Origin of the sequence: Trichocoleus sp. ST-U2, assembly GCF_039961875.1 — a bacterium.
GTDB lineage: Bacteria > Cyanobacteriota > Cyanobacteriia > Cyanobacteriales > FACHB-T130 > FACHB-T130.
Map to the genome: position 1 here is coordinate 230,686 of NZ_JAMPJY010000001.1, position 57,671 is coordinate 288,356.

The 57,671-nt window shown below is 47.0% G+C and carries 40 protein-coding genes and 1 pseudogene (2 of these 41 only partly in view); 24 read left to right on the forward strand and 17 right to left on the reverse strand.

Annotation, left to right across the window (positions count from 1 at the left end; translation table 11 throughout):
* Window positions 1-2,764, reverse strand: partial view of a HEAT repeat domain-containing protein gene (locus NC996_RS00930; RefSeq protein WP_242037468.1) — the 5' portion only. It extends 734 nt beyond the left edge of the window; only the first 2,764 of its 3,498 coding nucleotides appear in the window; the start codon lies at window positions 2,762-2,764; its stop codon lies off the left edge, out of view.
* 175 nt (window positions 2,765-2,939) lie between these two features.
* Between NC996_RS00930 and NC996_RS00935 the strand changes: the two genes are divergently transcribed.
* The 3 genes from NC996_RS00935 (at window position 2,940) to NC996_RS00945 (ending at window position 5,657) form a co-directional block, all read left to right on the forward strand.
* Window positions 2,940-3,437, forward strand: a complete 498-nt coding sequence (locus NC996_RS00935; RefSeq protein WP_190683347.1) for a hypothetical protein — start codon at window positions 2,940-2,942, stop codon at window positions 3,435-3,437.
* 53 nt (window positions 3,438-3,490) lie between these two features.
* A complete protein-coding gene (locus NC996_RS00940) occupies window positions 3,491-4,096 on the forward strand; it encodes a glutathione S-transferase family protein (RefSeq protein ID WP_190683349.1) in 606 nt (201 codons plus the stop codon).
* A gap of 277 nt (window positions 4,097-4,373) precedes the next feature.
* Complete coding sequence (locus NC996_RS00945; protein ID WP_190683351.1) at window positions 4,374-5,657, forward strand: S41 family peptidase; 1,284 nt, start codon at window positions 4,374-4,376, stop codon at window positions 5,655-5,657.
* A gap of 197 nt (window positions 5,658-5,854) precedes the next feature.
* Here NC996_RS00945 and NC996_RS00950 read toward each other — a convergent pair whose 3' ends face one another.
* Together NC996_RS00950 and NC996_RS00955 are read right to left on the reverse strand one after the other, a co-directional pair.
* Window positions 5,855-6,718, reverse strand: a complete 864-nt coding sequence (locus NC996_RS00950) for a fructosamine kinase family protein (protein WP_190683353.1) — start codon at window positions 6,716-6,718, stop codon at window positions 5,855-5,857.
* Window positions 6,719-6,819: 101 nt separating this feature from the next.
* Window positions 6,820-8,118, reverse strand: a complete 1,299-nt coding sequence (locus NC996_RS00955) for a pitrilysin family protein (RefSeq protein ID WP_190683355.1) — start codon at window positions 8,116-8,118, stop codon at window positions 6,820-6,822.
* A gap of 615 nt (window positions 8,119-8,733) precedes the next feature.
* Between NC996_RS00955 and NC996_RS00960 the strand changes: the two genes are divergently transcribed.
* Together NC996_RS00960 and crtD are read left to right on the forward strand one after the other, a co-directional pair.
* Window positions 8,734-10,413 (forward strand): ATP-binding protein, encoded by a 1,680-nt coding sequence (locus NC996_RS00960; protein WP_190683358.1) that lies wholly within the window; start codon window positions 8,734-8,736, stop codon window positions 10,411-10,413.
* A 48-nt stretch (window positions 10,414-10,461) separates the two neighbouring features.
* On the forward strand, window positions 10,462-11,991 hold the full coding sequence (gene crtD, locus NC996_RS00965) for a C-3',4' desaturase CrtD (RefSeq protein ID WP_190683360.1): 1,530 nt from the start codon (window positions 10,462-10,464) through the stop codon (window positions 11,989-11,991).
* Between the two features lie 277 nt (window positions 11,992-12,268).
* On the opposite strand, the gene NC996_RS00970 is transcribed toward crtD, so the two are convergent.
* Window positions 12,269-12,742: a DUF4383 domain-containing protein gene (locus NC996_RS00970; protein WP_190414619.1), complete on the reverse strand. Its 474-nt coding sequence runs from the start codon at window positions 12,740-12,742 to the stop codon at window positions 12,269-12,271.
* A 395-nt stretch (window positions 12,743-13,137) separates the two neighbouring features.
* On the opposite strand from NC996_RS00970, the gene NC996_RS00975 reads away from it, so the two are divergent.
* The 3 genes from NC996_RS00975 (at window position 13,138) to NC996_RS00985 (ending at window position 21,181) form a co-directional block, all read left to right on the forward strand.
* The gene (locus NC996_RS00975) at window positions 13,138-16,086 is read left to right on the forward strand and encodes a PAS domain S-box protein (protein ID WP_348259964.1); all 2,949 of its coding nucleotides are present in this window, start codon (window positions 13,138-13,140) and stop codon (window positions 16,084-16,086) included.
* Window positions 16,064-17,185, forward strand: a complete 1,122-nt coding sequence (locus tag NC996_RS00980; protein WP_190683367.1) for a response regulator — start codon at window positions 16,064-16,066, stop codon at window positions 17,183-17,185. The genes NC996_RS00975 and NC996_RS00980 overlap by 23 nt, the downstream gene beginning before the upstream one ends.
* A 564-nt stretch (window positions 17,186-17,749) precedes the next feature.
* Window positions 17,750-21,181, forward strand: a complete 3,432-nt coding sequence (locus NC996_RS00985) for a hypothetical protein (protein WP_190683372.1) — start codon at window positions 17,750-17,752, stop codon at window positions 21,179-21,181.
* Between the two features lie 51 nt (window positions 21,182-21,232).
* Here the strand turns inward: NC996_RS00985 and NC996_RS00990 are convergent, their stop codons facing one another.
* Window positions 21,233-23,494 carry a chromosome segregation ATPase gene (locus NC996_RS00990; protein ID WP_190683377.1) on the reverse strand — a complete coding sequence of 754 codons (2,262 nt, stop codon included), beginning with the start codon at window positions 23,492-23,494 and terminating at the stop codon, window positions 21,233-21,235.
* Window positions 23,495-23,698: 204 nt separating this feature from the next.
* Window positions 23,699-24,598, reverse strand: a complete 900-nt coding sequence (gene hslO / locus NC996_RS00995; RefSeq protein WP_190434191.1) for an Hsp33 family molecular chaperone HslO — start codon at window positions 24,596-24,598, stop codon at window positions 23,699-23,701.
* Between the two features lie 427 nt (window positions 24,599-25,025).
* Here hslO and NC996_RS01000 point away from each other — a divergent pair, with 427 nt between their 5' ends.
* On the forward strand, window positions 25,026-25,409 hold the full coding sequence (locus tag NC996_RS01000) for a hypothetical protein (protein ID WP_190414613.1): 384 nt from the start codon (window positions 25,026-25,028) through the stop codon (window positions 25,407-25,409).
* Between the two features lie 273 nt (window positions 25,410-25,682).
* On the opposite strand, the gene NC996_RS01005 is transcribed toward NC996_RS01000, so the two are convergent.
* Window positions 25,683-26,627 carry a DUF928 domain-containing protein gene (locus NC996_RS01005; RefSeq protein ID WP_190683380.1) on the reverse strand — a complete coding sequence of 315 codons (945 nt, stop codon included), beginning with the start codon at window positions 26,625-26,627 and terminating at the stop codon, window positions 25,683-25,685.
* 300 nt (window positions 26,628-26,927) lie between these two features.
* On the opposite strand from NC996_RS01005, the gene NC996_RS01010 reads away from it, so the two are divergent.
* Window positions 26,928-27,101 (forward strand): hypothetical protein, encoded by a 174-nt coding sequence (locus tag NC996_RS01010; protein WP_190683383.1) that lies wholly within the window; start codon window positions 26,928-26,930, stop codon window positions 27,099-27,101.
* Here the strand turns inward: NC996_RS01010 and NC996_RS01015 are convergent.
* From NC996_RS01015 to hisD, 3 genes are all read right to left on the reverse strand, one after another.
* A complete protein-coding gene (locus NC996_RS01015; protein WP_190683386.1) occupies window positions 27,090-29,702 on the reverse strand; it encodes an NACHT domain-containing protein in 2,613 nt (870 codons plus the stop codon). The genes NC996_RS01010 and NC996_RS01015 overlap by 12 nt on opposite strands.
* A gap of 513 nt (window positions 29,703-30,215) precedes the next feature.
* Entirely contained in the window at window positions 30,216-30,641 is a 426-nt protein-coding gene (locus tag NC996_RS01020; protein WP_190683389.1) for a universal stress protein, read from the reverse strand.
* Between the two features lie 19 nt (window positions 30,642-30,660).
* Window positions 30,661-31,968: a histidinol dehydrogenase gene (hisD, locus tag NC996_RS01025; protein WP_190413946.1), complete on the reverse strand. Its 1,308-nt coding sequence runs from the start codon at window positions 31,966-31,968 to the stop codon at window positions 30,661-30,663.
* Window positions 31,969-32,172: 204 nt separating this feature from the next.
* On the opposite strand from hisD, the gene rpsT reads away from it, so the two are divergent.
* From rpsT to NC996_RS01050, 5 genes are all read left to right on the forward strand, one after another.
* Window positions 32,173-32,505, forward strand: coding sequence for a 30S ribosomal protein S20 (gene rpsT / locus NC996_RS01030; RefSeq protein WP_190425173.1), 333 nt, complete (start codon window positions 32,173-32,175; stop codon window positions 32,503-32,505).
* 114 nt (window positions 32,506-32,619) lie between these two features.
* A complete protein-coding gene (locus tag NC996_RS01035; RefSeq protein ID WP_190414142.1) occupies window positions 32,620-33,420 on the forward strand; it encodes a YchF/TatD family DNA exonuclease in 801 nt (266 codons plus the stop codon).
* A 736-nt stretch (window positions 33,421-34,156) separates the two neighbouring features.
* On the forward strand, window positions 34,157-37,474 hold the full coding sequence (rpoB, locus tag NC996_RS01040) for a DNA-directed RNA polymerase subunit beta (protein ID WP_190413949.1): 3,318 nt from the start codon (window positions 34,157-34,159) through the stop codon (window positions 37,472-37,474).
* A gap of 92 nt (window positions 37,475-37,566) precedes the next feature.
* Complete coding sequence (locus tag NC996_RS01045; protein WP_190425180.1) at window positions 37,567-39,444, forward strand: DNA-directed RNA polymerase subunit gamma; 1,878 nt, start codon at window positions 37,567-37,569, stop codon at window positions 39,442-39,444.
* Between the two features lie 225 nt (window positions 39,445-39,669).
* The gene (locus NC996_RS01050) at window positions 39,670-43,743 is read left to right on the forward strand and encodes a DNA-directed RNA polymerase subunit beta' (RefSeq protein WP_190425182.1); all 4,074 of its coding nucleotides are present in this window, start codon (window positions 39,670-39,672) and stop codon (window positions 43,741-43,743) included.
* Window positions 43,744-44,001: 258 nt separating this feature from the next.
* Here NC996_RS01050 and NC996_RS01055 read toward each other — a convergent pair whose 3' ends face one another.
* Entirely contained in the window at window positions 44,002-45,225 is a 1,224-nt protein-coding gene (locus NC996_RS01055) for an HhoA/HhoB/HtrA family serine endopeptidase (RefSeq protein ID WP_190413955.1), read from the reverse strand.
* A 270-nt stretch (window positions 45,226-45,495) separates the two neighbouring features.
* Between NC996_RS01055 and NC996_RS01060 the strand changes: the two genes are divergently transcribed.
* Window positions 45,496-45,861, forward strand: coding sequence for a metal-sensitive transcriptional regulator (locus NC996_RS01060; protein WP_190413957.1), 366 nt, complete (start codon window positions 45,496-45,498; stop codon window positions 45,859-45,861).
* Window positions 45,862-45,946: 85 nt separating this feature from the next.
* On the opposite strand, the gene NC996_RS01065 is transcribed toward NC996_RS01060, so the two are convergent.
* Window positions 45,947-46,189: a hypothetical protein gene (locus tag NC996_RS01065; RefSeq protein WP_190413959.1), complete on the reverse strand. Its 243-nt coding sequence runs from the start codon at window positions 46,187-46,189 to the stop codon at window positions 45,947-45,949.
* A 1,146-nt stretch (window positions 46,190-47,335) separates the two neighbouring features.
* Window positions 47,336-47,515, reverse strand: a complete 180-nt coding sequence (locus NC996_RS01070; protein ID WP_190683392.1) for a hypothetical protein — start codon at window positions 47,513-47,515, stop codon at window positions 47,336-47,338.
* A gap of 41 nt (window positions 47,516-47,556) precedes the next feature.
* On the opposite strand from NC996_RS01070, the gene menH reads away from it, so the two are divergent.
* The 3 genes from menH (at window position 47,557) to NC996_RS01085 (ending at window position 49,569) form a co-directional block, all read left to right on the forward strand.
* Window positions 47,557-48,369, forward strand: coding sequence for a 2-succinyl-6-hydroxy-2,4-cyclohexadiene-1-carboxylate synthase (gene menH / locus NC996_RS01075; RefSeq protein ID WP_190525586.1), 813 nt, complete (start codon window positions 47,557-47,559; stop codon window positions 48,367-48,369).
* Between the two features lie 314 nt (window positions 48,370-48,683).
* Entirely contained in the window at window positions 48,684-49,070 is a 387-nt protein-coding gene (locus NC996_RS01080) for a VOC family protein (protein WP_190413965.1), read from the forward strand.
* A gap of 292 nt (window positions 49,071-49,362) precedes the next feature.
* Window positions 49,363-49,569 (forward strand): hypothetical protein, encoded by a 207-nt coding sequence (locus tag NC996_RS01085; protein ID WP_190413967.1) that lies wholly within the window; start codon window positions 49,363-49,365, stop codon window positions 49,567-49,569.
* 118 nt (window positions 49,570-49,687) lie between these two features.
* On the opposite strand, the gene NC996_RS01090 is transcribed toward NC996_RS01085, so the two are convergent.
* Both NC996_RS01090 and NC996_RS01095 read right to left on the reverse strand, forming a co-directional pair.
* The gene (locus NC996_RS01090; RefSeq protein ID WP_242033190.1) at window positions 49,688-50,392 is read right to left on the reverse strand and encodes a glycoside hydrolase family protein; all 705 of its coding nucleotides are present in this window, start codon (window positions 50,390-50,392) and stop codon (window positions 49,688-49,690) included.
* Window positions 50,393-50,394: 2 nt separating this feature from the next.
* The gene (locus NC996_RS01095) at window positions 50,395-51,057 is read right to left on the reverse strand and encodes an NAD(P)H-binding protein (protein WP_190683394.1); all 663 of its coding nucleotides are present in this window, start codon (window positions 51,055-51,057) and stop codon (window positions 50,395-50,397) included.
* Window positions 51,058-51,362: 305 nt separating this feature from the next.
* On the opposite strand from NC996_RS01095, the gene NC996_RS01100 reads away from it, so the two are divergent.
* The gene (locus NC996_RS01100; protein ID WP_347277780.1) at window positions 51,363-51,986 is read left to right on the forward strand and encodes a DUF1997 domain-containing protein; all 624 of its coding nucleotides are present in this window, start codon (window positions 51,363-51,365) and stop codon (window positions 51,984-51,986) included.
* Window positions 51,987-52,039: 53 nt separating this feature from the next.
* Here the strand turns inward: NC996_RS01100 and NC996_RS01105 are convergent, their stop codons facing one another.
* Complete coding sequence (locus NC996_RS01105; protein WP_190683400.1) at window positions 52,040-52,510, reverse strand: DUF4079 domain-containing protein; 471 nt, start codon at window positions 52,508-52,510, stop codon at window positions 52,040-52,042.
* A 152-nt stretch (window positions 52,511-52,662) separates the two neighbouring features.
* Here NC996_RS01105 and NC996_RS01110 point away from each other — a divergent pair.
* Window positions 52,663-53,422 (forward strand): annotated as a pseudogene (locus NC996_RS01110) (ZIP family zinc transporter).
* 72 nt (window positions 53,423-53,494) lie between these two features.
* On the forward strand, window positions 53,495-54,973 hold the full coding sequence (locus NC996_RS01115) for an ankyrin repeat domain-containing protein (protein ID WP_190683403.1): 1,479 nt from the start codon (window positions 53,495-53,497) through the stop codon (window positions 54,971-54,973).
* Window positions 54,974-55,110: 137 nt separating this feature from the next.
* On the opposite strand, the gene NC996_RS01120 is transcribed toward NC996_RS01115, so the two are convergent.
* Window positions 55,111-55,278 carry a hypothetical protein gene (locus tag NC996_RS01120; protein ID WP_190683405.1) on the reverse strand — a complete coding sequence of 56 codons (168 nt, stop codon included), beginning with the start codon at window positions 55,276-55,278 and terminating at the stop codon, window positions 55,111-55,113.
* 707 nt (window positions 55,279-55,985) lie between these two features.
* Here NC996_RS01120 and NC996_RS01125 point away from each other — a divergent pair.
* Entirely contained in the window at window positions 55,986-57,026 is a 1,041-nt protein-coding gene (locus NC996_RS01125) for a PEP-CTERM sorting domain-containing protein (protein ID WP_190683408.1), read from the forward strand.
* 197 nt (window positions 57,027-57,223) lie between these two features.
* On the forward strand, window positions 57,224-57,671 hold the 5' end (the start) of the coding sequence (locus NC996_RS01130; RefSeq protein ID WP_190683410.1) for an HTTM domain-containing protein. The gene runs 1,373 nt beyond the window's last position; the window shows 448 of its 1,821 coding nt (coding positions 1-448); it begins with the start codon at window positions 57,224-57,226; its stop codon lies beyond the right edge, outside the window.

The following is a 57,671-nucleotide window of genomic DNA, read 5'->3' on the forward strand; positions in this document are numbered from 1 at the left end:
TGGCTAGTTTCCAGTTGAGGTCGTGGTTGCCGGGAACGAGGATAATTTGGTCTGGGTTTAGGGGGAAGTCTTGGCAGAAGTTGTCTAGGAATTGTTGAGCGGCTTTGTATTCTTCTTCTGTCGAGTAGTTGGCGATGTCGCCGGAGAGGATGAGGGCGTCTAGGTGAGAGATGTTGCGATCGTTTTGTAAATCTGCTGCGAGTTGGTTTGACCAAAGATTGGCTTGGTCGAGGGTGCCGAAGTGGAGGTCACTGAGGTGGAGGATGTGCATGAGTTTGATAGAGATGGATTGAACATCGCCCTTTTTAAGGGGGGTTGGGGGGATTTCCAAGCATTGGAGGCTGCTAGCTGAACTCAATTTGCTGAGGGTGTAATTGTAGAACTTGCAGCGCTCTTGAATGGCAGAAATTGTATCAAGTAATTTAGTTTCTTTATCTGTTTCCAGACGCCTGAACAAATCAGGCAGTAATTCAGGGCTAGCAATTTTACCCAGAGCTTTAGCCGCACTCCCACGAACAGAAGAGTCTTCATAGTTGAGGGCTTTAACTAACTCTGGAATAGCGGCATCTGAGCCAATTTTACCCAAAGCATCAGCCGCACTCTTACGAACATAATATTTTTCATCGTTGAGGGCTTTAACTAACTCTGGGATAACGGCATCTGAGCCAATTTTACCTAGAGCATCAGCCGCCCTCCAACGAACATCAGAGTCTTCATCGTTAAGGGCTTTAACTAACTCTGGGATAGCGGCATCTGAGCCAATATTACCCAGAGCATCAGCCGCACTCCAACGAACATCAGAGTATTCATGTTTGAAGGCGATAACTAACTCTTTGATAGCGGCATCTGAGTCAATTTTACCCAAAGCATAAGCTGCACTCCAACGAACATCAGAGTCTTCATCGTTGAGGGCTTTAAGTAACTCTTTGATAGCGGCATCTGAGCCAATATTACCCAGAGCATTAGCCGCACTCCAACGAACATCAGAGTTTTCATCGTTGAGGGCTTTAAGTAACTCTGGGATAGCGGCATCTGAGCCAATTTTACCTAGAGCATCAGCCGCACTCCAACGAACATCAGAGTCTTCATAGTTGAGGGCTTTAACTAACTCTGGAATGGCTTTCTTAGATTTTGTTATCTTCAATAGCTGAATTTTGAGTAACTGAGGAATTGCTAACCCAGCCACTAAACTCACTGTTTGTGCCTGAAACTCTGGTTTTACCACCCCTGCCAGCCTTGCCCCCAGCAGCAAATCCACTTTTAAGGCTAACTCGACCACTTGCACCGCCTGTGCCTCATCCTCCACCAACTCCAGCATCAGTGCTAGGGGTTCTGTCCATTTCAGATAATTCAGATAGTCTCGTTTCAAGTCATCATCGCTGAGACCTAACCCCCCTAGCCCCCCTTCCCTAGTAGGGAAGGGGGGAACAGGAACATTACTCCCCTCTCCACTGCTTCGCAGAAGCAAGCTACGTAGGAGAGGGGTTGGGGGAGAGGTTCTTCCTAGGGGGGTCAGCACCTTCAGCAAATACTCAGCCGTGTAATATTCCTGAATCAGTTGGTGTCTAAATTCAATCTGATTGCCTGCCCCCAGTTGAATCAAGTGATGCTTGAGTAAATCTTTCAGCCATTTCAAAGCACGGTTACGAGGTTGCTCTAATCCCTCATCCCGCAGAAATGCTGTCAGAATCTCCTCCGCCTCCTGCTTAGAAATCGCAACTTGCAACTCAGTCCTTTCTCGCCCCTGAGTCATCCTAAACGCAAGCTGTTCCAAGAGTAACTGACACCAGTCCCGCGACTCCTCTGTTACCGGAACATCCTGCTTGAGCTTGTCATAATAACTCCGGACAAACTGGCGAAACACCAATCCCAGATTCGGCGGCACTTTCCCCATTGCCCCAAATAGGGAACACAGCATCCACAGCAGCAGAGGTGTTTCTCCCAACTCTCGCAACCGACTGCCTAACTGCCTCAACATCTGCTCTCCCTGCTGGGGCAGATAAGCGCGGACAAACTGCTGCATCTGCGCTGCACTCAGGGGTTGCATTTCCAGCTTCTTGGCAATATCCAAGTCGCCCCCCACCCCCAAATCCCGCGTCGTGAAAATCATCGGCGTGGCAGCATTTGTCTGGCGAAAAGCCTTTAAATCCCGCCTAGCAGCTTCCGATGGCAATTCATTAATGCCATCCACCAGCAGCAAAAATCGCTTCTCGAACAGCAGCCTTTCAATCTCGGAAGTGTTGAGAAACAATCCATGCTGTTTCAAGAAGTCCCGAATTAAGTCTAGGACGGAGGTTTGGTAGTAGCGCAATTCTACCAACACAGGGATGCGCGAATCCGCCAGGGAATCAATTCCCTGGCTCATAGCTGAAGTCCGTTTCAACGGACTAATTGCAGCGGATTGAGTCGTTTTTAGACGACTTTCGCTATCAGCCGGGAAATTAATTTCCCGGCTGGCTTGCGCTTCCTCCAGCAACAACCGCGCCAGTGCCGTCGATTTCCCCGAACCGGGACGCCCCACCAACAACACATGATCTGCGGCATATTTCCGCAACCCTTCCAGCACCCCCAAACGCTCAATTTCCTGCTTTGTTTCGCCGGGTTGTTCCTTGGCAGGCTGCACCGTCTCCACCATAAAATCAAGCAGTGGCGGTGATTTCTCGTCAACTCGCTGGCGTCCGACCACATCCGTCAGCGTGTAGACTTTCCACCATTGGGCGTATTGATTGCAAAGGGCTTCTAGGTATGGCTTCCAGTCGATCATGCTGTGTGAAAATATAGCTAGGTTGAGGAGGTAGCGATCGCCCCGATTCGTCTTTAATCAATTCGCGGGTTTAAACTCTTGGCAAGGATAAGGCACAATCAAAAAGTCCTCGTGTCAGCTCCCCGTGGCGTAATGCCCTGATTTATCTTAATCTCAGTATCCTCAGACCTGCCCAATGTCTAACCCACCACCCGCCGACTCTCAACCCCAGCCACCAAATACATCAGAATTAGAACTACTCAAACAAGAATACTTTTTTCTGCAAAACACGATTGAAGACTACAACAAGCAAATCTGGGCTATTAAAGCTCTCGGTATCGCTGGTACTGGCGCGGTTGTCACTTTAATGCTCCAGCAGAAATCAGGGGCAGTTCCTTTAATTGGTTGCGCTATTCCCCTATTTTTCTGGATTTTAGAAAGCCAATGGAAACACTTTCAACGCGGCTTTTATCCTCGCATCACGGAGATTGAAACTATCCTGAGCAACGATTATCATCTCCGCAGCCCTGCAATTTTTGGCGGCTGGGCGAGTGCCTTTAAGCGCACACCCGTCCCAAAACGTCGCGGTTATCTGTGGGATGGTTTGCTCAATCGCAGCGTTTTTATCAGTTATGTGCTGGAGATTATATTTCTGTTGCTGCTAGCTGCGATCGCGCCTCGTCTCTGGAAATAACCCGCAAGCGATCGCGTCCCGAAATCTACTATTGAAGTAGTTTAGGTATAAATATGCTCAAATTGTATCAATTTTTCTCTTCTGGTAATTGCTATAAAATTCGTCTTTTATTGACTCAACTAGAAATTCCCTTTGAGAGCATAGAACTGAATATTCTCAAAGGTGAAACTCGGACTCCTGAATTTTTAAGCAAAAATCCCAATGGTCGGATTCCTGTCTTGGAAACAGAATCAGGTCAATTCCTGGCAGAATCCAACGCAATTCTTTTTTATCTGAGTGAAGGAACTGATTTTTTACCAAGCCACCGTTTTGAACGCGCAAAAGTGTTGCAATGGTTATTCTTTGAACAGTATAGCCATGAGCCTTATATTGCTACTTCCCGATTTTGGATTTCTATCCTTAGCAAGGCGGAGGAATATAAGGAAGCACTTAATCAAAAGCGCGAACCCGGTTATGCAGCGCTAACGGTTATGGAAAAACATTTAACAAATTGTAATTTTTTTGCAGGAGAACGCTATACGATTGCTGATATCGGCTTGTTTGCTTACACCCATGTCGCGGATGAAGGTGGATTTGATTTAACAAGATTTCCAGCGATTCAAGATTGGATAGAACGAGTTAAAGCTCAGCCTCGGCACATTAGTATCGCGCAATTATAATAGAGTTCGGTATGGGGATCTCGGATACGCGATCGCTTCATTCGCATCTCGTAATTTAGGTAACTGTACCTAAACAAACCTATCTGTAAAACCATTGATTAGCAGCGCCTACCCTACAACATCTAGTAATAAATTTGGAACCTGCGTAGGCGGGTTTTGTCTGTGTAGGCACGGTTTCTAAACGCTAGCATATTTTTGTAAAAATGGGATAGTTTCTACCCTGATTTAAGTAGCTGATAAGCTATACTGGCTGAAGATAAATTGAAATAATCAAACAATGATAAAGTTTAAAAAAATTAACCGATTTTTGGCTAATATAAGTCTTAGTGTTTTAGTTATTCTTGCCTTATCATTTTTCCTCCTACCCGTCAGTTCAAAACTTCAAGAATCACCGACTTTAGGCGTATTTGAAGAAGTTTGGCAAACTGTCAATGACAACTTTTTTGACCCAAAATTTAATGGGGTTGACTGGAAAGCCATGCGAGAGAAGTATAAACCTTCAGTCAAGCAGGCAAAATCTATTGATGAAGCATCCGTTGTCATCAATCAAATGCTAGCTGAGTTGCATACTTCTCATATAGGCTTTTATCCGAAGTCACAACCCGCTTACTACCAACTTTTGGGTATATTTAATCAAGGTCATTTCTTAGAAAAAATACAAAAGTTATTTCCCAAAGGCTTAGAGTACACCGGAATTGGAGCTTTCACTAAAGAGATCGATGGGAAGACCTTTATCACTGGTATTCTTGATAACAGTTCTGCTGCTCAAGCGGGACTCAAAGTAGGCGACCAAATATTAGCAGTTGATGGCAGTCAGTATCAGCCAATCGAATCTTTTGTTAACAAAGCAGGGAAACAAGTTAGTATATCGATTCAACGAACTCCCGATGCAAACAGCAAGAAGAATGTAACTGTAGTTCCAAAAAGAATAAAGCCTACTACAGTTTTCTTGGACGCGATGCGGTCGAGTATTGAAATAATCGAAAGCAATGGTAGAAAACTAGGCTATGTACATATCTGGTCGTATGCTGGCGCTCAATATCAGGAATTACTGGAAGAAGAAATTGCTTATGGACGCTTTAAAGATGCAGATGGGTTAATTTTAGACCTAAGAGACGGCTGGGGTGGTGCTACTCCGAATTATCTAAGTATTTTTTCCGAAAAAGTTCCAGTATTAACCCAAATTCCTAGAGATGGGATAAAAACCACCTTAGATTATCAATGGAGAAAACCCGTTGTCATGCTAGTGAATAAGGGAACCAGAAGCGGGAAAGAAATTTTAGCTTATGGTTTTGAGCAGTATGGAATTGGAAAAGTTGTTGGTAGTCAAACAGCAGGAGCAGTTGTGGCGGCTCGTCCTTTCTTGCTCAAAGATGGTAATCTTCTTTATCTGGCGGTCGTTGATATTTATGTGAATGGAGAACGCTTAGAAGGCAAGGGCGTGAAACCAGATATCGAAGTGCCGTTCCAGTTAGAATATTCTCAGGGAAGCGACCCTCAAAAAGCGAAAGCTTTAGAGGTTCTAGCTGAAGCTGTTAAGAATCAGAATCGAGGGGCATAATTGCATTGATAACCTCTTGTAGAGACGCGATTAATCGCGTTTCTACTATAGCAATCCTATTTGATTTGCGAACATATTTTTTTAAACGAACCGCAAAGACGCCCTAGCGGAGCCATGCGCGTTAGCGCTATAGAGCGCGAAGAAAAGATAGAAAGAGAGAGTTTACAACTTATTTAGGATTGCTATATCTCTTTCTACTATCTCAAAATCCGCTCAATCATCCCGTTGGCTTGCGAACTATAGCCGCCGCCAAACAAATTAAAGTGGTTGAGGATGTGATAGAGATTGTAGAGGGTTTTCCGGCGCTCGTAGCCTGGATCTAGAGGAAATACTTCGTTATAGCCGCGATAAAAGGCTGCGGGGAAGCCACCGAAAAGTTCTGTCATGGCGATATCAACCTCGCGATCGCCATAATACGCCGCCGGATCGAAAATGAGGGGTTCTCCCGATGCCGTAAAGCCTGCATTTCCCCCCCACAAATCGCCGTGAACTAGAGATGGTTGAGGATGATAATCCGCTAGCAGTTCGGGAATTGCTGCCAGCAATTGCTCCTGTTGGGGAAAATGACCGCCGCGACGCTTTGCTAGCTGAAACTGATAGCCGAGACGATGCTTGGCATAGAATTCCGCCCAATCTGCTGTCCAATTATTGATTTGTGGCGTCGAACCAATCGTGTTATTTCTATCCCAGCCAAAGGCGTCTTTTTCAGCGCATTTGTGCATCGCCGCTAACTTCCGTCCCATTTCTTCCCAAGAATGGGAGTCGCCGCGCCCCATTTCCAGCCACTCCAGTACGATATAGGCAGAATTCCCGCTGGTGCCCCAGCCAATCGGTTTTGGAACCCGAATCGTGTGAGTTTCCTGCATTTGCTGGAGTCCCAGCGCCTCCGCCTCAAACATATCAACCAAAGACGCTTGGTTGATTTTGATGAAGTAGGTGCGTTGCCCATCGCTGACAGCATAGCCTTGATTGATGCAACCACCACTCACCGACTGCCGCTGCTGACTTTGAAACTTTTCACCCGTTAGGCGAGTGATTTGAGCGTCTATTTCTGTCCACATGGGAGAAATTTTAACCCAGAGTCACGCGAAGGTACGCGAAACAAGATTGACTTCTTTGCGTACCTTTGCGTTAACCTTTGCGTACCTTTGCGTTAAAAAACCTAGCTAGCTGGCTTGATCGCAACCACACCATAAGCATCACAAGAGAGATACTGTTGAGCTGCTGACTGGAGATCCGCCGCTTCCAACGCTTGAATCCGAGCCGGATAATTCAAGGCTGGAGCCAAATCACCCATCATGGTTTGATAGTAGCCGTATAAGTTAGCGCGATCGCTCGGCGTTTCATTCCCAAAGACAAACCGATTCGCTACTTGCGTCCGGAAGCGGGAAATCTCTGCCTCACTCGCGGGTTCTGTCTGGAGGGTGCGAATATGAGCAAGAATCGCCGCTTCTACCTCTGCCAAATTCTCTACCGGCAACTGCGCGCCAATATAGAAGACGCCTTGATGCCGATGGCTCATATTGCTCACCCCAATATTCGTCACCAGGTGCCTGTCTTCCCGCAAATCTCGGAACAGCCGCGACATCCGACCTTGTCCCAGAATCACGCTCAACACATCCAGCGCGTAAGTATCGGATAAGTGCGTCATTCCAGGCACTCGCCACATCATCACTAACCGCGCTTGCTGCAAGCTTTCATCAACATACTCGCGGCGGACAATTTCCCTAAAAGCAGGTTCGGGAGTGAGGGTTGAAGCGATCGCTTCCTGACTTTTGACTTCTGGCGGCTGAGTGCTGACGCCTATCTCCGTCAAGCCCTGTGCCACAATTTCAATTAATTCCTCAACCGGCAAATTGCCCACAACTGCCGCTGTTATCGATTTGGGTTGATACTGACTGGCGTGGAAATCGCGCATCTGCTGCGCCGTCAGCTGCTCAATCACCGCTGCTGGGCCGAGTACCTGACGGCGGTAGGGCAGGGTGTCAAATGCCACCTCCATCGCCCGCTGGTAAGTCCGGCGGCGAGGATTGTCTTCCGAGCGGCGAATTTCTTCTAAAACGACCAATCGCTCTCTTTGAAAGGCATCCTCTGGAATGCTGGGATTTAGCACTACATCTAGTTGCAATGGTGCCAAATGGGCAAAATCTTTGGGAGCTGTTGTGATGTAGTAGTGGGTATAGTCCTGACTGGTGGCTGCGTTTGTTACGGCACCCCGCTCTTCAATCAGTCGCTCGAATTCTCCACTGTTGAGCCTTGGCGTCCCCTTAAACACCATGTGTTCTAGAAAGTGAGCCATGCCGTTGATGGGGTCTGGCTCATCGGATGAGCCGACATTAATCCACACGTTTAGGTTAACGGCTTCGACGGGCATCTGCTCCGCCACAATCGTTAAACCGTTAGGCAGGCGGTGGAGAGTAGGGGCGTTGAGTGGCGTAGATTTGAGCAGAGTTGAGGTCATGTGTTCTTCGTCGCTGGGCTATTTCTCCTTTTATCTTACTCAGTCTGCACCTATCTCCTCAGCCAGCTCCCCAGCATTGCGCGATCGCTCTCTAGATGTTTTTAAAAAGTTTCCCGCTCCTTTCGCCTTTAACACATATTTCCTTTCCGTGCCATTTTTTAAAGTTAATTAAGAAAGTCAATCATTCTTTAAAATTTTGCTTATTGATTAAACTTTGTTTATTTATGTATTGGGAAATACCTTTATTATGAAAGATTCATTCTAAATTTTTAAAAGTTTGAAATAAAGTCTGTAAGTTTAGATAAATTTAAGAAGTTAAAAAGCTTTATCAGTCTAAAGACAGATACTATGGTTTAGTCTGATAGACCAGACTAAAGCTTCATTTAACTGGAGTCAGTTGTACTCATGCTGAGTGGATTTTCAGGAAGTACAAATACCATCATTGCATCTGGTTATTATACAACTGCGTTTTTGATTTATCGCGGTTTTCTTCGAGGGCAGCATCTACTCAGCAATCCATTAGTACTCGTAACTGTAGCAATCTTCTTGAGCTGTGCTATAGAACATTCAGTGCAGCTTTTAACATTAGTCTTCGGTGGGCAAAACGGCTCTCCAATGATACTGACAATTCAGGGAGGAGTTGTTCTAATCATGGCTTTAGTCGTGGGAGCTTTCATGGCTCTGAGGCGTTACTACTCGCTCCTGGTTGAAAACTTCCGAATCCAAAAAAACACGAAAAATCAACTGGCTCAGGCTAAGGCTGAGTTGGAAAGAGCGAACGCCAATTTGGAAGTTTTGGCAGCTCGTGCTAAAAACTTATTGCAGACAAATCAACAATTAGAAAGGGAAATAATTGAACGCAAACAGGCACAAAAAGCAACGGCACATACTCATGATTTATTGAATTCCATCGTAGAAAATCTGCCAATTGGAATTTTTATTAAAGAAGTGAATGAATTGCGATTTGTATTCTGGAACAAAGCCAACGAGGAACTCACTGGTTATTCTCAGGAAGAAGTATTAGGCATGAACGACTATGGCATTTTCCCGCCAGAGCAAGCTGATTTCTTCACAAGTCGCGATCGCGAAGTGTTGGCATCTGGGAAACTTCTGGAGATTCTGGAAGAGCCAATCCAGACAAAACATCAAGGTTTGAGGATTCTGCACACTAAAAAAATCCCGATTTTCGACGAAGCGGGAACTCCCCAATATTTGTTGGGCATTTCCGAAGATATCACCGAGCGCAAGCAAGCACTGGAGACTTTAGGAGAATCGGAAGCTGCACAAAGCAGCGAGATCGCAGCTCTGCAACAACAAGCAGTCCAGATGAAAAAAGCGATGCAGACGTTGCAAAGCAGTCAATCCCAACTGGTTCAGAACGAGAAAATGTCCAGTCTGGGGCAGTTAGTTGCGGGTATTGCTCACGAAATTAATAATCCAGTTAGCTTTATTTACGGCAATCTCGCTTACGCAGATCAATACACCCAAAATTTGCTGCATCTTCTACAACTTTACCAGCGTTATTATCCCGATCCAGTCCCAGAAATCGAAGCGTATAAGGAAAATATCGATCTAACTTTTGTCATAGAAGACCTATCGAAGATACTCTCTTCCATGAAGCTAGGAGCAGACCGCATTCGCCAGATTGTTCTGAGTTTGCGGAATTTTTCTCGGCTCGATCAAGCAGAAATGAAGGCGGTCGATATTCATGAGGGGTTAGATAGTACGCTGCTGATTTTACAGCATCGAATGAAAGCCAAAGGGGGAAATCAGGGAATTGAGCTGATCAAAGAGTACGGCGATCTTCCGCTTGTGGAGTGTCATGCTGGACAGATGAACCAGGTGTTTATGAATATCCTCAACAATGCGATTGATGTTTTAGAGGCGTACAGCTATCAGCACTTAGCGATCGCAACCATCGAGAATTTGCATACGCACTCTCTTCAGTTAGGTCAAACTCCCCCCATTTCCAATACTCAAGTGCCAGTTGCTTCGATTAGAATTCGCACTGAGGTTGTCGAAATTAATGACTGTCCTCAGGTGGTGATTCGGATTCGAGATAATGGCTCTGGCATCCCCCCAGAGGCGATAACACGACTATTTGACCCTTTCTTCACCACTAAACCTGTTGGCAAGGGGACAGGCTTGGGTTTATCCATTAGCCATCAAATTGTGGTCGAGAAGCACGGCGGGGTTCTAACGTGTTCCTCAGAACCCGGACAAGGAACAGAGTTTTACATTGAAATCCCGATTGTTCATCGTCGAGTGCGAACCTGTCAGGAAGCCGAAACTTAATGTAACGTAATATTAAGTCTCGGAAGAGGGAATCCTCGTTCTCAATTCATGCCAAGCTGTCATGTTGTCGTTATCGGTGCTGGAATTGGTGGTCTCACGGCTGGGGCATTACTGGCTCGTCGAGGCTACTCAGTCTTAGTTTTGGATCAAGCTCTGGTGCCTGGTGGATGTGCTTCCACGTTCAAACGCAAAGGATTTACCTTTGATGTGGGAGCGACCCAGGTGGCTGGACTGGAACCGGGGGGGATTCATCACCGGATTTTTCAGGAACTCGGAATTGAGTTACCAGCAGCGACGCCTTGCGATCCAGCTTGTGCCGTGTATCTACCGGGAGAAACCGAACCGATTAACGTCTGGCGCGACCCCCAAAAGTGGAAGGCGGAGCGAATTCGGCAGTTTCCCGGAAGCGAACCATTTTGGGAGTTGTTGGCGACTTTATTCCGAGCCAGCTTTGCATTTCAATCGCGCGATCCGGTGCTACCGCCGCGAAATTTGTGGGACTTATGGCAACTGGTATCGGCGGTTCGTCCCGATACTTTGATTACTTTGCCCTACACTTTTTTGACGGTGGGGGACGCTTTGCGGGGATATGGATTGGGGGATAATCAGCGTCTGAGGACGTTTCTCGATTTGCAGCTCAAGCTTTATTCTCAGGTGGATGCTGAAGAAACGGCTCTGCTCTATGCAGCAACAGCTTTGAGTGTTTCCCAGGAGCCGCAGGGACTATTTCATCTCCAAGGCAGTATGCAGGTGTTGAGCGATCGCCTAGTCTCCTCTTTAGAGAGAGATGGTGGCAAGCTGTTGATGCGCCACACCGTTGAACGTATCCACACCACAAATGGCAAAGCCACTGGTGTCGTCATTCGCAATCAAAAAACTGGCGCTGTCTGGACGGAACCCGCCGACCACGTTGTTGCCAATGTCACCGCGCAAAATCTGGTACATTTGTTGGAAGCCGAGACACCAGAGGGAATTCCTAGTTCGCAACCCAAAACCCAAAATCGCTATCGTCGTCGAGTCGATAAACTTCCCCCATCGTCGGGAGCATTTGTAGTGTATCTCGGTGTCGATCGAAGCGCGATTCCCTCAGGATGTCCGCCTCATTTGCAGTTTCTCTACGATTATGACGGCCCGATTGGAGAAAATAACTCCCTATTTGTCTCAGTGAGCCACCCTAAAGATGGTCGCGCCCCAGAAGGTAAAGCAACTATCATTGCGTCTTCCTTCGTTGACACTCGGAATTGGTGGCAATCTGAAGATTATAAACAGCGAAAGCAACAATATACCGAGGAAGCGATCGCTCGTCTGAGCCAATTTTTTCACTTGACACCAGAAACCATCGTCCATCAAGAAGCCGCTACACCCCGCACCTTTGCCCGCTTCACAGCACGCGATCGCGGCATTGTCGGCGGGATTGGTCAGCGAGTTTCCACCTTTGGTCCCTTTGGCTTTGCCAATCGCACACCCGTGAATCATTTGTGGCTAGTAGGAGATTCCACCCATCCCGGCGAAGGAACCGCAGGCGTCAGCTACTCCGCCCTCACCGTGGTGCGCCAAATCGAAAATACCAAGAATTGATTCAGATGCAATTGTTACAAATATAGCAATCCTATTTGAGTTGTGAGCCAGCCTTTCAGATCCCCGACTTCTTTCTCGAAGTCGGGGATCTCGCGTTTACGAATCATTTAGGACTGGATCTAAGTGTTATTAATATGCGCGGTAATTCCGTTTAAAGCTTACAGAAAACCAGAATACCTCGGCTAAGGTAAAGGCATACTGATTTTCTGTAAGGCAATCAGCGACGTAAAACTCAATCGGATTCGACAATCGACCCGCTATTAAACGCTACCCTTTTTTAGCCCTCGTTACGAGTACCGCCCTGTTGTGGCGTGCTTAGTTCCAACAAATCCGGTGTAGCAAAAAAGCCAAAGTACACCGCGATCGCGGCGGTGACTGCATGAAGCCAGACATCGTTGCCAAAGATTGGGATCAAGCCCAAGGTTGACTGGGTAGCCGGAAAAAGCCCCATTAGCGTTAGCACCCCATAGAAAATTCCCAAAACTCCACTATAGAGACGAGAACTGTCTAAGGCGATGGATGCAAAAATTCCCAGAAGTCCTACGACAAGGTGAACAACATTATGTAAGACATTGATGGGGAATAACCCCAGTAAGTAACCGTATCCACTTGTGTATCCAAGACCCGCCATATCAGGCGTAACCGTAGGCGCTTTCACAAAGGCGGGAATAAATCCCATTACACCACAAAGGAAAAAGAAAATGCCGATAATTAACGCAAATTTTTGCGCTGGGTTCATGCCTTTCATCATTAAATTCCCGTACAAATTTGTATTTAATCTAAGCAGGATTATCAGCTCATTCGACTTTCCTAAGGAAGAGGTCTTGAATCTACCCAGAGAAAGGGTTTATGTTAAAGGCGAATGTAGCCGATCGTACAACTGTAGCCAACTTAGACTACCAACCTACACGGATCGCTTGGCTTGTCTTAATTTAAGTAAGTGTTTGTAAATTAGATTTGTAAATTCGATGAATACAAAGAGGCGCTGTTAGAAATTAATTAACGCAAATTAGATAGCAGTGTACCCTTCACTACAATTAGATAATTCTGGGTATTGAGGCGGTTAAGGTAGGTAAAAATATCACCACTGGCAACAATTAAACTTACTCCGAAGGTCAAAACAATATGCGTAGATTGGGAAGACGAGTGAGATCCGTGCAGGCTGCGCTAAAACCACAATTAATCCGGCAACTCAAAGCTGAAAAAGCTAAACTACTGCACAAATATCATAATTTGCTGGCTAACCCATTGAGCGCAGACATTGTTGTTAATTCCCGCGATACCACCAAACGCAAAGCTGCCGAAGCTGCACTGAATCAAGCGAACGAATCCTTAGAAATTCGAGTCAAGGAACGTACCACTGCATTAACACAAACCAACAAGCAATTGCGGCAAGAAATTATCGAAGGCAAAAAAGCTTTGGATGCGTTGCGAGAAAGTGAAGAATGGTTCCGTTGTTTGAGTAGCTACTCGCCAGTGGGGATTTTTTTGGCAAATATGGAGGGGTGCTGCATCTACACAAATCTCCGCTGTCAAGCCATCTGTGGCTTCACCTTGGAGGAGAGTTTGCAAGAAGGGTGGTTGCAGTTTGTTCATCCAAGCGATCGCGATCGCGTCTTTGCAGATTGGTTAACACATACTCGTGAACGGAGAGAATACTCTGACGAGTTTCGCTTTCAAACTAAGGAAGGAATTGTGCGTTGGGTTCGCGTTCAGTCTTCACCGATGTTCTCCGATCGAGGAGAATTTATCGGTCATGTTGGAATTTTAGAAGACATTAGTGAAAGCCTGCGACACGCTACGCTACGCCAGCAAGCAGAGGAACAGCTAACACAGCAACGCAGCCAGCAGAAAGCCATCCTCGATAACATTCCCCATTTAGCTTGGTTAAAAGACAAAGAAAGCAGATTCATTGCCGTCAATGAGGCATTTGGTAACGCCTGCGGACTCGAACCAGAAGACTTAATTGGGAAGACAGATTTAGATATTTGGCATCCAGATTTAGCCGAAAGATATCGAGAGGACGATCGAGAGGTGATGAAAATCGGCAAGCGCAAGCGTGTCGAAGAACCCGCAGTCTACCAAGAAGGAAAAATGCTATGGACAGAAACAATTAAAACCCCAATTTTTAATAACACCGGGGAGGTAATCGGAACAACCGGGATTGCAGTCGATATCACCGAGCGCAAGCAGTCAGAGGAAGCACTCCACCGCCGCGAACAAGAGTTTAAAGCACTGGCTGACAATTCCCCTGATATCATTTCCCGATTTGGCAAAGAATTGCAACATTTATATGTCAATTCCGCTATAGAACGAGCAATCGGAATATCCCCACAAATCTTTATCGGCAAAACTCATCCAGAGTTAGGAATCCAACCAGAAATTTATATTCCTTTTCAACAAATTCTTCAAGATGTGTTTACAACAGGTCAGCCACACGTTTTTGAAAGCAAGTCCTCAGTCAGCGGAAAATGCTATCAAGCTCGTATCGTCCCAGAATTTGCTTTAGATGGGTCAGTGGAGTCTGTGTTAAGTGTCGCTCGTGACATTACTGAGCAAAAGCAGACAGAGGAAGCGCTCCGGGATGCACTTCAGAGACTAAACTTCCATTTTGAAAACTCACCCCTAGCGGTCATAGAGTGGGATTGTAATTTTCGGGTGTCGCGTTGGTCATCGGAAGCAGAAAAAATCTTCGGGTGGAAAGCAGAGGAAGTCATTGGCAAACATCCCGCTGAGTGGCAGTTTGTCTTTTCTGAAGACGTGCCAACTGTCGATAGCGTTATTCAGCGGCTAATCGATAGCAGCGAACAGCGTAATGTTTCCCGCAACCGCAATTACACTAAGAATGGTTCGGTTGTTTATTGCGAATGGTACAACTCGGCATTATTAGATAAATCGGGCAATTTAGTATCAGTGCTGTCTCTAACTCTGGATGTAACTAAGCGCAAACAGATGGAGGAAGCGTTGCGGGAAAGCGAAACCCGCTTCCGGATTATGGCTGACAACGTGCCTGCCTTGATTTGGATGTCAGACCTTAATTACAAAGGAACATTTTTCAACAAAGCTTGGTTAGATTTTACAGGACGCAATCTTGAACAAGAACTGGGCAACGGTTGGTTAGAAAGTGTACATCCTGATGATTTACGATGTTGCTTGGACACCTATAAATCAGCCTTCAATACTCGCCAACCAGTGCGAGTGGAATACCGCCTCAAGCGTGCTGATGGGAATTATCGCTGGGTTTTAGATACGGGGATTCCGCGCTTCACACCTGATGGCAGCTTTGCGGGTTACATCGGCTCGTGCATAGATATTACGGAGCGCAAACAGGCAGAAGAAGAGATTTTGAATGCTTTGGCAAAAGAGAAAGAACTGAGCGAACTGAAATCTCGCTTTGTCTCTATGACTTCTCACGAGTTCCGCACGCCTTTAAGCATTATTCTGTCTTCTTCCGAATTACTAGAATATTATGGCGATCGCTGGACTCAAGAAGAAAGATTAGAACAACTTCATCTCATTCAATCCTCTGTTAACCACATGACCCATTTGTTAAATGATGTGCTGACATTAGGGAGAGCCGACGCAGCAAGATTAAACTTTAATCCGGTATCCCTTGACCTAATTGAATTTTGTCGGACAATTATTGCCGAAATACAACTTACCGCGAGCCGTGGGCATAAGATTATCTTTACCAGTCGATACCAATTTCTGAGTGTTGGTATGGATAGAATGTTGCTGCGACAAATTTTAAATAATTTGCTCTCGAACGCTATTAATTATTCACCAAATAACAGCAATATTTATTTTGAAGTTACTTCCCAAGACGGAGAGGCTATTTTGGAAATACAAGATGAAGGAATCGGGATTCCTCTAGCAGATCGATCCCGATTGTTTGAACCGTTTCACCGGGGCACAAATGTTAGTAACATCAATGGTACGGGATTAGGACTGGCAATTGTTAAAAGGTGTGTAGACTTACATCAGGGTAGGATAATAGTAGCTAGTAAAATTGGGCTTGGCACGACATTTAAAGTCGTTCTTCCTTTAAATAACAGATTGACGAGTCAGACCTGTGAAAAAGATTCTGGTGATTGAAGATGAGCCAGCAGTTAGAAGCAACCTTCTCAAACTCCTCAAGGCTGAGGAGTTTGATGCCATTGGTGCGGAAAACAGTTTGGTGGGAGTGCAGTTAGCGAGGGAACACGAACCCGATTTAATTATTTGTGATATCATGATGCCTGATTTTGATGGTTACAGCGTGCTAACTCAATTGCGCCAAGACCAGGTAACGGCAATGATTCCGTTCATTTTTCTTACCGCTAAAACGGAGAGAGAAGACTTGCGCCAAGGGATGCAACTGGGAGCCGATGATTATCTGACGAAGCCGTTTACCAGAGCAGAATTGCTAGGCGCGATCGCTACTCGGCTAAAAAAACAAGAAGCTGTGACACTCCTGCAAGGGAAAATCCAAGAACTCCAGCAGCTCAATATTCAAAAAGATGATTTGCTTGCTAGAGCTTCTCACGATTTGCGAACCCCTCTAGCCAACATGAAGCTGATTATCCAAATGTTGGAAATCATTTCTAATGAAGAACAACAGCAACACTATAGAGCGCTATTAGAAGCTGAATGTATTCGGGAAATAGAACTAGTTAATAATATCTTAGATTTGCATCGTTTAGGAGCGGAAAAAAAATTAATTTCTCCAGAAACTTTAATTCTAAAATACTGGCTTCCGACTTTAATTGAGCCATTTAAACCAGGAATAGCTCAGCGCCAGCAAATTTTTAATATTGATTGTTCTCCCGCTCTTCCTCCACTGATTTCAGACCGACTTTGTCTGGAGCAAATATTAATAGAGTTGATTGGAAATGCTTGTAAATATACCCCCTCTTTTGGTGAAATATCCATTAGTGTCTATGTGGATTATTCAATAAATATTAATTCAAACTCAAATTCAAGAGTAAACTTTAAAATTACCAATCAAGCAGAAATTTTAAATACAGAATTACCTCGAATTTTTGAAAAATTTTACCGCATTCCTAATGGTGATATCTGGAAAGAGGGAGGAAGTGGATTAGGGCTATATTTAGTGCAAAATTTGGTCGAAAAAATAGGAGGAACCATTCAGGCTCAAAGCACACAAGGATGGACTACATTTACCGTGCAACTACCCATTCAGACAAGTGCTTAAGTAGAAAAATGTAATTAAATACCAATTGACATAGGTACTAGGATATCGGTGATTTCTCCTTTCCTGGCGCACCCTGGAAGGTTTGTCATTACCTTAAGCATAAGGACATATTGCACCATTCGCAGGAAGCTGAGAGTCTGCTTTGCAATTCAGTCCAAAGCTCATAGCTTAAGTTCATTGAAATGGACTTAAATTTCTACTTAGTCTTCTAAGAGAAGACTTGCTTCTGTTAGCAAGGGGTTGAAACTAGAGACAGGTAATGCGAGTAGTACAAAATGTAAGTTGAAACAGACTAATTTTATAAAAATTCAGTTTTTTAAACCATTCTCTGAGCAATTAGAAGGGAAATTTTATTCTCTGGTGGGATTGAAACAAAGCTCAAGTTTCAACACAAGTGGATAATGACACGACCTGGAAGGATAGGCAAATTAGAACTATTTGAGGCAAAAACTGCGATTCTGTGTAAGATGTAACAAAAATTCTACACAGCAATTTCTCTACTGCATAACAATAAGTAATAGTGGCTTCAGCCTGTTTTTTTCAGAAACAGCTACAGACAAGTTTATGTACGTCTATCGCACCTCCCAATTTAACCGAAAGACTCTGTGCTATGGTGTTCAGGCTCAAGTAGATAAATTATGCAACGAACTTGAGCCTTTGAGTATTGATGAGTCACAGGCACGTTTTGAGAGGGTTTATCCCTACTTAAAGCGGAGAGGGGAAAACAATTTACGCCTCATTGCCAGAATTCGACCCGTACAGGATGATCTGGTGCTGTGCCTACTAGACATTTTTCTCCGTGGCTCTAAAGAATACAAAAAGTTCCTGCGAACCCCAGAAGAGTACGGCAAAAAGAATCTCGACTGCCAATTAGATGAGGAAGCACTAACTGGTTGGCTTCAACAACAGCAACCGTCAGCCAGCAACGTGTCTTCAAGACGCGAACCGCTTCCAGACGATTTGCTTCCCTGGCTAGAACCTCCAGGCTGGGAGATAGAAAAGGATAAAGACTCTTGGGCAATCCTCTACGAAAGTGATGAGTGGATTGCCAAGTTCAAGAGTCCAGAAATCGGAGAAGACTGGGAAATTTACTATCAAATTATCTCTGGAATAGAAGAAAAATCGAGGAACGCTGAGAAAATTGCTGCATGGCCTGGTGTGTATTTGTGCGGTGAAAATAATTGCTATGTGCTATTTAGCCAACTTGAGACCGCCGATAAACCGCCTCGAAAAGTATTATTTCTCCTAGCATCTTTTACTCATCGACCTTCTACAGAAGAAATAGCCCAAATAGGGGAGGCAACTAATTTATTTAATGGTTCTAAAAATGTTTTATCTAAGCCTTTAACGCTGGATGAACTCACTCCCTTTGCGCGACGGTCTTATCCGAGTTACTTAGTAACAGATCAACAAAGTTGGCTTGCAATTCAAAGAGGCGCAGAAGTAAATCTAGCTCTTTCAGCAGAAGAAGAGGCAATTCTTAACTCTGTGTCAACAACATCAGCACGGGAAAATAATTGTCTGCCGCTTTTCTTAAATGGGCGGGCGGGTAGCGGTAAATCCACCATGCTGCTGTATTTGTTTGCAGATTATTGCTATCGAAAATATTACTACGAACCGGGAAAAGAACTTCCAGGAAAGCCGCTTTTTCTTACTTATAATAAGCGGCTATTAGAGGTAGCTAAAGAGTTTGTGCGCTGTCTGCATACATTCCATCACCGCTTTGTAGCAGCTCGAACAGAAGGTTCGGAAATCCCCGATGTCAGTGCCTTCTTTCAGCCGTTTGGGACATTTCTCTTAAACTTACTCCCTTTAGAAGCAGACGATGCGTCACTGGCTAACCGGATGAGCCAGCAACCTTACTCTGCGGGAAACCCTACCGGCTACCGGCATACACTCCAGGAACGTTTCGATTCTCAGAAATACATTTCTTTCCATCGCTTTCGACAGCTTTACCGAGACTCAAAGCTGCCACAAGCACAGGTGTATTCCCCAGAACTTTCCTGGCACGTTATTAGAACTTTCATCAAGGGGTACAGTCTCCGGTACATGACTCCAGAAGACTACCAGGATGAAGTGCCGACTCAGGAACGCACTGTTCCAGCCGCTCAATTCCAAGAAATTTATAAAACCATCTGGGGACGTTGGTATAAGCGGCTAACAACCGAGCTAGGGTACTGGGACGATCAAGACTTGATTAGATTGGTGCTGGAACTCAAGTGTTACCGTGCTCAGTACACCGCTATTTTCTGCGACGAGGCGCAAGATTTCACCCGGCTGGAGCTTCAGTTAATTATGCGGCTGTCTGCATTCTCTCAGTGCGATCTGGGATACCAGCCTATGCGTAATTTGCCTTTTGCTTTTGCTGGAGATCCTTTCCAAACCTTGAACCCGACGGGATTTCGTTGGGAGAGCGTACAGGCAGCATTTTACAATGAAGCGATCGCAGCACTCGATCCCACACAGCGATTAAATCTGCGGATGAATTTCCCGGAGCTGAAGTCTAACTATCGCTCTTGTACTGCGGTGGTGCAAGTGATTAACCTAATCCAATTGTGTCGTCAGGTTCTGTTTAAAATTCCGGCACTTCAGCCGCAAACTGCCTGGAAACAAGGTCACTTTCCCACTCCGCAAAAATTTATTATTGGTCGGAATATTCAAATTGAGCAACTCAAACGCTACCTAAGAGACACGATTATTATCGTGCCTTGTGAGGAAGGAGGAGAGCTTGCCTATGCTCAAAACGATGCAGTTCTTTCTCAAATTTTGGCAGAGATTCCAGAGTCGGAACCGCTCAAAAATGTATTGAGTGCTAGTGCAGTTAAAGGATTGGAATTTAAACGAGTCGTTCTCTACAAATTTGGCGAGGAATGTAACAAAGCTGTCTGGAATCTAGTCAATCGACGGGAAGACTCAAAAGACATTTTGGCAGATCGTTTATACGAATTTGAATTTTTCTTTAATAAACTCTACGTAGCTGCTTCCAGAGCCAAAGAACGTCTATTTGTTGTTGATTCTCAAATCGGAGACCAGCGGCTTTGGGGGGTCACAGAAACTTATTTAGAAGTCCTGTTACAGCAGTCACAAAACCCTGCTTGGCGAGAAAACGTTCAACCCATCCGTTTAGGAAAACCTGAAAGCGCACGGGATCTGCAAGAAGATGACTGGCACTCGATCGCGCAGGAGTTCGAGAGTCGGGGAATGAACTCGGAAGATCCAGATTTCATGAGACGTGCCAGACAGTGTTACAGCGATCGCGCCTACGCTAAAAAAGCAGAAATTTGTGAAGCTTGGGCACTCAAATTTGAGCAGAAATTTAGCGAAGCTGGTCAACGTTTTCTTGTGCTTGGCAAAACAGAAGACGCTTGGGATTGTTTTTGGCAGGGGATGTGTTGGTCAGCATTGTTGAAGCAGTTTGACAAGGCTCCGCCAGGTCGGGAATCAGAGCGGCAAATTGCCCAATTTATGGACAAAAAATTGAGCCAACCTTCTTTAAAGGAGTTCACTCACTTCCTCCAATACTGCATCAAAAGCAACCAGTTGGAGATTCACCGCAACAGCCGACAGTGGAAACTAGCCTTGGAGGAATATGCGACGGGAATTGGGACTTTAATTGCCGGGACAAACCTCCACCCGAATGAGTGGCAGCGATTTGGAGAGGTTCTCGAAGCTTTAGGAGAAGGCTGGAATGGGATGCTCTACCGTGCGGGAACTTGTTTCTACCGCGCCAAGAACTATGAACGTGCCGCGCAATGTTGGGAACGGTGCGATTCTACTCAACAGCGTAAATATTATCTGGCAAAAGCTTCTGTTCTTGGTGTGCCAAATGGTTTGGAGTATTTAGAAAAAGCCGGGGAATCTGAGCAGATTGTTAAGGAGTGGAATCAGGCTGGCAGACCTCATACTCAATTGTGGTTAAAGTATGTTGCGCCAATACTAGAAAAAGGAAAAAGAAAGAGCGGTACGGCAACAAAGGCGAAACAGAAAAAGCGGTAATGAGCGATTAGTTTTTAGATTTTGGCAAAACACCGAATAATCAACTAATGACTAAAAAGAAGGTGAGTTCTCCAGGGACTGAGGTTCTAGACTTTGTTTCCAACCTTGGATTGCCCGTTGAGCGTCGGTGTAGGCAGATGAACCATCGGGGATGTTTTGGGCGATCGCGATCGCTCTTTGTACATCATTCCGAGCCTGATCCTGTGCCATCGCCAACAGTTGATAGCTCCAGCGATTAATCACCTCTCTAGCTTCAGCACCGACTCGCGTCGAGTTACGCACCTGACGAGCCGTTTGAACTGCTTGCGCGATCGCTTCCGGTGTTCCTGGATTCGCTAACTGATAAGCGGACTGCAAAATCTCTTGCGATCGCAGTTCTGTCCGCCAACTTTTAATTTTTTCCTGAGCTTCACCGTAGAGCGCTCGTCCCGATCGAATTTGTCCCGCTGCGGTAATTGCCCCCGGAAGATTACCCGAACTCGCCAAAGCTTGCGCTTGATCCAAATAAGGCTGGTCTTGTACCCGCTCAACTCTGTCTTGCCACCGTCGGATCTTGCCTTGAGCTTCTTGATAGAGCGCTCGTCCCGCTTGAATCTGTCCCGCTGCCGCGATCGCGCCGGAAAGATCCCCTGCATTCGCTAAACCAGTCGCTTGATCCAAATAAGGCTGGTCTTGCATTCGCTCGATTTTGTCAGTCCACTGTCGGATTTTGCGCCTCGCTTCTGTATAAAGAGCGCGTCCTTGACCCACTTGACTCGCTTCGTTAATGGCTTCTTGCAGGGAACTCATATCCCCCAAACTTGCCAGTTGATCGGCGCGAGCGAGATAGGGACGATCTTCTACCGTCTCTATTTGACTCGTCCAGTTATTGACAAGAGATTTTGCTTCTGCGGAGCGGGGATTGGTGCTGGGAACCAGTTGTGCTTCCGCGATCGCTGCGCTTAAGTCACCGACCGTTCCCCCTTTTGCCAGTTCACGCGCCCGATCTAAATGGGCGACATCTTCAATTTCTCGCTGCCAGCGAACAATCAAATCCTGGGCTTTATCGTATAGAGGGCGTCCGGGATTTAGTTTTTGGGCAAGGGCGATCGCATCTTCCAAATCTGAAACCGTTCCCTTCTGAGCGCGAGACTGGGCACTTGCCAAGTCGTTCAAATCTTGCGCTTCGCTTTGTAAATTCAGGCTTTCGGGAATTTTACTGGTAATGAGGATGACCGTTTGCCAGTCTTTTCGATCGAGCGCTTCTTGAGCCATATCGATTAATTTGCGCCCAAATTCTGTCACCGCGCCTTGAGCTTCCTTGTATGCCAAACTGCTGGGCGGAATTGCCTGTGCCAGTTTGATCGCCTCCAACAGATTATCTAATCCTCCGCTCTTAGAAAGTTGGAACGCTTTATCCAACTTGGCGCTTTCTTCCCGCGCCGACTGAATTAGATTCACCAGTTGATCGTACTTGGTTGTTGCCCAGTAGGTATTGCCGATATAGACCAGTTGCACGGCATCGCGAAAAGCCTGAGTCCAGTTAGACTCGCGCACCTCGTCCTCGGCTTTTTTGTAAAGGCCTTCTGCCTTCGACCAGATGGATTGCCAGCGATTTACGCGCTCATCCACCAACTTGTACGCTGGTACGCCCGTGGGGATTTTGCGAGCCATTGCGATCGCTTCCGCCAATTGACCCGCTTGGAAGGATTCCTCTCCCAATTTCAAAATCTCCCGCGACCACTCTTCCAGATGCTTGTCAATTTCTGGGCGTAGCGGGTGATCTTCTGGCAAACCATTCACCAGCGCGATCGCTTCTAGCAAATCTTTTGCCGTCTGCTTAGAAGCCGCTATCTGAGCGCAGCTGAGGCGCAGCGATGCCGAAGCCGTAGGCCAAAAAATGGCTGGGCAGTTGGGAAGCGCTGGCAGGTTAAACAACAGCGCTACCGCTGTAAAACCCAGCCCCCCAGAGAGCAGCACCACCAAGATGCCCCAGAATGCCCAGCTAGTCGGCAAGCGTAAAAAACGTTTAGGTCGAGGTGGCTTGGGTGCTTCTGACGGAGAGTTCGGCAGTGTAGCCGGAATTTGCTGACCCCCCTCTGCTGGTGCAGTACTACCCGCCGGACGCTGAGGACGATCCGTTGGTGGAGGAAGTGGCTGTTTCCCCGGACGCGGTGCTTTTCTGGGGACGGGCTGAGAGGAGTTCTCGCTCGTGTGTGGTTTGCGATCGCTCGGACGCCCAGACGCAGGTACTCGTTTTTGGGATGTCCACCCAGCCGAATTTGAAGACTTGCCGCTCCGCCCGCCATCTGGAATTTCGGGATTTCTAGTCATAGCTTATTCACACCACAACGCGCTTCGCCTGGGACGAATGCTTTTTAGCACAGGCAGTAGTTGCAATCCTACTCCCCTCAGCCGCAAAAAGCTATATTCTCATCCAGAAGTCAAAATCTATAATTCATCATTCACAAGGAAATTTTCAATTCAGCTACAGAATCTAGAATTTTTTCTTACCTTGTGACTTCTAACTTCTGATTCCTAAACAGACTCGGCACGTAAATCCTCAATCAGCGCCGCCAATTCGTCACTGCTGGCGTTGTAAACCTCTCCACAAAAATGGCAAGTCGCTTCGGCTCCATCATCTTTTTCAATCATGTCTTGCAGTTCGGCTTCGCCTAGCATCTTCAAAGCACCCAAGACACGGCTCATCGAGCAACCACAGTGAAATTGCAGCATCTGGACTTCTGGTAGGATGACCAGACCCAGATCTCCTAGTAGTTGCTCCAAAATTTCTGGCAACGTCTTGCCTGCCTGTAACAAGGGTGTAAATCCCGCCAGTGCTTCCATTCGAGATTCCAAAAGTTGCACTAGGCTCTCGTCGCTCGCCGCCTTGGGCAGGACTTGCACCAGCAACCCACCAGAAGCCCGGACTGTACCCGCTTCTATAAATACACCCACCGCTAGTGCTGAGGGCGTTTGTTCGGAAGTCACCAGATAGTGGGCAACGTCATCCCCAATTTCACCCGACACCAGCTCAACGGTACTCGAATACGGGTAGCCGTATCCCACATCGCGCACGACATAGAGGTATCCCTCCCGACCGATTGCTCCCCCGACATCTAGTTTTCCTTTGGCATTTGGGGGCAGTTCCACGCTTGGGTTATCTACATACCCTCGTGCGGTTCCGTCCAATCCGGCGTCAACGAGAAGCCCGCCGAGTGGCCCATTTCCTTTTATGCGAATGTTGACCCTTGACCCCTCTCGCTTCATGCTAGAGGCAAGTAATAGCCCAGATGACAGGGTGCGTCCCAGTGCAGCGGTTGCCACGTATGAAAGATTATGACGCTGTCTGGCTTCTTGTGTGAGGCGTGTGGTAATGACCCCAACGGCGCGAATTCCACCCTCTGCCGCCGTGGCACGGATTAACTGATCAGCCATGAAAAGACCTTACATTTCTTAACACACTATACTTTTATTGTAGGCATGGCAGTTAATAGTGAGGTGGTATTTGCGGTGCTAATTATCAGAACCGCCAAAAACAGCTAGTTTTTCAAATAAGAGATAAGAACCTGAATCTTCTATCAGGCACAGATGGATAAACAGGCTAAAAATAAGGATTGAAATATAATTAACATTTTTAAAAATCATTTTTTATGTTGTTTTAGCTAATTTAAAAACAGATATTATATTAAAATTATTCTTTTGTTGTTGATGCAAATCTAAATTTAGAGTATGCATGATAATTCTTAGCTGCCAGGACTATTTAGCCGCTACTCTCAAGAAAAACGATTACATTAAGATTAGGAACAGTAAATAGAAACTTCTGTACCAGTAACAACTAATAACAAAGAAACCGCAACTGTTTATGCTAGGAAACTTTCAACAAAGCCATCTTAGAATAGAAGTAAATTCCCCCGCAGCAGCCATCGGCGACAGTCTGCTTCGCCCCAGCCAGCAAAGCCAGTGGTTGTGGCCCCTGCGCCTTTCCGCAGGGCTACCGGAACAACTGTCTGAGGGGTTAATTTACACCAGTTGGGTGGGGCCAGTGGCGATACAACACCAAGTGGAAGTGGCTCAACCCAACTGTCTGCGCCTGCTCTTGAGTCAAGGAATTGACGGTTATCACGAGTGGTACTGGGGAGAACATTGGGTACAGTCACGTCTAGAAGGAGTATCTCTACTGTCGCTGAGTTTGGGGCAAACACTCAGTTTGCTGCGCTTGCGAGAATTTCTAGCATCCCGATCTTAGAACTGAGGGCTGAGGGATGAGGACTGAGGACTGAGGACTGAGGGCTGAAGGGTGGCTAGAAGAACGATTTTCATGTTTGGGAATCGCGCGATCGCTATTAAAGACTAACACGAACACAAACTGAGTAAGAGAGACAGAGAAGGTAGATTCTTCAGTGGCTTATTTACAAACACTTTTGCCTTCACTCTGTGGAATAAAAGAAACCCGTTTTCTACCAGAAAACGGGTTTTTATTCAGGCAAAGACAATTTTAAATTTATGTTGGATGACCTAGCTACTGCCTTACCAACCGTTGTTGTTCTTGCTCTTTCACCTCTGTCAGTCCAATTTGCTCTAAGAGCGATAGAAACTCCTGGCGGATTAACCGATCCTTAGGGGAAGTAGCATGGGCGGCTAAAATTACGCCTAGAGTGTCATACCAGTATGCTGATCGAGCATAGATTGCTGCCTTGCCAATCTGCGATCGCGCAGCTGCCAGTTGTTTCTCTAGAGCAGGTGTTGCGGGTACGTGCTTAATCCAGCCTTGAGCAATCTGATCTTCAGAACGTCGTTTCGGATTGCACTTCAGAGTGACTGTCCATAGATATTCCCGTCCTGGAACCAGTTCTGGCAACTCTTTGGACATCTGGAGTTGATTAATCCCCGCCTTGGGTGTTTGAATTGTTTGCTCAATAATTGGCTTAGATACTCCTGGCTCAACCAGTGTAAAAGCAAGCGGTACCGATTGGGTGCCCGACAAGTACCAGTAAAAGATGGGATGACCTGATGCAGTCAATCCGGTATGAGTCGTAGGAGCCAACAAAGTCACAGATGTAGGCTGAGACTCAGAGCATTCTATTGGCGATTCGTCAACGCCTCTGGTACCGCCTCTGGGAATCATTCCATCATCGGGTGGCTGATAACGAACTCGCGTTCCCGTTCCAATGGTGCCTCCGGGAACACCCACATCACCCGGCTCGTAACCAGAACCTGTTGGCGTTTTCGGCACAACATCTGCATAAGCGGTTGAGCTAAACCCTAAATCAATTGATAGGCGGCTCAATAGAGAATTGAGGGGAAATTCTATCAAACCGAGAAACTGTATCAAAATCAGTGATGCACTTCCTGCTACCTTCGTCCCTAATTTACGGGAAATCACCATAAATCTACAAATGATGTAATGCCAATAAATTTTTAGACGACCATTTGGCGATCGCAGTTTCCAGATCCCGTACTGCAATCCGGGTATTTGTTGTAATTTTTATTACTCTATCAAAACTTGATAAACTTCGGTCTGCTGTTGGCACTCTTTGAGCATGACGCTACTGAGCCTATTTGTCGGAAATTTGCCCTGGATAGGATGGGTGAGTTTCTTCATTAATTTAAAAGCAAATACAGAATGCTACAATCTCAACTCATCGCTCAGTTTGCACTCACTTTTGCAAGCTAAGTGCTGGAAGCGGACATGAGTTCTTCAGCACTAGCAGTTGCCACCAGTTGAGAAGCAGTACCGACAAATTTGGATTGCTGTTGCTGACTTTTGACTTCTCAAAGATTGGATGTTGACAAGAGGGTTGCGATCGCCTGCGAACAAAGAAAGAGCGATCGCACTTGTGTTTGCCTCAATTTTCAGAGATTGAGTGTCGATAGCAATGGGATAGATATTTTCAGTGGATTGAATCTGAAAGGAGATATTGATGAGTTAGTTTTCTAAAGCTTGAACTGCGGAAGAGTCACCGTGCCAAGCTTGATAAAAGTCTGGGTAAGTCATATTTTGAGCGCAGTGCCAGACTACTTCGTAGGATTGCCAGTTGCAGCTATAATCATCTTCATCGGTCTTTCCTTGCAGGAAATTTTTCAAACATTTAACCACTACGGAAAGCATACTGCATCTATCGATTTCCTGTAACTTTCGTACAAGCTCCATACAAAATGCTAAATCTTTGCTAGTGGTTAGCAAATCAGTTAATTTTTCAATGAAGTAAGAATTTACTTTATCTAAATATTCCTGATTCCCATTTCCTAGGGACTGATAATTAACTTGATTTTTGAAATTTTCAAACTCCTTGTTGATGGCACGAATAGCATCTAAGCTTTCAGGTTCCATTGTGAGATTTATTCGCCTAGGCTTACCCTGAAACGGCAATCCTCTCGATAGGCACATAACTTCATCTTTCTCCAAACCAATCGCTAGCATCAAGCTCTCGGTATTAGCTAGAACCCGCTCACCTAGTTGATTGCCAGGGTCAATTTTTATGAGAATACGTGCAGCTTCCCAAGTGTTGTCCGCATCCGAACGAAGATGAAATTGCACTCCTTGTACTGTATGGGTAACTTCTTCTGCATCTGAGATTAACTGGGTTAAAAGATTAATAGCTCTAGTGCGATCAGTTTCTTCAAATACTTTTCTCGCTGCATTTTCAATAAGATAGTGCTCCTTTTGTCCTTCCCCATTGTGATTGCCAAATCCCCACTGGAAAATTTGAGTTAAAATACCATCAGCTCGTTTACAGTCCCAAAACTCTGCAATCCCCCCAGCAGCTAAACAATATGCCTTATAACTATAAAAATAGCCGCACCTATCCGGAAATTCTACCAACGCATCAATAAACGCCTCTTTTTGTCTCTTAAACTCCTTATCTACCTCTCGACCTAACCACAGCATAATCACTTCTTTCCACTGCGGCTCAAAAATGCGATAACTTGCTTTGGAATCTTTAGGGTTTTGGAAGATGTGGTTCATGAAAAAGTGCCAATTATCAATCGCACAAGCTGCGAAATACTCCTGAAAGGTGGGATGAAAGAAGGCGTAGACAGGTTTACCAGTGTCTATATCTTTGTAGACCTCAACCAGCCAATGTAGCTTAGAAGCTAACTTAAATAAGTCTTCCCCCATGACATCGATCGCAAAACCCTCTCTTATTCCAAACCGGGATTTTTCTTTATCAATTGCTTCCTGTGCCAACAGTCCCAGCGCCGTGTTTAACTCCTTCCGCTTTGTCTCAGTTGTGGAAAATTGTTCTTGTTTCCAATCATAGAAAGCTCGCGTAAATTGCTCGTAAAGCGCGGCTTTAGTTTTTGGTAAATCGCCTTGGCGAAAATACCAACTTTGGCACAGTAACGACAATCGTAGTGGGTTTTTGACTAAATCTCGGACGCGCTGATGTCTGTCTTCATCTAGCTTTTCCCGTAACCGTTCCCCTAGTTCTGGCTTGTCAGTTTGGGAGAACCACTCCCAGAGAAATTGTCTCACCTGATCTGGTTTATTACTTTCCTCATAGCTAAAGTCTAAGGTGCGATAAGTATCAAAACCTGGTAAAGCATTAACACTTGCATCCCAGACATTTTGCCGACAAGTTAGCACAGTTCGCGCATCAGCAACCCAGCCTGTGAGTTCTTCCCTGAGTTTGGCTAAAGCTTCGACGGGTGAAGATGCTGGCATTTCATCCACTCCATCCAACAGCAGCAACACTTCACCACTTTTAAACAGTTCTTCTAGCGCTTTCTGCTGTTGTGTGACATTTGAAGTTTTAAGCGCATCTTTTAGCCAATTCTCACGCACGTAGTTTTCTAAACTTTTATCTCTTAAACTTCCTAGAGAAACCCATATTGGGAAACCTGGTGTTTTTGGAGAGAATGCGATCGCTTCGAGCAGAGTAGTTTTCCCCGCTCCCGGTTCGCCAATAATAGCGATGCGTTTTCCTTGGCTCTTTTTACTTTGTCCCTGCTTAATGACCTGCTCTAGAAACTCGTGATGCTCATAAGTTTGGGTGATTTCTTCCTCATGTAGCTGGAAAAAACCCGATCCTTGCTCTGGTGAAACAGAGAAATCGCCGCTACGTCTGGGTTGGTGTTTGCGCTCGACTAATCCCAGCTCTACATAAAATGCTTTAGAAACTACCTCGGTAGCTTGTCGTCTGATGTTTAGTTTCTGAGACTCCAGCATATCGCGGCAAATTTTTGTCCAGTCATGAGACGCGATCGCACTACCAGCCTCAGTATCTTTGTTTTGCTGTTGTTCTAAATACGCTTTTTCCAGGTAAGCTTGCACTCTCTTAACCTTGCCTTTATCCTCAGACTTAACTTCAGGAAAACTCTCTGCAAGCTTACCGAATATGTCCTTCATACGCTTGTCATAGGCTCGAAGAGCCTTTGCAGGTTCACCTCCTATAACTTCATCTGCAACATCCTGATTTTTCTTATCGATGTTCTGCCGAGCAAATCTGACCAAGAAAACCGCTTTTTGCTCCACAGTCAGGTTGTGGTCAGAGGCTATGACTTTTAGAAAATTATCCCAACCATCCCAGAATTCCATAACGCGATCGCAGTCTCGACAGGTTCTCAGCTTCTTGATTACGAAACTAACCTATTACTTAGCCAACCTCAACTAGAAGAATTCTTCTAGTTTACTAGAAAGTATTAGGGGCTAGGAATTATACAAAGTTCCTCTTAGGCTGAAATTAATGCTAAATCCAGCACTCCAAACTAAGTTAAAGAGGCACGTTTATGGACGGTTTTCAGTATGTAATTCCTGGCTTAGAACAGTTCTTCCAATCAGAACCGCAACCAGTTACTTCAAATTCATCGAAGGAAAAAGAAAAGGGTAAGGCTGACATCAAGGATAATTCAGGGTCTCAGAATATAGAATCTGAGCCTGAATAATTCTCTTAATTAGCATTCAATCTATCCAGCAAATGGAATGCGCGGCTAAATAAAAAAAGTCCGCCTGAACGGACTAAGAATAATTAATCATGCTAAAACCTGCGTAGGCAAGTTTTGTCTGTATAGTCGCGAATTCTATCCGCCAGGGCTTCTGCTTTTCTTATTTTTATGCCTGCTTCACCACCAGCACAGAACAAGGGGCATCAGCAACAACTTCACTGCTGACAGACCCCTCTATAATTCGCTTCACACCTGTTAAACCCCGACTGCCAATCACAATCAAGTCAGCTTGATAAATATTTGCAAGTCGGATTATTTCTTCAGCGGGGTCGCCAGTGACGATTTCTAGTTCGCTGTGGCAGGGTAGAGCAGCCTGATAAGATTCCATCTGCTTTTCAATCTGCCGATAGGGCAGATCCTCCGGACAGGCATGAGGCTTATCAACAGCAATTTCCACCTCAGACCCCGAAGAAGGAATCACATGGGAAAGGATGATTTTGGTCGTTGGCTGTAGTTGGAGTTCTTCCAGGGACTGAATCACTCCCTCCGAAAGCTCTGAACTGTCGAGAGCCACCAGAATAATTTTTAGCACCCCAAAATCTCCTTATTCGTTATTCGTCAGACCTCTTCTCGATTCGCAGCCGCACGGAATCAGCGTGGGAAGTCAAACCCTCGGCTTGGGCAAGAATCTGGATAGCGTTGCCAAACTTCTGGAGCGCTGTCGGCGAGTACTGAATCAGACTGGAGTGTTTCAGAAACGTTTCAACTCCTAGAGCTGAAGCGTAACGGGCAGCGCCGGAGGTAGGCAGCGTGTGATTCGGCCCTGCTAAGTAGTCTCCCACAGCTTCGGGTGTTGAGGAACCCAAGAAGATAGCACCCGCGTGGCGAATTTTTTCCAGCAGGTCCCAGGGTTCTTGGACTTCCAGTTCCAAGTGTTCGGGGGCGAACTCGTTGGAGAGGTCAGCAGCAACCAATAGAGAGTCAACCACCACAATTAAACCGTAATGAGCGATCGCTTTCTCTGTCAGTAGCCGTCGCGGATGATCTTCCAATTGACGTTCTACTTCTAGCTGTACTTTCTTCGCCAACCCAGCTTCTGTTGTCAGGAGAATTGCTGCTGCCATCGGATCGTGTTCCGCTTGCGCCAACATATCTGCCGCCACATAGACGGGATTGGCGTTTTCATCGGCAATAATCAGTACCTCAGAAGGCCCTGCCAGCGAGTCAATGCCCACGGTGCCATATACGAGCTTTTTCGCCAGGGTGACGTAGATATTACCGGGACCAGTGATGACATCTACCTTAGGAATGGTTTCGGTGCCATAAGCCAAAGCCGCGATCGCTTGAGCGCCGCCAATCCGATAAATTTCTTGCACCCCAGCTTCCTGGGCTGCCACTAGCACCGCGGCATTAATCGTTTTTTCTTGCCCTGGTGGCGTCACCATGACAATTCTCGGCACACCCGCTACCTTCGCAGGGATGGCGTTCATTAATACCGTACTTGGATAGGACGCTCGACCGCCAGGAACGTAAAGCCCTGCTCGATCTACCGGCGTGTAACGCTTCCCCAAAACAATCTCATCGTCCCCAAATTGAACCCAAGATTTCGGGACGCGCTGCCGGTGGAATGCTTCTATTTGTTGACGTGCCAGTTGAATCGCGTTGAGTAACTCCTGGGACACCTGTTGATAGGCAGCATCCAGTTCTGAGCCACTAACGCGCAGCTGTTCGGAATTCAAAGTTTGTCGATCGAATTCAGCCGTGTAGTGCAGCAGAGCTTTGTCGCCCTGGCGCTTCACAGCCTGTAAGACTTCCCGAACAGTTGCCTCTTTATGAACAATCTGGTCGTCATGGGTGCGATCGCAGATACGCCGCAGTTCAGTTCTTGCCTCAGATACCTGAGTAATGATTCGCAGCATGGAGTCGGAATCACCATCTAGGAATTACCCGCCTGAGTTCAGGTATATCACTATCCTCATCTCAAGGGATGAGGCAGCCTATTCCCTGTACTCGTTTCTATAGCTTAACCTGGATTTTTCAAGGGATCGCTATAATTTATGGAGAGATGGTATATTAATCTATCTAGTTCTGTTTGTTAACTGTACAGAGTTTTCTTCAAGACTGTGGCCAATACTAAGTCAGCCCTAAAGCGAGTCCAAGTAGCCGAACGCAACCGGCTGCGTAACAAGACCTATAAATCAGCCGTAAAAACGCTGATGAAGAGTTATCTTGCAGCCGTCCAAACCCACGCAGCCAACCCCACTGCGGAATCGCTGCAAGAAGTACAGCGGCGGATGTCAGAGGTCTACAGCAAGATTGATAAAGCGGTAAAGCGGGGGGTGTTGCATACCAACAACGGTGCCCGGAAAAAATCCAATCTCGCTAAGGCGCTCAAACGCGCGCAGCCCCAGCCAGAAACTTCAACCCCGGCTTCGTCGGATGCTTCTGCTTCCTAGCGGCTAGCCGCTCGTCAGTAGTCAGCAGTCAGTTGTTTATCGAAAGCGGTGGTAGGTAGAATTCCCACTACCCGTTACCCACTACCCAATGCTTGATGACCAATGACTGAACAGATACAGTTGTTCGATACCCACGTCCATATAAACTTCGATCTCTTCCAGTCCGATCTAGAAGAGATTAAAGCTCGGTGGTGCGAAGCGGGGGTCGTTCGGCTGGTGCATTCGTGCGTGGAACCTACGGAGTTTTCAAGCATTCAATCACTGGCAAACCGATTTCCAGAACTTTACTTCGCCGTGGGGTTACATCCCCTCGATACCGAGAAGTGGGCATCAGAAACTGCCGAACAAATTCGTTCGCTGGCGAGTTCTGACCAGCGAGTGGTAGCAATTGGCGAAATGGGTCTGGATTTTTATAAAGCGGAAGATAGGGAGCGGCAAATAGAAGTATTTGAAGCACAGCTAGCGATCGCGCAGCAACTTGATTTGCCTGTAATTATTCATTGCCGAGATGCTGCTGCGACCATGCACGAACTGTTGCAAGATTTCTGGAAGCGCACGGGTCCTGTGCGGGGCGTCATGCACTGCTGGGGGGGTACTCCGGAAGAAATGCAATGGTTCTTGGATTTGGGTTTCTATATTAGTATCAGCGGCATCGTGACGTTTAAAAACGCCACTCAAGTTCAGGAATCGGCGAGGAGAATCCCCAGCGATCGCCTCCTAATTGAAACCGACTGCCCCTTCCTCGCACCCGTTCCCAAGCGTGGCAAACGTAACGAACCTTCCTACGTCCGATATGTCGCAGAGTGTGTTGCCCATCTGAGGGGGGTCTCTTTAGCGACTCTAGCCACGCAAACCACCCAGAATGCCTGTAATCTGTTTCGACTTTCCGTACCTCAGCCTTGTGCTGCGATTTAGTGCCCAATTGTAAGGGCTTTTATCCATGCCGCGTGCCGCGTACCGTACCCGTTCTGAGTGCTGTAAACACTGGAAAGGCAGGGAGAACCACGACAGAGACATCCATCCCCCGAAGGCAATAACTTTTGGCGGCAAATCTCTTTTCTCCCCCCTGGGTTTCATTACCCCAATTTAGAGGTGGGTGTCAACAAAGAAAGTCAATTTGCGACATAATATTTAAAAGACCCTCTATGAACAGAATTCTTGCGAGCAAACTGGGATGGCTGCCTGCTCCACCTAAACAGACTTCATACCCCTGCAATCACTGTCCTTATACCTGGTAAAGAAGCACTAAATATTATCTTTGAGCAAACAAGCCAAAGCGAACTGCTGGTTCGCGTATAAAACCAACGAAAAACAACCCTGAGACGTTTCCTTCCCTGCTAGTGGGGACTAAACGGCTCATTTTGTTCTTGCCAATCGCTTGTCTTTGGGGACGAGTGAGGCATACTTCGCCGCTACTGCTTACTTTGGCACGAATTCCATCCCGCTAGATGGGAAGGATCTAAAGATGAAGGACGAATTCAAAACCATCAACGATGGAGGACGAATCAATTCAGGATTCATCCTTACTAACGGATGACTTTTGAGTTCTAGACGATCGGGTTGATTGGGAAGTCGGGTCTCCCCACTGGCATTCTTCTTAAACCCACCCTTACGACAGGTAATTCCTGAATTCTTTTGCAAGAGGAAAAGCATGACTAATCAGACCTCCACTCCAGTTGCTTATATGTTGCCAGACCTGGTAGAAATTCAGCGAGCCAGCTTCCGCTGGTTCCTGGAAGAAGGTCTGATTGAGGAACTTAACAGCTTTTCGCCGATTACCGATTACACCGGCAAGCTGGAGTTGCACTTCTTGGGCAAAGACTACAAACTCAAGCGACCCAAGTACGATGTAGATGAAGCCAAGCGTCGGGACGCAAGCTATGCCGTACAAATGTACGTTCCGACGCGGCTCATTAATAAAGAAGACGGGACGATTAAAGAGCAAGAAGTCTTCATCGGCGATTTGCCCCTAATGACCGACCGAGGCACATTTATTATTAATGGTGCCGAGCGGGTGATCGTTAACCAAATCGTGCGAAGCCCTGGAGTTTATTACAAATCGGAAACCGACAAAAACGGACGCCGTACCTACTCAGCTTCTCTTATTCCCAACCGGGGAGCGTGGCTGAAGTTTGAAACCGATAAAAACGACTTGGTGTGGGTACGAATCGATAAGACGCGCAAACTGTCGGCACAGGTATTACTCAAGAGCTTGGGGCTTTCCGACTCCGAGATTTTTGATGCGTTGCGTCACCCAGAATATTTCCAGAAGACCATTGAGAAAGAAGGGCAGTTTTCCGAAGAAGAAGCGCTCATGGAGCTATATCGGAAACTACGACCCGGTGAACCACCAACGGTTTCTGGCGGACAGCAGTTGTTGGAATCGCGCTTCTTCGATCCGAAGCGTTACGACCTGGGCCGAGTCGGTCGCTATAAGCTGAACAAGAAGCTGCGGCTCTCCGTGCCGGATACAGTGCGGGTGCTGACCCCGACCGATATTCTGGCAGCAGTAGACTACCTGATCAACTTGGAATATGACATCGGGATTACCGATGATATCGACCACTTGGGCAACCGAAGAGTGCGCTCGGTGGGCGAACTGTTGCAAAACCAAGTGCGCGTCGGCTTGAACCGCTTAGAGCGGATTATCCGGGAGCGGATGACCGTTTCGGATGCCGAAACCCTAACACCCGCTTCTTTGGTAAACCCGAAGCCTTTGGTAGCGGCGATTAAGGAGTTTTTCGGCTCCTCCCAGTTGTCCCAGTTTATGGATCAGACAAATCCCTTAGCGGAATTGACTCACAAGCGGCGACTCTCAGCGTTAGGTCCGGGAGGACTAACGCGGGAACGCGCAGGGTTCGCCGTGCGGGATATTCATCCGAGCCACTACGGGCGGATTTGCCCGATTGAGACGCCAGAAGGACCGAACGCTGGATTGATCGGCTCTTTGGCAACTCATGCGCGGGTGAATGCCTATGGATTTGTAGAGACGCCGTTCTGGAAGGTAGAAAACGGACGGGTACTCAAGGAACAAGCGCCGGTATATATGACGGCAGATGAGGAAGACGATCTGCAAGTCGCGCCAGGGGACATCCCGATGGATGTGGATGGATGGATCTTGGGAGAATCGGTAGCGGTGAGATATCGCCAAGATTTCACCACCACGACACCCGACATGGTGGATTATGTAGCGGTGTCCCCGGTGCAGATTATTTCGGTTGCCACATCGTTGATTCCCTTTTTGGAACACGACGATGCCAACCGAGCGTTGATGGGATCGAACATGCAGCGGCAGGCAGTGCCGTTATTGAAGCCAGAGCGACCCCTAGTCGGGACTGGCTTGGAAGCCCAGGCGGCGCGGGACTCCGGGATGGTCGTGGTTGCCAAATACGACGGGGAAGTCACCTTTGTGGATGCGACGCGGATCGCAGTGCGGAGTTTCGACGAAACTGGGGAACCCAACGGACCGCAGATCGAGTATGAGTTGCAGAAGTATCAGCGCTCAAACCAAGATACCTGCTTGAATCAGCGACCCTTAGTGTATGAAGGCGATCGCATCGTTGCCGGACAGGTACTTGCCGACGGTTCTGCTACCGAAGGGGGCGAACTGGCTTTGGGGCAGAATATCCTGGTAGCGTATATGCCTTGGGAAGGCTACAACTACGAGGACGCGATCTTAATCAGCGAACGGCTGGTTTACGACGATGTCTACACCAGCATCCACATTGAGAAGTACGAAATCGAGGCACGGCAAACCAAGCTAGGACCCGAAGAAATTACGCGGGAAATTCCTAACGTCGGGGAAGATAGCTTGCGAAGCCTGGATGAAACCGGGATTATCCGAATTGGAGCCTGGGTAGAAGCTGGGGACATTCTGGTAGGAAAGGTGACGCCCAAAGGGGAATCCGACCAGCCACCGGAAGAGAAACTGCTGCGGGCAATTTTCGGTGAAAAGGCGCGGGATGTACGGGACAACTCCCTGCGAGTGCCCAACGGAGAGAAAGGGCGCGTGGTAGACGTGCGCGTCTTCACCCGCGAACAGGGCGACGAACTGCCCCCCGGAGCGAACATGGTGGTGCGTGTCTACGTCGCGCAGAAGCGCAAAATCCAAGTGGGCGACAAGATGGCGGGACGGCACGGTAATAAGGGAATTATTTCCCGGATATTGCCCGCCGAAGATATGCCTTACCTGCCAGATGGAACCCCCGTGGACATCGTGCTCAATCCACTCGGAGTGCCCTCACGGATGAATGTGGGGCAGGTGTTTGAGTGCTTGCTGGGATGGGCTGGTGAGAACTTAAATGTCCGCTTCAAAGTGATTCCCTTCGACGAAATGCACGGAGCAGAAAAGAGCCGCGAATCGGTGCATGGCAAGTTGGAGGAGGCGAGGAAGAAGACCGGGAAGAACTGGCTGTTTAATCCTGATGAAGCCGGAAAGCTCCGAGTTTTTGATGGGCGTACTGGGGAAGCCTTTGACCGTCCGATTACCGTGGGCAAGGCGTATATGCTGAAGCTAGTACACCTGGTAGACGACAAGATCCACGCCCGTTCTACGGGACCCTACTCTTTGGTGACGCAGCAACCCTTGGGAGGCAAAGCGCAGCAGGGCGGACAGCGATTTGGCGAAATGGAAGTGTGGGCGCTGGAAGCTTTTGGCGCTGCCTACATTTTGCAGGAGTTGCTGACGGTGAAATCCGACGATATGCAGGGGCGGAACGAAGCGCTGAATGCGATCGTGAAAGGCAAGGCGATTCCGCGACCGGGAACACCAGAATCGTTCAAGGTGTTGATGCGAGAACTGCAATCTCTATGTTTAGATATTGCCGTCCATAAGGTGGAGACGACCGAGGACGGAACCACGGGACACGTAGAGGTTGACTTGATGGCGGATGTGTCAAATCGCCGGACGCCGACGCGACCCACCTATGAATCTCTCAGCCGCGAGGAACTGGAAGAAGACGAAGTTTAATCAATAAAAAATGAAAAATTAAAAATTAGAAATTAGGAATTCTTTAATTTTTAATTTTTCATTTTTAATTTTTAATTGGAGCGCAGCGACAGATGAGACATCAGCTAGAACAGCGGTTTGACTACGTCAAAATTGCTCTGGCATCGCCAAAGCGAATTCAGGACTGGGGGCAAAGAAACCTGCCCAATGGTCAAGTGGTGGGTGAGGTCACGAAACCCGAAACGATCAATTACCGGACGCTCAAACCAGAAATGGATGGCCTTTTCTGCGAGCGCATTTTTGGCCCCGCAAAAGATTGGGAATGCCACTGCGGCAAGTACAAGCGGGTGCGCCACAGAGGTATTGTCTGCGAACGCTGCGGCGTAGAAGTGACAGAATCGCGGGTGCGTCGTCACCGTATGGGCTACATTAAGCTAGCGGCACCTGTGGCTCACGTTTGGTATCTCAAGGGCATTCCCAGCTATATGTCGATTCTGCTGGATATGCCCCTGCGGGATGTGGAGCAGATTGTCTATTTCAATGCCTATGTGGTACTCAGTCCTGGCAATGCGGAGAATCTCAGTTACAAGCAGTTGCTGACGGAAGATCAGTGGCTGGAAATTGAGGAGCAGCTCTATAGCGAAGATTCTACCCTGCAAGGTGTCGAGGTGGGAATTGGTGCTGAGGCGCTGCAACGTCTCTTGCAGGACATTAACTTGGAAGCAGAGGCTGAGTCCCAACGAGAGGAAATTGCCAATGCTAAGGGTCAGAAGCGGGCGAAACTGATTAAGCGCTTGAGAGTGATTGACAACTTCATCGCGACTGGTTCTAAGCCAGAGTGGATGGTGCTGTCGGTGATTCCGGTAATTCCGCCAGATTTGCGTCCAATGGTGCAGCTGGATGGCGGCAGATTTGCCACTTCTGACTTGAATGACTTGTATCGCCGGGTAATTAACCGCAACAACCGCTTAGCACGGCTCCAAGAAATCTTGGCACCGGAAATCATTGTTCGCAACGAGAAGCGGATGTTGCAAGAAGCCGTGGATGCGCTCATTGATAATGGTCGTCGGGGACGGACGGTAGTAGGTGCCAATAATCGGCCCCTGAAATCTCTGTCAGACATTATTGAAGGTAAGCAGGGACGCTTCCGGCAAAACCTGTTGGGTAAGCGAGTGGATTACTCCGGACGTTCTGTAATTGTGGTGGGACCAAAGCTAAAAATCCACCAATGCGGCTTGCCACGAGAAATGGCAATTGAGTTATTCCAACCGTTTGTAATTCACCGGCTGATTCGCGGCGGACTAGTCAATAATATCAAGGCAGCCAAGAAGCTGATTCAGCGCGGGGATGCCTCTGTGTGGGACGTGCTAGAGGAAGTAATTGCCGGACACCCGGTAATGCTAAACCGGGCACCAACGCTGCACCGTTTAGGGATTCAAGCGTTTGAGCCAATTCTGGTAGAAGGTCGAGCAATTCAGCTGCACCCACTGGTATGTCCGGCGTTCAACGCGGACTTCGATGGCGACCAGATGGCGGTTCACGTACCGCTTTCTTTGGAGGCTCAGGCAGAAGCGCGGTTACTGATGCTGGCTTCTAATAACATCCTCTCTCCAGCGACGGGCCGACCCATTGTAACGCCTAGCCAAGACATGGTATTAGGCTGCTATTACCTAACGGCAGAAAACCCAGCAGCGACCAAGGGTGCTGGAGGTTATTTCGCCAGCTTGGATGATGCGCTCTTAGCCTATGAGCAGTCTGCGGTAGATTTACACGCCTACATCTGGGTGCGCTTTGACGGGATAGTAGAGAATGATAAACCGGATGCGGAGCCGGAAAAGGTGGAAACCTTAGCTGATGGCACCGTCTGGACAACCTACAACTTCCGTCGAGTGCGGCAAGACAAGGAAGGAAACGTCTTGACCCAATACATTCGGACGACGCCCGGTCGAATTATCTACAATAAGACGATTCAAGAGGCATTGGCAATATAAATCAGTGTTGAGGACGGAGTGATTGAGGGCTGGGCAAAGAGTTTTGACTTTCCTCCTCACTCACGTCCTCGCTCCGGTGTTTTGTGTTGGCTTGTTCTGTGTTCGCTCAGTCCGCGAGTTGAATGGCCCTACGCGAATACGCCTCATTGCTCAGTCTTCTTTAAATACTCGTTTTGCGAGTAGAGCGCCGCTACGCTAACAGTCCTTATACCTCAGTCCTAACTTATGGCAGAGCAACCAGAAATCAAAAATATTTTTCATAATCGGATGGTGGACAAAGGGCAACTGAAGAAACTGGTTGCCTGGGCATTTACGCATTTCGGTAGTGCCCGCACCTCCCAAATGGCAGACCGCCTGAAAGATTTGGGCTTCCACTACGCGACTAAAGCGGGTGTCTCGATTAGTGTGGATGACTTGCAGGTGCCGGATTCTAAACGGCAGTTGCTGGACGCTGCCGAAACTGAAATTCGCTCTACAGAAGCACGCTACACGCGGGGCGAAATCACCGAGGTGGAGCGCTTCCAAAAGGTTATCGATACCTGGAATAGTACCAGCGAAGCCCTAAAGGATGAGGTGGTTCGCAACTTTAGACAAAAAAATCCCCTGAATTCGGTCTATATGATGGCGTTTTCTGGGGCGCGGGGAAATATTTCTCAGGTGCGTCAGCTGGTGGGAATGCGTGGATTGATGGCAAACCCCCAGGGAGAGATTATTGGTCTGCCAATTAAGACGAATTTCCGGGAAGGTTTGACCGTCACGGAATATATTATCTCGTCTTATGGGGCACGGAAGGGATTGGTAGATACCGCTCTACGTACAGCGGATTCCGGCTATCTTACCCGCCGCCTGGTGGATGTGTCTCAGGATGTAATTGTTCGGGAAGTGGACTGCGGCACCCAGCGAGGGATTCGCTTACGCAGCATGACTTCGGACGATCGGGTGCTGATTCCTTTGTCCGATCGCCTGCTGGGTCGCGTTTTAGTAGAAGATGCGGTTCATCCCACCACGGGGGAAGTGGTCATGCCCCGCAATCAGCCGATGTCAGAAGAAATGGGGCTGAACATTGTTAAGGCTGGGATAGAAGAAGTTTTCGTGCGATCGCCCCTGACCTGCGAAGCCGCCCGTTCCGTGTGTCAACATTGTTACGGCTGGAGCCTCGCCCACGGGCATCTCGTGGATCTGGGGGAAGCGGTGGGAATTATTGCCGCTCAGTCGATTGGCGAACCAGGCACCCAGCTCACCATGCGGACGTTCCACACTGGCGGCGTCTTCACTGGCGAAGTCGCGCGACAAGTCCGTGCGCCGATGACCGCCAAAGTGCGCTTCAGCCGAGGGATGCGGACGCGGGGACTGCGGACGCGGCACGGGGAAGATGCCTTGCTAGTGGAATCGACCAATGCGGAATTGATTCTCGATCCGGTAGACAGCACTCAGGAGCAAATCTCGATTCCGCTCACTCAAAATTCCACCCTGTACTGTGTTAATGGCAGCACGGTAACGGCAGAACAGCTATTGGGTGAAGTTGCGATCGCTTCTTCCACTCGCGCCCATACAGAAAAAGCCGCCAAAGACGTTACCACTGACCTGGCAGGCGAAGTGAAGTTTGAAGGTCTGCTTCCAGAAGAAAAAACCGACCGCCAGGGGAACACCACCCGGATTGCGGCGCGGGGTGGTTTGTTGTGGATTTTGTCTGGAGAAGTTTACAACCTACCTCCAGGTGCCGAAGCCGTCGTGCAGAACGGTAAAGTGGTGGATCGCAACGACGTACTCGCAGAAACCAAGTTGGTGAGCGAGCATGGTGGTGTCGTCCGGCTAAAAGCTGATGACGCTGGTTCGCGGGGACGAGAAATTGAAATTATCACCGCTAGCGTGCTGTTAGACCAAGCACGGGTGCGAATGGAAGCGACTCAAGGCCGCGACCATTATGTAATTTATACCGCCGACAATCAGCGCTTTTCCCTGAAGGCCACCCCAGGGACAAAAGTTCAAAACCACCAGGTAGTAGCCGATTTAATTGACGATCGCTATAACACCCAGACCGGGGGAATTATCAAATACGCCGGTGTGGAAGTTGCCAAAAAAGCCAAGGCAAAACAAGGATACGAAGTCATCAAAGGCGGCACCTTGCTGTGGATTCCAGAAGAATCCCATGAAGTGAACAAGGATATCTCCCTCCTGCAAGTGGAAGACGGTCAATACGTAGAAGCCATGACAGAGGTCGTCAAAGATATCTTCTGTCAAACAGCTGGGATAGTGGAAGTAACCCAGAAAAACGATATCCTACGGGAAATCGTGATTAAGCCCGGTGAACTACATTTGGTCGATGACCCAGAAGCAGTGATGGGAACAGATGGATCGCTGTTCTATCCCGGACAGGAAGTTATGCCAGGGCTGACGGTTAGCGAGTTGCGTTATACCGAATTTGTGGAAACCCCTGAAGGCCCTGCATTGTTGCTGCGTCCGGTGACTGAGTTTCACGTTCCCGATGAGCCGAGCGTACCGTCTCAAGCTTCTATTTCTGGAAGGGGACGTTACAAGATTGAGCTGCGGGCAGTTCAGCGGCTTCCTTACAAAGATGGGGAACGGGTGAAGTCCATCGGAGGGCTGGAACTGCTGCGGACGCAATTGGTTCTGGAAATTGGCTATGGAACTGAAAGTGAGAGCAGTTCCGAGAGCCTTGGTGCTTTAGAACTACTGGCGGCGGATATTGAGTTGCTGCCAATTGAAGGAAAGGGAGTTGAAGCAAAAGGCAAGGACGACGAAGAAAGCTCCGCGCTTTCAACCGTAAGTTCTGAACTTTCGCCTCGGACTTCAGAAATGCGTTTACAGCTCTTGGTTTCGGAATCTCTGGTGATTCGTCGGGATACAGCGGCAGATCCACTTTCTGGCAGTACCCATACACGGATTATGGTGACTGACGGTCAGCAGATCGAGCCAGGAGCCGTTGTGGCTCGCACGGAAATTCAGTGCAAGGATGCCGGAGAAGTCCGGGGGATTCGCGCTGGAGAAGCCTCGATTCGCCGGGTGCTGCTGGTTCGGGATACCGACCGGATAAGTGTTGACACGAAAGGCGCTAAACCCACCGTAAAAGTGGGAGCGCTGTTAGTAGCAGGGACTGAGATCGCCTCTGGCGTACTTGCCCCAGAGTCGGGTCAAATTTCCGCCATCTTGGAGGATTCGATCCAGATGCGTCTGGCTCGTCCTTATCGCGTGTCTTCCGGAGCCGTCTTGCATATCGATGATGGAGACTTGGTGCAGCGGGGTGACAACCTAGTGCTGCTAGTCTTTGAGCGGGCGAAAACTGGGGATATCATCCAAGGTTTGCCACGTATTGAAGAACTGCTGGAGGCACGGAAGCCAAAAGAAGCGTGTATTTTGGCACGGCGTTCGGGAACGGCTCAGGTCGTTTACGGACCTCAGCAGGACGCAGAGGAGATTAAAGTCATTGAATCGGACGGCGTCGTGGCTGACTATCCCCTCGGCCCCGGACAGAACGTCATTGTGGGAGATGACATGGTTGTAGAGACTGCGGAGGCGCTAACCGATGGTCCTGCCAACCCCCATGAAATTCTAGAGATTTTCTTTGAGCATTACCGGGAAACGATGGGAGTCTACGAAGCGGCGCTGATGGCGTTGCAGAAGGTTCAGACTTTCCTGGTGAATGAAGTGCAGTCGGTTTATCAATCTCAGGGGATTGATATTTCTGATAAGCATATTGAGGTGATTGTGCGCCAGATGACCTCGAAAGTCCGGGTGGATGATGGCGGCGATACCACGATGCTGCCGGGAGAGTTGGTGGAACTGCGGCAGATTGAGCAAGTGAATGAAGCGATGGCAATTACTGGCGGGGCACCGGCGCAATATACGCCGATGTTGCTGGGGATTACCAAGGCATCGCTGAATACAGATAGCTTTATTTCTGCGGCATCTTTCCAGGAAACGACGCGGGTTCTCACCGAAGCAGCAATTGAAGGCAAATCTGACTGGCTGCGCGGTCTGAAGGAGAATGTGATCATTGGGCGACTGATTCCGGCAGGAACCGGGTTCAATGCCTATGAGGACAGCATCAGCTCAGATGTTGATATGTCAGCATCTGGCTTCGGTTCCGGACTGGATGTTGAGGAGGACGCGCTGGACGTGGTGCTGGATGACCGAACAGCTCGTGCTTACAGCCCAGGTCTTGGATTTGAAGAACGGCCTACTTATGGAATGGGCGGTGCTATCTCTCCAGTTCTTGATGATGACGACGACCTCATTGACGATGTTGAGGATGACGACGACTTTGAGGACGACGACTAGAGAGTAATGAGTACCGAGAACTGAAGAGAGAGTAGAAAGAGGAGATAAAAAGTAGTAAACGCGGTGTGCAACTTTCTGTATTTCTCCCCCTTAAAAAGGGGGTTCAGAAAGTTAAGAAAAAGTTGCAGACGTTAGAAAAGGAATAGAGAAGAGAATATTCTCTTCTCTATTCCTTTTTACTTTTAATTCACTCAATCCTCAGGTCTCAAGCACTCAGTCCTCAGCCCTCAGTCCTCACCTCTCAGCCCTCAGCACTAATTAAGACTGTTCTTGCAATTCACCAGCGCGGACGCTAATGGATGTCGCTTGGTTGGCGCGCTGCACCTTCATCTGTATAACCTGACCGACACGGCTATTCTCGACAATTCTCTGCAACTCGGCGGCAGTCTTCACGGGTTGCCCATCAATCTCCAAAATCACATCCCCCCGGCGCATTCCACTTTTGGCAGCTGGGGTATTTGGCAACACTCGCACGACTAGGACGCCGTTGATTTCTGGCACCTGTAGGGGAGCATTGGGGTCGCTGTTGTTTTCAGCCGCTACTTGGGGCGTTAGGGTTGCCATTTGAACGCCGAGATAGGGATGAGCGACTCTTTCTCCACGCGCCAGCTGAACAGAAATTGTTTTGGCTTGATTAATCGGAATTGCAAAGCCTATCCCCATTGCGTCAGCACGAATCGCCGTGTTGATGCCAATTACTTCACCCTGTTGATTTAAGAGTGGTCCACCGGAGTTACCTGGATTAATCGCTGCATCGGTTTGAATGAAATCCAATCGCTTGTCAGGAATCCCCACAGCGGCACTGGAGCGTTTAAGGGTACTGATAATTCCCAAGGTGACGGTGTTATCCAATCCTAATGGATTGCCGACTGCGATCGCCCAGTCACCCACTTGCACTTCGTTAGAATCTCCAAGAGGTGCCACGGGTAAGTCGCTACCTCCATCGATTTTGACCACCGCCAAATCCGTTACCGGATCGGCACCTTGTACCTTCCCCTCTATTGTGCGTCCATCCTTAAGGGTGACAGTCACCTTATCCGCCTGATTGACCACATGGGAATTTGTCAAAATAATCCCACTCTTGTCAATAATGAAACCAGAGCCTTGACCGCGTAGGCGCTCTTGCATCGGCCCTCTGGGCAACTCTTCACCAAAAAAACGCCGGAAGAAGGGGTCGTCAAACAACGGATCGATGTTACGGTTGACTGTGCGCTCGGTATCAATTCTGACGACTGCCGCTCCTACCCGATTCACCGCTGCGGTGACAAAACTGCCAGTTGCAGCAGTATTGGGAATTCTAGAAATACTGCTTTGCGCTACCAGCTCTGATGCCCCTGGAGTAAGTGCAACTTCTTTGGGAGCAGGGCCAGCCTGAGACGGCAAGACACGATAAGCGCCAAACGCCAAAATGCCTCCTAGAAAGGTGGCAATTACATAGGTACTGACTTGACGCAGAAACCGAAAAAACTTTGGAAATTGCATAGCATCAATTTTCTAGCTTTGTGATGATCTATCTGGTAACAAAAATATCCCTATAGTTATTTTTACAGGTGAAACGACTGAACTTAGGCTCAAGCACTGATGCGGTTTTCCCTACATCTCAAATTTCTATAAACATAAAGACGCATTCTTTGAGGCGACACATTAGCGTAGGGGCACGAAGTGGAGTGTAGTACAATTTTTCATCTCTAGAAGAGCAGATACTTAAATAGGCTACGATGTGGAATACAAATGCTGCCTTATTGACTCTCCATGATTGGATCGAATCCGCTAACTGACGAAACCTTGCCCGTCCACGGTCGTTCACATACCCACGAGCATGGGGATGAAGAGTCTCCCCATCATCATGTCCACAGCGAAGAATCACTGCGGCGGGTTGTTAATCGCTTGTCTCGGATTGAAGGACACGTCCGAGGCATCAAAAATATGGTGCAGGAAAGCGAATCCTGCCCCAAAGTTCTCGTGCAGATTGCTGCTGTGCGGGGTGCCCTAGATCGGGTGGCGCGGATAATTTTGGATGAACATTTAACTGAGTGTATTGCCCGCGCAGCTGAAGAAGGCAATATTGAAGTTGAAATTGAAAAGCTAAAAGAAGCTTTGGATCGATTTTTGCCTTAGTTTAGTTAGATTACAAAACTGGCTTCCCTTTGCGTGGAAGCCAGAAAAAAACATTGGTATCGAAGACAACGATATAGCTAGGGATTTACTTATGCTTATGCAGCAACTTATCAACAAGCACCTCTTGGTCGTCTTCACTCAAGCTGTCCCAATCCAGCCCCCGTTCAGCACTCAAGACGCGCATCTGCTGCTCTTTCTCTGTTAACCTATCTGTGCCATTCATCTTTCTTTCCGAGGCGAGGGTGTCCAAGAGTATGGATTTATCCTCCTGTGGCAGTTGTTTAACTAAGTCAATTACCTGCCTAATTGTCAATTCTATCTTTGGCATGATTATTCCCTCGGTAGTTTATGAAATTGATATCTGAAACCACAGCGACAATCATGACGGGGTGGCAGTTGTGGCTGAAATGAAGAAGCGAACATCTACGACACGTCGGGAAGAGCTGATTTGAGATTTTTGCTCAAGAGACGCGAAGACACAAAGGCAACTACTATGAAAAGTTCGCAAATTCTTTCAGCTCAACTATTTGTGAGAGTACCACAAGTAAGAAGCTAGCTGCTGTCTCATCCCTTTGGAAAAGGACTAGCGATCCTTCAATTTTTCTTCTCTCAAGTGCTTGTAAATGCTGATGTCTCAAATTTTCAGAATTCAATGTTTTTGGAGGTATTTTTTATCACATATAGAAGTACAATCTTCACATTTTTACGACTTTTAATTTTGTTAAAGCTATTTTAATGAAGAGCCTTTAGATAATATATTTTTATTGTTTATTTTACTAAATGTAAAAAAGCGAGTTTGAATTTTTTTGATAATAAAAGCCATACAATTCTAAACATTGTCTGCGTTTTGATTCACCTCCTAAGTTGCTTACACATGGAAAATGTTTAGCTATGCGATAGATTGGCAATTGGCTTTAAACGTAAACCTTTATTTATCACAATATTGTATAAAACTGTGCTTAAATCAGCTTTTACAGGTTGTCGAGTCTACGGGGATCGATTTAAAATGAATTAAGCATGATTATAAACTATCGGCATTAGTTAACATAGACTGCTTTTCTAATTTGTTTAAATTAATAGAACCAACGATTGGTATTAGTAACGACTAAAAATAAAATATATTTTTATATGAATATATTTTGATAAAATTAAAAAATAGAATAATTACTTTGTTTTTTGCTTAAAAAATCTAGCAAAAAATCAACCTTAAAAATAACAATAATCAGTGAATAAAACAATAACATTTAAATATGTACCAAAATATCTTGATTATGTGAATTCACTGAGATAGGAATAGTTAGTATTTTTTGTCATAGTATTGACTTTTATTAGCCTAATATTTACTTTAGAAACGTAGCATAATTACCAATAAAAACAATAAGAAAATTTAATGTTTAAGTAAGAAGTAATAAAATATATTAATGTTTTTAGTGATGGCACTATGTTGGGGAAGTTGGAGGAAGCGATCGCACGGTTAACCTGGTTCGATTGCCTCTGTACACAGGGATAGCAAAACCTTCCTAATTCCGGAGTCGGAATTGCCAACGAATAGAGCAGCATAAATTCTACTGCATTGCTTGCAGCTCCAGTCAGGATAGCGATCGCAACTGGTAGTGTTGGTGACAGAGGATGCGATCGCTATCCTGACGTGCATTACGATTAAGCAAATCAGATTTGAGCAAACAGTTGTAGAGGATGACGTTTGATTATCAATTTCACTATTCTTTGAGCGGTAGCGCAGATAAACCAATAATCCTGTTTTTACATGGCTTTATGGGTGACTGCAACGAATTTAATCAAGTTATCTCATTTTTGTCTGACCAATTTTGTTGTCTTGCTGTTGACCTTCCAGGTCATGGACAAACTAAGGTTATGGGTGGAGACGAGTGCTATGAAATGGCAAATACTGCCCAGGCTTTGCTCAACCTGCTAGAACAGTTAAGCATTGAAAAATGTTTTTTGGTTGGCTATTCGATGGGTGGACGATTGGCTTTATATTTGACCCTTCATTTCCCCGAACGTTTTCCTAAAGTTGTCTTGGAATCGGCATCTCCTGGGTTGAAGACCGAAGAGGAACGATGGAAGCGACTCCAGCGGGATCTAGAATTATCGCAGGAATTAGTAACGATTGATTTTTCAGAATTTTTAACAAATTGGTATCATCAGCCGCTTTTTGTTTCTCTCAAAAAACATCCGAAATTTGAGCAGATAATAGAGTTTCGGCTACAAAATAATCCCTTTGAATTGGCTAAGTCCCTAAGTAATTTGAGTACTGGATGCCAACCTTCTTTATGGAAAGCGCTCAAACAAAACCAAAACCCTATGCTTTTGCTAGTGGGTGAATATGATAACAAGTTTAGAATCATTAACTCAGAAATGGCGAAACTGTGTAAAGCAGCTAAGGTTAATTTAATTAGTAATTGTGGGCATAATATTCATGTAGAAAATCCAAGAGTATTTTTTGACAAAGTTAGCCAGTTTTTAGCTAAACCTGTATCAATTCAATAATATTTGTTAAGGTAATGCTTACCCTAAATACCATTTGGGTTTTGAGGCGCTGCCTTAACGCTCGCTCAATCGGGCTTAAAAAGGAAAGCTAAGAAATTTATATGTTACAAACAAAATGATAAATACCCCGCCTCCGCTTTTAGGTAGGAGGCGGGGGCGAGATTCTAAATGATAGCTATTTAAACCAATTTTATATTATAAAAAATACGGTAATTTGCAGCTTCAATTAGTTTAAATTATTAATTTGCCTTTTCCGAAGTAAAGTATTATCAGAAATGTAGTTTATTGGTTGCCGTTGTGCGGAATTTCATTTTATGGAAACAATAGGAATTCATCATGCCGCGATTATTTGCTCTAACTATGAAAAATCTAAAAAGTTTTATGTAGAGGTTTTAGGATTCTCAATTATCCAAGAAACCTTTAGAGAAGAAAGAAATTCTTACAAATTAGATTTGAGAGTTGGTCGCGGCGATCAAATTGAGCTTTTTTCATTTCCTAATCCTCCTCAAAGATTAAGTCACCCTGAAGCTTGCGGATTGAGGCATTTAGCGTTTGCTGTCAAAAATATAGATGAAGCTGTTTACTATTTAAAAAACCAAGGAGTGCAGGTAGAAGATATTAGACTTGATGAGATGACTGGCAAGCGGTTTACATTCTTTAGCGATCCAGACGGATTACCTTTAGAAATCTATGAAAAATAGCTTTACAGGCGCTTAAACTTATGTTGGCTAATCAATACTTGGTTTTTCTCTGACATCAAGCTCTCAAGGAGCTTTTAAGTTTAAGAAAATTATCACTGTTTTGGCAAACGTTGTTAAGTTTTTTTCTTAAAAACTTAACAACGTCCGGAAAAAAAGGAGCAAAAGCAAGGGTTTCTACGGAGAAAGGCGATCGCTTTCATCAAAAGTCCCTTAAAAAAACGGTGGGAACAGTCTATTAATTCAACTATCTATAGTAATAGATTGTTCGACCTCACCTCCTTTGGAGTCCGCCATGAATCTCCACCGCCCAGCTTTGTGCTTACTACCCGGTTTCAAAAAAAGTACAAGCAAAGGTTTCACAACCTTTGACTTAATCGCTCATATTTTTCTAATTGGGCTGGTGGTAATGGCTATGCCGATTTTTTTCAACACGTCAGCTCCAGAAGGAGGTGTTGCCTCTTCTAACCGCAAAACGTTGCTGATTCGGATGAATTTCTAGGAAGTCTACGTTACAAACAATGAGGGGAAAGATATCTTAGGGCAAGCTGAAGAGTGTGATGGATACTAAAGTTCACTGAACTAGATTAAATTTGGAAGCCCGCACTCGCGTCGGTTTTTTATCCAAAAGTTTGTAGCTCTTCTTTTAGCATTTGCTCATAAATTTCTGGCAACTTCCCACTCATAGAGTTGGTTTCTATCCCATAGCCCAGACTTGTCCAAGTGCCAGATAGCAGCCGCAACACCTTTTTTAGTTTCCCTTGGCGCAGCAACTTGGAAATGTCTACTTTCCAGGCTTTCCGGTCACTCAGCCACGCATAAACTACAGCGTCCTGAAATTGTGGCTCAAAGCTATAAGAGTGCCAAAACATAAATTCTGAAGGCTGCGGGTGATAGCGCTGAGCCTTCTCAAGCCACGTCGTGTTGAGCATCTGATAGCGACCAGCAGCAGTAGAACATTTTCCCGTATTAGGGCCAACACCAATCGGGATGCACATCTGGGGATGCTGGCTGAGGTCTTGGACATACTGACCGCCATAGATGACCCGATAAGGCTGGGCAACATTTGCTTCACTAGCAGAAATTGTCCGCATCAAGGCACGGATATAAGGATCGCCCCCTTGCATTGCCAAGGGAGCGGTACCGTTTCCGTTCAGTGGAGCCACCGACGAGTTTCCGTAGGAGAAGCCGCGATCGCGCAGCTGCTCCCAGTCTTTAAGATAAAGCAACAAGCACAGCACCGCCGTCATGCTCAGCATCCCGATGAGAAAACTCCCGATCGCTGAAAACATCCCGGCGAGAAAACGCCCGATGGCTGAGAACATAATTAGGCCACACTGGCAAACATCTGCTCCCAGCTTTTTTCAGGAGCCTCTGCCTTGGTAATGATTTCAACAATTTTATTGCGAGCCGATGGTTGAAATAGCGCTTCGACACACACTTTCGCGACCTTAGTACGGGGAATGCTGCCACTTAAAGACAGAGTGTCAGCCTTGTACATAGCGATTGGCTCTGAGTTCTCTTCGTTTTTAAGACCTCCCGGTCGCACAATTGTGTAGGTCAACCCGCTTTTCTGAATATATTCCTCTGCTTGCTTCTTCCACACCAGAATCAGCCAAAACAGATTCAGCGGATGCAAAAATTGAGAAGCTCCAATTGAAGAAACCAGCACAAAATGCTCGATTCCCTTTACCTTGGCGGCATCCACTAGATTTTTAGTGCCTTCGTAGTCCACCTTGTAGGGTCCAGTCGGGTCAAAGCCGGGGCTAGCACCTGTGGCGCACAGTAGAACCGTACTATCACCTAGGGCAGAAGAGAGGCTTTCTGGCTGTAAAACATCGCCAACTACCAATTCAGCGGCATCTGGTAGAATCTGTCTAGCTTTTTCGATGTCTCGAACCAACGCTCGAACAGGTATATTCCGCTGCACTAGCTCTTGTACAATCCGACGACCTGTCTCCCCCGTTGCCCCTGCTACAAATGCTTTCATTAATTTCTCCGTAAATTACCCGTGTCCAGTCTTTAGAATCGCAAGCTATGCTGAGTGGACAGAGAATTTTTTTTGGTTGGCAGTAAACTCTAACTTTTTAATTGTAGAAACTCAAAGGCGTTGTCGTCTTTTGTTGAAGAATTAGAATCTATGGAAACAATTCAGCCCATTGTGGGCATCCTGTATATAGAAAAACGGCAACCAGCGCAGGAGAGCAGGTGATGCAGTCGCAATTCTACGATCGTCAACCGTTTGAGGTACCGTTTGAGGTTAACTCAGGAATGTTGAATCCAGTATCCAGTCTCATGGATGCCGACAATGCAGCTATAGAAACCGCGAGTACGAATGAAACGACTCGATTTCATACTCACTTTGAGAGCTGCATGGAGATGTATGCCGATGCCGAAACGGTTGCTAAGTATCTAGATACTCACCACGGTTGGTTCTGCCGCTGCGCTCACCCCATGCAAGTAGAACCCCTGGGAGAGAATGGTTATGCTTTAGTAATCGGGCGTTTTGGTGCGTTTGGTTATGAGGTAGAGCCAAAAATTGGCTTAGAACTGTTGCCACGGGATCAAGGTGTTTATCGAGTTCGGACAGTACCCGTTCCGAATTACGTGACTCCAGGCTATGACGTTGACTATGAGTCGGCGATGACATTAGTGGAAGTACCAGCAGATAGATTCGCCCCACATCAGGTATCTGCGATCACCTATGTTGAGTGGCATCTGGACTTGTCCGTTTACATTCAGTTTCCCAAGTTTATTCACAAGTTGCCTAAGTCTGTGATTCAAAATACGGGCGATCGCCTCTTGGCTCAAATTGTGCGACAAGTTTCTAAGTCTCTCACCCCCAAAGTCCAGGAAGACTTTCATACCAGTCTGGGCTTGCCCGTGCCTAAAAAAGCCAAGAAAAGGGCTAATGGCTAAATCCCTAATGGCTAATGGCTAATAGCAATTAGCCATTAGCATCCTCCCAAAGGCTACATCTTGCTGATGATTCTCTGCAAAATTTCCACACCGCTGACAGCTTGCCAGCCAAACAGCCCCAAAAGCACAACATTTAAAAAAATGTGACTGTAACGCGCCCAATTGTGACCTTTTTGCATATAGGGAGAGAGTGCAGCAGAAACTGCTATCATCCCGGTCATGCCTAAACCTGCCAGCAGGTGAGGCCCGAAAAAGAGTTTTCCATTATTGATATAGGTAACGCCCATGCCGATAAGCGTGCCTATCACCATCAACGCCAACAGCAATGAACCAACTTGGTAATGCCGGACGTTAAACCTGCCTTTGATTAGCTCTTTTTTGGCGTCCCCTTCAGCACTGCGAGTGCGTCGAACTAGAATCCCCAGATATAGGGCATAGAGGGATGTGCCCAGTAGCACCCACATCAAGGCGGGGTGAATAAAATTAAGCCAGGGTTTAATCGATACGGGGATTTCCAAGCTCATAAGATTCGGCTCATTAAGGAACTTTATAAAACTTATCATAATGGCTGTCTACCTTTGGGTAGTCGTCATTACCGCGCCATAACCTCAGATGATTGAGTAGTAGAAAATCTGCTAAACATTGCAGGGCAGGAATTTCTGAAGGAGGGCAGATGATGTTGCCAGTCTGGTTACAGGCAGGTTTCTGGGGATTGGTGGGTGGATCGGCGTTGCTATTCGGAGCCGGGTTGGGATATTTTGTGCGAATTTCCCCACGAGCGATCGCAGCCGTGATGGCTTTTGGTGCCGGGGTGCTAATTTCGACGCTATCTTTTGAGCTAATGGATGAGGCTTATCAGCGGGGTGGCTTCGATTCAACAGCAATTGGTTTCTTCAGCGGTGCTGTTGTCTACACAGGAGCAAACTGGTATCTGAATTATCAGGGTGCCAAGCATCGCAAGCGCTCTGGCAACCAACAAAAATCTCTTATAGGAGGCGAGTGGGAGCGGTTTAGCGATCGCTATCGGTGCCCTGCTTGATGGCATTCCGGAATCAATTGCGATCGGGGTCAGCATGATTCAAGGAGGAGTTGTTAGCTGGGTGACGGTAGCAGCCGTTTTCCTCTCAAATCTTCCCGAAGGACTCTCCAGCGCCGCTGGTATGAAGAAAGCAGGTCGTTCAGCTTGCTATATCTTTGGCGTGTGGGCAGCGATCGCGATTCTTTCTGGTATCGCAGCGCTTTTGGGCGATCTCATCTTCAGTCACTTCTCTGAAGAAATTATCGCCGCAACGACCGCCGTGGCAGCCGGCGCAATTCTGGCAATGATATCAGACACCATGATTCCAGAAGCTTTCGAGCAAGCCCATGATTTTGCTGGACTAATCACCGTTGTTGGCTTCCTCGTTGCCTTTGTCCTCTCCAAGCTTGGGGGTTAAGCGACACCCTCCTCTCAAAAGTATAATTTGAGGTGAAGTTGGCAATGCTGCGGAGGGGATCGGGCAACAGCGGTGAGTGCAAATCAAGACTTAATTAGGGCGGCGAAGCGGGGAGAAATTCAGCGGGTAAAAGCGCTAATCACCGCTGGCGCTGATGTCAGTGCGACAGATCGGGAGGGCACCACTGCTTTGATGTTTGCCGCCCAGAACGGCTACACCGAAATTGTTAGACTTCTACTGGACGCTGGTGCAAACGTCAACCAACTTAGACAACGATATCGCCTGACGGCTTTGATGATAGCGGCGGCAGCGAATCAGATTGACGTGGTTAAAATGTTAGCTGCCAAAGGAGCTGATGTGAATGCCGCCAACGAGGATGGCAGCACAGCGCTGATGGTGGCGGCCCTGAAAGGTCATGTTGAGGTGGTGCAAATCTTGCTGGATGCGGGTGCCCAAGTTAATGTCAAAGACAACGTTGAGGATACGGCTTTGATGTTGGCAGCGCAGGAGGGCAAAGCTAGCGTGGTGCAAGCTTTGTTAGATGCCGGTGCTGAGGTGAATGGAAGGAGAGAGAATGATGGTGTCTCTCCCTTATTTCTCGCTGCTGGACTCGGACACGCTGAGACGGTGCAGGTTTTGTTAGAGCGAGGGGCAGATGCAAATGCCGAAACCAAGGACGGCAGAAGCCCCCTGATACAAGCTGCTGAGTTTGGTCGTTTAGAAGTGATTCAGCGGTTGTTAGCGAATGGCGCTGATGTGAATGCGAAAGACAAAGAAGGTGAAACCCCTTTAACTCTCGCAATCGATCGAGTTCATACGGATGTGGTGAGAGCATTGCTAGAGGGCGGTGCTGATGTGAATGCTCAAAACTCGGATGGCTCAACGGCGCTGATGGCTGCGGCAGCGATCGCTAACACGGATATTGTGACGGCGCTACTCGATCGCGGCGCGGATATCAATGCCAAAGATAAAGATGATGAGACGGCTTTAAACTTTGCCGTTGTCGAAGGTCATGCTGATGTTGTGGAAATTCTCCTCAACCGAGGAGCAGATGTCCAGTCGCGAAATAAGTTGGGCGATACCGCTTTGATGGTGGCAGCATTGCATGGTCAGGCGGCGATTGTGGAAGCTCTGTTAAGAAAGGGCGCGAATTCTAACGCGGGGAATCTGGGTGAGACGGCGTTAACTGTGGCAGCATTGCAGGGGCACGCTGACACGGTGAAAGTGCTGCTGGAGGGCGGGTCTAAGCCCAATACACGAACCAATGACGGGAAATGTGCGCTAATCAAGGCAGCTGAGCAGGGGCACGCGGGGGTGATGCAAGGGCTACTCTCGTCGGGAGCGGATATCAATCTTCAGGATGATGCTGGTGCGACTGCTTTAATGTGGGCGGTTCAGCGGGGTCATGCGAATGCCGTGCAGGTATTGCTGAAAGCTGGTGCGGATGTGAATTTGAAAAACCGGGGTGGCTACACGGCTTTGGCGATCGCCCAAATGAATCGAAACCGGGAGATCGCGCGATCGCTCAAAGCATCTGGGGCTGTAGATTAATGCTTAAAAGCCTGTAAAGGGTGCCAAGGAGTAAGGAAGTAGAGTGCAAGGCGGCGACACGCGATCGCGTGCCCAGCACTCTTACAGCATTTGTTGTAGAAATCTCTGCAAATCAATATTAAGCGGTAAATAGCACATCAATTAGTGTGGAATGCTACTTTTCCACAACGGCTGCTGCAATGCCGGTGAATCAAGACGGCACTCCCTGTAGCAGGCTGAGGGATCGTTTTAGCGCCCGGATCGCTGTGAGCGATCGCGCGATCTTCGTGTAGTTGTAGTTTGGGTTGAGGAACGAAACCCAACACACAGAAGCATTTGTTAGGCTTCGCTCCTTAATTCTACCTACCTTTGCTTTGAATTTTTAGCTTCTTCGTGAACCGTATTAGAAACTGCCTCGGCAACCGATTGTAAGTAGCCAGAACTGGCTACACAAGAATCATCTGGGCTTAAATAAACAACACGAGTGGGAACTCAAACGAGTCTGCGGTGTTCTATCTGTTTGAGGATGGCGTAAGCGATGAAAACGCTTTAAATCTCGCAGTGAAAAACAGCGATCGCCTTCTTAAAAAACATCAATCATTTACGTGGAATCCTCATAAATTATAAAGGAACGATAAAGAAAAATGCCTATCTATTTAAAGCTATCAATAAGTTACGTATAAACCCTGATATTTAATTTTAAGAAAATATAAACATAATCTATTTTTATATAGATTTATTATAAAGCCTCAGTACAAACACTTTGCTTTAAATTAGAAACTAACAAACAGCTTCGTTTTAACTAGGTAAATAAAATAAGTAAAATCCTCATCAGTAGAATCATGAAGTAGCGATAAAGAGCGCTGCCATTTTATTTAAAGATATCGAGAAACCACTGAAAATCTATTGTGGCTTAGAGAAGCCACTGATATATTGCGTACATTAGCTGAGTGTGAAGTATGCAGAGCTAAAGAAAAAGCTTTATCTACCAACGCCAATTTAATCTTGTGTCTTAACCAAGGAGATTTCATCAATGAAAGTAACTTCATTTTTACCTTCCGTTTTAGCAGCAGCTGGCATTGCTATTACATCCTCTTTTTTGATGCCAACCTCTGCACAAGCCTTCAGCGTATCTTTTGATAATACAAGTACATCTTCTAATAAACCTGCCACTGGCGCATCAGCTAAGGTAGATTTTAGTTTTTCTCAGGATAATAATACAGGCGGCGTTCTGCTTAATTTAAATATCTTGAATACGACTGGTAAACCTTCTTTTGGCGCTGGAGCAACTCAGTCAACTTTGGTTGGTTTGGGGTTCGATCTACTGGATAGCATCACCTCATTCACCTACGATCCAAAGTCAAGCCCCTTTACCAAGCTTTTCGGCGATGAAGATTTAGCCTCTCAGCCAGTAGAGGGTTCTGCTACTTTATCACCGTTCGGTACGTTTGATGTTGGAATTCGCTCCGAGGGTGCAGGAAACTTTAACGGTGGCAATCCCCAGCAAGGTCTGACTGCGGGAGAGTTTACGATGGTTAGCTTTTTACTGAGTGGCATGAACCTTGATGCCGCCACTATTGAAGCTCAATTCTTTGCTGGATTCCAAAGTGGAGACTTAAAGATAGCAACTCGCTTCCAGCAGGTAAATGCTGGCGCTGGGAGTGACAAATTGCTAGGTGGTACTGTTACCAATGGCGGCGGCGACGGCGGCGGCGACGACGGCGGCGGTGACAACGGCGGTGATAACGGCGGTGACAACGGCGGTGACAACGGCGGTGACAACGGCGGCGACAACGGCGGTGATAACGGCGGCGACAACGGCGGTGATAACGGCGGCGACAACGGTGGCGACAACGGCGGCGACAACGGCGGTGACAACGGCGGCGACAACGGCGGTGACAACGGCGGCGACAACGGCGGTGACAACGGCGGTGGTGACAACGGCGGCAATAATGGCGGTGACAACGGCGGCGACAACGGCGGTTCAACAAAGGTACCAGAACCAGGCACTGTGGCAGCTCTAGCCTTAATGGTTGGAGGACTGAGAGTAGTGCGCCGTCGGAAATCTAACTAAACCACTCATTGATTAAATAGTCATTGTTTCGGTAAGCGATGGGGGTTGGAAGTTTAGTTGAACTTCCAACCCTAATTTTTGCTAACAAGGTGCTTCTGTATCGGTGGCACTGTAATTTGGATAATAAATGCCGATTTTGGCGACTTTTATAGAGATTTTAGTTATAACCGAATTGTCAATTAAGGGGCTAACGTTCTATGTTCTCCAAGGAGAAAAAATTTAAAAGTGGCTTTGAGAGGAAGCTAGAGGAACTGTTTGGGTTGGACTTGCGATCGCTCGCTCTGTTTCGCATCGGTCTAGCGTTGCTCGTCGTTACCGATCTGATTAATCGTTCTAACGATCTCAAAGCTCATTACACTGATTTTGGCATCCTTCCCCGCGCCCCACTAATTGAACAATTTTTAAATTCTTGGTTTTGGTCAGTACATTTATTCAGCGGACAAGCCTTATTTCAAAGTTTTCTATTCTTATTTGCTGGATTTATTGCCTTTGCACTGTTAATCGGTTATCAGACAAGATTTGTCACTATCGTATCCTGGGCACTCTTGGTTTCCCTTCATAGTCGAAACCCGATGGTACTCAGTGCGGGAGACATCGAATTTCGCTTGTTGCTATTTTGGGCAATGTTTTTGCCGTTAGGGGCGT

What these genes read in the sequence shown, in the direction of transcription:
- NC996_RS00935 (WP_190683347.1), top strand. Translation starts at nt 2,940, where the DNA reads ATGTCTAACCCACCACCCGCCGACTCTCAACCCCAGCCACCAAATACA.
- NC996_RS00940 (WP_190683349.1), top strand. Translation starts at nt 3,491, where the DNA reads ATGCTCAAATTGTATCAATTTTTCTCTTCTGGTAATTGCTATAAAATT.
- NC996_RS00945 (WP_190683351.1), top strand. Translation starts at nt 4,374, where the DNA reads ATGATAAAGTTTAAAAAAATTAACCGATTTTTGGCTAATATAAGTCTT.
- NC996_RS00950 (WP_190683353.1), bottom strand. Translation starts at nt 6,718, where the DNA reads ATGTGGACAGAAATAGACGCTCAAATCACTCGCCTAACGGGTGAAAAG.
- NC996_RS00955 (WP_190683355.1), bottom strand. Translation starts at nt 8,118, where the DNA reads ATGACCTCAACTCTGCTCAAATCTACGCCACTCAACGCCCCTACTCTC.
- NC996_RS00960 (WP_190683358.1), top strand. Translation starts at nt 8,734, where the DNA reads ATGATACTGACAATTCAGGGAGGAGTTGTTCTAATCATGGCTTTAGTC.
- crtD (WP_190683360.1), top strand. Translation starts at nt 10,462, where the DNA reads ATGCCAAGCTGTCATGTTGTCGTTATCGGTGCTGGAATTGGTGGTCTC.
- NC996_RS00970 (WP_190414619.1), bottom strand. Translation starts at nt 12,742, where the DNA reads ATGATGAAAGGCATGAACCCAGCGCAAAAATTTGCGTTAATTATCGGC.
- NC996_RS00985 (WP_190683372.1), top strand. Translation starts at nt 17,750, where the DNA reads ATGTACGTCTATCGCACCTCCCAATTTAACCGAAAGACTCTGTGCTAT.
- NC996_RS00990 (WP_190683377.1), bottom strand. Translation starts at nt 23,494, where the DNA reads ATGACTAGAAATCCCGAAATTCCAGATGGCGGGCGGAGCGGCAAGTCT.
- hslO (WP_190434191.1), bottom strand. Translation starts at nt 24,598, where the DNA reads ATGGCTGATCAGTTAATCCGTGCCACGGCGGCAGAGGGTGGAATTCGC.
- NC996_RS01000 (WP_190414613.1), top strand. Translation starts at nt 25,026, where the DNA reads ATGCTAGGAAACTTTCAACAAAGCCATCTTAGAATAGAAGTAAATTCC.
- NC996_RS01015 (WP_190683386.1), bottom strand. Translation starts at nt 29,702, where the DNA reads ATGGAATTCTGGGATGGTTGGGATAATTTTCTAAAAGTCATAGCCTCT.
- hisD (WP_190413946.1), bottom strand. Translation starts at nt 31,968, where the DNA reads ATGCTGCGAATCATTACTCAGGTATCTGAGGCAAGAACTGAACTGCGG.
- rpoB (WP_190413949.1), top strand. Translation starts at nt 34,157, where the DNA reads ATGACTAATCAGACCTCCACTCCAGTTGCTTATATGTTGCCAGACCTG.
- NC996_RS01045 (WP_190425180.1), top strand. Translation starts at nt 37,567, where the DNA reads ATGAGACATCAGCTAGAACAGCGGTTTGACTACGTCAAAATTGCTCTG.
- NC996_RS01050 (WP_190425182.1), top strand. Translation starts at nt 39,670, where the DNA reads ATGGCAGAGCAACCAGAAATCAAAAATATTTTTCATAATCGGATGGTG.
- NC996_RS01055 (WP_190413955.1), bottom strand. Translation starts at nt 45,225, where the DNA reads ATGCAATTTCCAAAGTTTTTTCGGTTTCTGCGTCAAGTCAGTACCTAT.
- NC996_RS01060 (WP_190413957.1), top strand. Translation starts at nt 45,496, where the DNA reads ATGATTGGATCGAATCCGCTAACTGACGAAACCTTGCCCGTCCACGGT.
- NC996_RS01065 (WP_190413959.1), bottom strand. Translation starts at nt 46,189, where the DNA reads ATGCCAAAGATAGAATTGACAATTAGGCAGGTAATTGACTTAGTTAAA.
- NC996_RS01070 (WP_190683392.1), bottom strand. Translation starts at nt 47,515, where the DNA reads ATGCACGTCAGGATAGCGATCGCATCCTCTGTCACCAACACTACCAGT.
- menH (WP_190525586.1), top strand. Translation starts at nt 47,557, where the DNA reads ATGACGTTTGATTATCAATTTCACTATTCTTTGAGCGGTAGCGCAGAT.
- NC996_RS01080 (WP_190413965.1), top strand. Translation starts at nt 48,684, where the DNA reads ATGGAAACAATAGGAATTCATCATGCCGCGATTATTTGCTCTAACTAT.
- NC996_RS01085 (WP_190413967.1), top strand. Translation starts at nt 49,363, where the DNA reads ATGAATCTCCACCGCCCAGCTTTGTGCTTACTACCCGGTTTCAAAAAA.
- NC996_RS01090 (WP_242033190.1), bottom strand. Translation starts at nt 50,392, where the DNA reads ATGTTCTCAGCCATCGGGCGTTTTCTCGCCGGGATGTTTTCAGCGATC.
- NC996_RS01095 (WP_190683394.1), bottom strand. Translation starts at nt 51,057, where the DNA reads ATGAAAGCATTTGTAGCAGGGGCAACGGGGGAGACAGGTCGTCGGATT.
- NC996_RS01100 (WP_347277780.1), top strand. Translation starts at nt 51,363, where the DNA reads ATGGATGCCGACAATGCAGCTATAGAAACCGCGAGTACGAATGAAACG.
- NC996_RS01105 (WP_190683400.1), bottom strand. Translation starts at nt 52,510, where the DNA reads ATGAGCTTGGAAATCCCCGTATCGATTAAACCCTGGCTTAATTTTATT.
- NC996_RS01125 (WP_190683408.1), top strand. Translation starts at nt 55,986, where the DNA reads ATGAAAGTAACTTCATTTTTACCTTCCGTTTTAGCAGCAGCTGGCATT.